This is a genomic window from Marinococcus sp. LNHM4E3-1 (genome assembly GCF_056034405.1).
On record NZ_JBQLID010000017.1, the window covers coordinates 1 to 55,314 of the forward strand.

Annotated in this window: 50 protein-coding genes and 1 tRNA gene; 18 read left to right on the forward strand and 33 right to left on the reverse strand. The window is 45.3% G+C overall.

Features of this window, described 5'->3' with window-relative positions:
- Positions 1-121 precede the first annotated feature (121 nt).
- From ACTRXI_RS14505 to cshA, 5 genes are all read right to left on the reverse strand, one after another.
- The gene (locus ACTRXI_RS14505) at positions 122-2,002 is read right to left on the reverse strand and encodes a cation:proton antiporter (protein ID WP_474263660.1); all 1,881 of its coding nucleotides are present in this window, start codon (positions 2,000-2,002) and stop codon (positions 122-124) included.
- A 192-nt stretch (positions 2,003-2,194) separates the two neighbouring features.
- The gene (locus ACTRXI_RS14510; protein WP_474263662.1) at positions 2,195-2,749 is read right to left on the reverse strand and encodes a 3-dehydroquinate synthase II; all 555 of its coding nucleotides are present in this window, start codon (positions 2,747-2,749) and stop codon (positions 2,195-2,197) included.
- The gene (locus tag ACTRXI_RS14515; RefSeq protein ID WP_022794628.1) at positions 2,749-3,102 is read right to left on the reverse strand and encodes a winged helix-turn-helix transcriptional regulator; all 354 of its coding nucleotides are present in this window, start codon (positions 3,100-3,102) and stop codon (positions 2,749-2,751) included. The genes ACTRXI_RS14510 and ACTRXI_RS14515 overlap by 1 nt, the downstream gene beginning before the upstream one ends.
- Before the next feature lie 164 nt (positions 3,103-3,266).
- Positions 3,267-5,156: an ABC-F family ATP-binding cassette domain-containing protein gene (locus tag ACTRXI_RS14520; protein WP_474263664.1), complete on the reverse strand. Its 1,890-nt coding sequence runs from the start codon at positions 5,154-5,156 to the stop codon at positions 3,267-3,269.
- A 142-nt stretch (positions 5,157-5,298) separates the two neighbouring features.
- Positions 5,299-6,744, reverse strand: a complete 1,446-nt coding sequence (cshA, locus tag ACTRXI_RS14525; protein WP_474263666.1) for a degradosome RNA helicase CshA — start codon at positions 6,742-6,744, stop codon at positions 5,299-5,301.
- A gap of 246 nt (positions 6,745-6,990) precedes the next feature.
- On the opposite strand from cshA, the gene ACTRXI_RS14530 reads away from it, so the two are divergent.
- On the forward strand, positions 6,991-7,215 hold the full coding sequence (locus ACTRXI_RS14530) for a hypothetical protein (protein ID WP_474263668.1): 225 nt from the start codon (positions 6,991-6,993) through the stop codon (positions 7,213-7,215).
- Positions 7,216-7,291: 76 nt separating this feature from the next.
- Here the strand turns inward: ACTRXI_RS14530 and ACTRXI_RS14535 are convergent, their stop codons facing one another.
- Entirely contained in the window at positions 7,292-7,711 is a 420-nt protein-coding gene (locus ACTRXI_RS14535) for an organic hydroperoxide resistance protein (RefSeq protein ID WP_474263670.1), read from the reverse strand.
- A 252-nt stretch (positions 7,712-7,963) separates the two neighbouring features.
- Here ACTRXI_RS14535 and ytvA point away from each other — a divergent pair, with 252 nt between their 5' ends.
- From ytvA to ACTRXI_RS14550, 3 genes are all read left to right on the forward strand, one after another.
- Positions 7,964-8,755 carry a YtvA family blue-light photoreceptor gene (gene ytvA, locus ACTRXI_RS14540; RefSeq protein WP_474263672.1) on the forward strand — a complete coding sequence of 264 codons (792 nt, stop codon included), beginning with the start codon at positions 7,964-7,966 and terminating at the stop codon, positions 8,753-8,755.
- Between the two features lie 185 nt (positions 8,756-8,940).
- Positions 8,941-9,141, forward strand: a complete 201-nt coding sequence (locus ACTRXI_RS14545) for a cold-shock protein (RefSeq protein ID WP_027847408.1) — start codon at positions 8,941-8,943, stop codon at positions 9,139-9,141.
- 241 nt (positions 9,142-9,382) lie between these two features.
- Positions 9,383-9,583, forward strand: a complete 201-nt coding sequence (locus ACTRXI_RS14550) for a cold-shock protein (RefSeq protein ID WP_027847408.1) — start codon at positions 9,383-9,385, stop codon at positions 9,581-9,583.
- Positions 9,584-9,975: 392 nt separating this feature from the next.
- On the opposite strand, the gene ACTRXI_RS14555 is transcribed toward ACTRXI_RS14550, so the two are convergent.
- Positions 9,976-10,614, reverse strand: a complete 639-nt coding sequence (locus ACTRXI_RS14555; protein ID WP_474263674.1) for a hypothetical protein — start codon at positions 10,612-10,614, stop codon at positions 9,976-9,978.
- Between the two features lie 124 nt (positions 10,615-10,738).
- Here ACTRXI_RS14555 and ACTRXI_RS14560 point away from each other — a divergent pair.
- The 3 genes from ACTRXI_RS14560 (at position 10,739) to ACTRXI_RS14570 (ending at position 12,609) form a co-directional block, all read left to right on the forward strand.
- Positions 10,739-10,825, forward strand: a tRNA-Leu gene (locus tag ACTRXI_RS14560).
- A gap of 178 nt (positions 10,826-11,003) precedes the next feature.
- Positions 11,004-11,723 carry an NAD-dependent deacylase gene (locus ACTRXI_RS14565; protein ID WP_474263676.1) on the forward strand — a complete coding sequence of 240 codons (720 nt, stop codon included), beginning with the start codon at positions 11,004-11,006 and terminating at the stop codon, positions 11,721-11,723.
- A gap of 325 nt (positions 11,724-12,048) precedes the next feature.
- A complete protein-coding gene (locus ACTRXI_RS14570) occupies positions 12,049-12,609 on the forward strand; it encodes a nitroreductase family protein (protein ID WP_474263678.1) in 561 nt (186 codons plus the stop codon).
- 53 nt (positions 12,610-12,662) lie between these two features.
- Here the strand turns inward: ACTRXI_RS14570 and ACTRXI_RS14575 are convergent, their stop codons facing one another.
- Positions 12,663-13,913 carry a YeeE/YedE family protein gene (locus tag ACTRXI_RS14575; protein WP_474263681.1) on the reverse strand — a complete coding sequence of 417 codons (1,251 nt, stop codon included), beginning with the start codon at positions 13,911-13,913 and terminating at the stop codon, positions 12,663-12,665.
- Positions 13,914-14,079: 166 nt separating this feature from the next.
- Between ACTRXI_RS14575 and ACTRXI_RS14580 the strand changes: the two genes are divergently transcribed.
- The 4 genes from ACTRXI_RS14580 to ACTRXI_RS14595 all read left to right on the forward strand — a co-directional run bounded on the left by ACTRXI_RS14580 (position 14,080) and on the right by ACTRXI_RS14595 (position 19,628).
- Positions 14,080-14,955, forward strand: coding sequence for a TetR/AcrR family transcriptional regulator (locus ACTRXI_RS14580; RefSeq protein WP_474263683.1), 876 nt, complete (start codon positions 14,080-14,082; stop codon positions 14,953-14,955).
- Between the two features lie 247 nt (positions 14,956-15,202).
- Complete coding sequence (locus tag ACTRXI_RS14585) at positions 15,203-16,675, forward strand: MDR family MFS transporter (RefSeq protein WP_474263685.1); 1,473 nt, start codon at positions 15,203-15,205, stop codon at positions 16,673-16,675.
- Between the two features lie 190 nt (positions 16,676-16,865).
- Positions 16,866-19,142, forward strand: coding sequence for a 5-methyltetrahydropteroyltriglutamate--homocysteine S-methyltransferase (metE, locus tag ACTRXI_RS14590; RefSeq protein ID WP_474263687.1), 2,277 nt, complete (start codon positions 16,866-16,868; stop codon positions 19,140-19,142).
- Between the two features lie 66 nt (positions 19,143-19,208).
- On the forward strand, positions 19,209-19,628 hold the full coding sequence (locus ACTRXI_RS14595; RefSeq protein ID WP_474263689.1) for a GNAT family N-acetyltransferase: 420 nt from the start codon (positions 19,209-19,211) through the stop codon (positions 19,626-19,628).
- A 42-nt stretch (positions 19,629-19,670) separates the two neighbouring features.
- On the opposite strand, the gene ACTRXI_RS14600 is transcribed toward ACTRXI_RS14595, so the two are convergent.
- The 3 genes from ACTRXI_RS14600 to ACTRXI_RS14610 form a co-directional block, all read right to left on the reverse strand.
- Entirely contained in the window at positions 19,671-22,334 is a 2,664-nt protein-coding gene (locus tag ACTRXI_RS14600; protein ID WP_474263691.1) for an MMPL family transporter, read from the reverse strand.
- A complete protein-coding gene (locus tag ACTRXI_RS14605; RefSeq protein WP_474263693.1) occupies positions 22,331-22,783 on the reverse strand; it encodes a MarR family winged helix-turn-helix transcriptional regulator in 453 nt (150 codons plus the stop codon). Before ACTRXI_RS14605 ends, ACTRXI_RS14600 begins: the two co-directional genes overlap by 4 nt.
- Before the next feature lie 110 nt (positions 22,784-22,893).
- Positions 22,894-23,619, reverse strand: coding sequence for a FadR/GntR family transcriptional regulator (locus ACTRXI_RS14610; RefSeq protein WP_474263695.1), 726 nt, complete (start codon positions 23,617-23,619; stop codon positions 22,894-22,896).
- 244 nt (positions 23,620-23,863) lie between these two features.
- On the opposite strand from ACTRXI_RS14610, the gene ACTRXI_RS14615 reads away from it, so the two are divergent.
- Positions 23,864-25,300: a carbon starvation CstA family protein gene (locus ACTRXI_RS14615; protein ID WP_474263697.1), complete on the forward strand. Its 1,437-nt coding sequence runs from the start codon at positions 23,864-23,866 to the stop codon at positions 25,298-25,300.
- 123 nt (positions 25,301-25,423) lie between these two features.
- Positions 25,424-26,497 carry an FUSC family protein gene (locus ACTRXI_RS14620; RefSeq protein ID WP_474263699.1) on the forward strand — a complete coding sequence of 358 codons (1,074 nt, stop codon included), beginning with the start codon at positions 25,424-25,426 and terminating at the stop codon, positions 26,495-26,497.
- Positions 26,498-26,530: 33 nt separating this feature from the next.
- Here ACTRXI_RS14620 and ACTRXI_RS14625 read toward each other — a convergent pair whose 3' ends face one another.
- The 17 genes from ACTRXI_RS14625 to ACTRXI_RS14705 all read right to left on the reverse strand — a co-directional run bounded on the left by ACTRXI_RS14625 (position 26,531) and on the right by ACTRXI_RS14705 (position 46,712).
- Positions 26,531-28,171, reverse strand: a complete 1,641-nt coding sequence (locus ACTRXI_RS14625) for a thiamine pyrophosphate-binding protein (RefSeq protein ID WP_474263701.1) — start codon at positions 28,169-28,171, stop codon at positions 26,531-26,533.
- Positions 28,172-28,198: 27 nt separating this feature from the next.
- The gene (locus ACTRXI_RS14630; protein ID WP_474263703.1) at positions 28,199-31,003 is read right to left on the reverse strand and encodes a bifunctional diguanylate cyclase/phosphodiesterase; all 2,805 of its coding nucleotides are present in this window, start codon (positions 31,001-31,003) and stop codon (positions 28,199-28,201) included.
- A 173-nt stretch (positions 31,004-31,176) separates the two neighbouring features.
- Positions 31,177-32,112 (reverse strand): NADP-dependent oxidoreductase, encoded by a 936-nt coding sequence (locus ACTRXI_RS14635; protein ID WP_474263705.1) that lies wholly within the window; start codon positions 32,110-32,112, stop codon positions 31,177-31,179.
- 117 nt (positions 32,113-32,229) lie between these two features.
- Positions 32,230-32,778 (reverse strand): LPXTG cell wall anchor domain-containing protein, encoded by a 549-nt coding sequence (locus ACTRXI_RS14640; protein ID WP_474263707.1) that lies wholly within the window; start codon positions 32,776-32,778, stop codon positions 32,230-32,232.
- Between the two features lie 170 nt (positions 32,779-32,948).
- Entirely contained in the window at positions 32,949-33,884 is a 936-nt protein-coding gene (locus tag ACTRXI_RS14645; RefSeq protein WP_474263709.1) for an alpha/beta hydrolase, read from the reverse strand.
- A gap of 14 nt (positions 33,885-33,898) precedes the next feature.
- On the reverse strand, positions 33,899-34,330 hold the full coding sequence (locus ACTRXI_RS14650; RefSeq protein ID WP_022793658.1) for a UPF0158 family protein: 432 nt from the start codon (positions 34,328-34,330) through the stop codon (positions 33,899-33,901).
- Between the two features lies 1 nt (position 34,331).
- Positions 34,332-34,919 carry a GNAT family N-acetyltransferase gene (locus tag ACTRXI_RS14655; RefSeq protein WP_474263711.1) on the reverse strand — a complete coding sequence of 196 codons (588 nt, stop codon included), beginning with the start codon at positions 34,917-34,919 and terminating at the stop codon, positions 34,332-34,334.
- A 93-nt stretch (positions 34,920-35,012) separates the two neighbouring features.
- Entirely contained in the window at positions 35,013-35,819 is an 807-nt protein-coding gene (gene tagH / locus ACTRXI_RS14660; RefSeq protein ID WP_322526046.1) for a teichoic acids export ABC transporter ATP-binding subunit TagH, read from the reverse strand.
- Positions 35,820-35,878: 59 nt separating this feature from the next.
- Entirely contained in the window at positions 35,879-36,688 is an 810-nt protein-coding gene (locus ACTRXI_RS14665; protein ID WP_462864959.1) for an ABC transporter permease, read from the reverse strand.
- Between the two features lie 33 nt (positions 36,689-36,721).
- Complete coding sequence (locus tag ACTRXI_RS14670; protein WP_474263713.1) at positions 36,722-37,984, reverse strand: CDP-glycerol glycerophosphotransferase family protein; 1,263 nt, start codon at positions 37,982-37,984, stop codon at positions 36,722-36,724.
- 227 nt (positions 37,985-38,211) lie between these two features.
- On the reverse strand, positions 38,212-38,607 hold the full coding sequence (gene tagD, locus ACTRXI_RS14675; protein WP_022793663.1) for a glycerol-3-phosphate cytidylyltransferase: 396 nt from the start codon (positions 38,605-38,607) through the stop codon (positions 38,212-38,214).
- A 293-nt stretch (positions 38,608-38,900) separates the two neighbouring features.
- A complete protein-coding gene (locus ACTRXI_RS14680) occupies positions 38,901-41,855 on the reverse strand; it encodes a CDP-glycerol glycerophosphotransferase family protein (RefSeq protein WP_474263715.1) in 2,955 nt (984 codons plus the stop codon).
- A 99-nt stretch (positions 41,856-41,954) separates the two neighbouring features.
- Positions 41,955-43,502 (reverse strand): carboxylesterase/lipase family protein, encoded by a 1,548-nt coding sequence (locus ACTRXI_RS14685; protein WP_474263717.1) that lies wholly within the window; start codon positions 43,500-43,502, stop codon positions 41,955-41,957.
- A gap of 236 nt (positions 43,503-43,738) precedes the next feature.
- On the reverse strand, positions 43,739-44,560 hold the full coding sequence (locus ACTRXI_RS14690; RefSeq protein WP_474263719.1) for an MIP/aquaporin family protein: 822 nt from the start codon (positions 44,558-44,560) through the stop codon (positions 43,739-43,741).
- 292 nt (positions 44,561-44,852) lie between these two features.
- Positions 44,853-45,563: a TraR/DksA C4-type zinc finger protein gene (locus ACTRXI_RS14695; protein WP_474263721.1), complete on the reverse strand. Its 711-nt coding sequence runs from the start codon at positions 45,561-45,563 to the stop codon at positions 44,853-44,855.
- Positions 45,564-45,721: 158 nt separating this feature from the next.
- Positions 45,722-46,267, reverse strand: a complete 546-nt coding sequence (locus ACTRXI_RS14700; RefSeq protein ID WP_474263723.1) for a GNAT family N-acetyltransferase — start codon at positions 46,265-46,267, stop codon at positions 45,722-45,724.
- 13 nt (positions 46,268-46,280) lie between these two features.
- Positions 46,281-46,712: a VOC family protein gene (locus ACTRXI_RS14705; protein WP_474263725.1), complete on the reverse strand. Its 432-nt coding sequence runs from the start codon at positions 46,710-46,712 to the stop codon at positions 46,281-46,283.
- Between the two features lie 194 nt (positions 46,713-46,906).
- Between ACTRXI_RS14705 and ACTRXI_RS14710 the strand changes: the two genes are divergently transcribed.
- Positions 46,907-47,692, forward strand: a complete 786-nt coding sequence (locus ACTRXI_RS14710) for an SDR family oxidoreductase (protein WP_474263727.1) — start codon at positions 46,907-46,909, stop codon at positions 47,690-47,692.
- Positions 47,693-47,716: 24 nt separating this feature from the next.
- Here ACTRXI_RS14710 and ACTRXI_RS14715 read toward each other — a convergent pair whose 3' ends face one another.
- The 3 genes from ACTRXI_RS14715 to ACTRXI_RS14725 all read right to left on the reverse strand — a co-directional run bounded on the left by ACTRXI_RS14715 (position 47,717) and on the right by ACTRXI_RS14725 (position 50,873).
- The gene (locus ACTRXI_RS14715; RefSeq protein WP_474263729.1) at positions 47,717-48,769 is read right to left on the reverse strand and encodes a C45 family autoproteolytic acyltransferase/hydolase; all 1,053 of its coding nucleotides are present in this window, start codon (positions 48,767-48,769) and stop codon (positions 47,717-47,719) included.
- A 69-nt stretch (positions 48,770-48,838) separates the two neighbouring features.
- Positions 48,839-49,624: a carbon-nitrogen hydrolase family protein gene (locus ACTRXI_RS14720; protein ID WP_474263731.1), complete on the reverse strand. Its 786-nt coding sequence runs from the start codon at positions 49,622-49,624 to the stop codon at positions 48,839-48,841.
- Between the two features lie 22 nt (positions 49,625-49,646).
- The gene (locus tag ACTRXI_RS14725) at positions 49,647-50,873 is read right to left on the reverse strand and encodes a sigma-54 interaction domain-containing protein (protein WP_474263733.1); all 1,227 of its coding nucleotides are present in this window, start codon (positions 50,871-50,873) and stop codon (positions 49,647-49,649) included.
- 179 nt (positions 50,874-51,052) lie between these two features.
- Here ACTRXI_RS14725 and ACTRXI_RS14730 point away from each other — a divergent pair, with 179 nt between their 5' ends.
- Together ACTRXI_RS14730 and ACTRXI_RS14735 are read left to right on the forward strand one after the other, a co-directional pair.
- Complete coding sequence (locus ACTRXI_RS14730; RefSeq protein WP_474263735.1) at positions 51,053-51,844, forward strand: carbon-nitrogen hydrolase family protein; 792 nt, start codon at positions 51,053-51,055, stop codon at positions 51,842-51,844.
- A 15-nt stretch (positions 51,845-51,859) separates the two neighbouring features.
- Entirely contained in the window at positions 51,860-53,188 is a 1,329-nt protein-coding gene (locus ACTRXI_RS14735; RefSeq protein WP_474263737.1) for an APC family permease, read from the forward strand.
- 62 nt (positions 53,189-53,250) lie between these two features.
- On the opposite strand, the gene ACTRXI_RS14740 is transcribed toward ACTRXI_RS14735, so the two are convergent.
- Positions 53,251-53,802 (reverse strand): GNAT family N-acetyltransferase, encoded by a 552-nt coding sequence (locus ACTRXI_RS14740; protein ID WP_474263739.1) that lies wholly within the window; start codon positions 53,800-53,802, stop codon positions 53,251-53,253.
- A gap of 13 nt (positions 53,803-53,815) precedes the next feature.
- On the reverse strand, positions 53,816-53,974 hold the full coding sequence (locus ACTRXI_RS14745; protein WP_474263741.1) for a hypothetical protein: 159 nt from the start codon (positions 53,972-53,974) through the stop codon (positions 53,816-53,818).
- A gap of 77 nt (positions 53,975-54,051) precedes the next feature.
- On the opposite strand from ACTRXI_RS14745, the gene ACTRXI_RS14750 reads away from it, so the two are divergent.
- Positions 54,052-54,849, forward strand: coding sequence for an alpha/beta hydrolase family protein (locus tag ACTRXI_RS14750; protein ID WP_474263743.1), 798 nt, complete (start codon positions 54,052-54,054; stop codon positions 54,847-54,849).
- 151 nt (positions 54,850-55,000) lie between these two features.
- Positions 55,001-55,255 carry a hypothetical protein gene (locus ACTRXI_RS14755; RefSeq protein ID WP_474263745.1) on the forward strand — a complete coding sequence of 85 codons (255 nt, stop codon included), beginning with the start codon at positions 55,001-55,003 and terminating at the stop codon, positions 55,253-55,255.
- The last annotated feature ends 59 nt before the right edge of the window (positions 55,256-55,314 follow it).

Consider the following 55,314-nt stretch of genomic DNA (forward strand, 5'->3'; position numbering starts at 1 on the left):
TTTCAGGCTATTTCTTTTTATCATAGCATAAAAAACTGCCGACACGCTCTAAAATTAGAGCCATTGTCGACAGTCTGAGCCGCCTATCCATACATTGGATAGGCGGCTTTTTATAGTTTCATTAATTTAAAGAGGGGCCTGAAGGCTTCCGAACAGTTTGTTTTTCTCTTGACTGTTCCTTTAGTTCCTCTTTCTTTTTTACTTCATGGTTGCTTGGCGGACTCAGGCTGAGAATTTTGTCTCCTGCCTCAGGCTTTATTGCATTATCAACAGCAAAGAATTCCAGACGTCCAGTCGGTTTTTGAATACCGATCAGCACTACATCTTCCGCCCGGTCATTTAAATAGGACTGGTACGGATATTCTTTTGTTAAAGACGTTAATTTAAACACGTAACCCGCATCTACTTTCCAGTTCAGCTCTTCAAATGTCGCGCCTTTTTCGAACAGAACGCGGCCACCGACCTTTCTCATCAATTCATCGGGTTCATTCCGGTCTGATTGATGCCAGCTGAGCTGAAACAGATCCTTCCTTCCGAATTCAGGGACAAAGGTGGTGCACACGAGCGAATTATAAGAATCTCGGTCGGTAGCCGCGATAATTTTATTATAGGGAGTCATGTCCAGTGAATACTCCGACTGCTCGGAAAGAATCTCTCCCCGGTAGTAAGCGATTCCTGCTTTACGTGCGTTGAACAAATGTTCAAACGAAGAATCGGCAATCAATACCGGCACATTCATTTCCTTCAGCTTTTGGGCAAGGCTTGTAGTGAAGGAGCTTCCTCCTACAAACAGAACTCCCGGAAGCCCCTCTTTTGAAAGGTTTAACTTTCTGGCAAGCGGCCCAATCGTAAACCCGTGGAAGCATACAGTCGCAAACACGAGCGCAAACGTAAGCGGGGTAATAATGGAAGCCCCGGCGTAGTTGTATTCTTCAAGGACATTCGCAAAATACCCTGCTACCGTCAAAGCTACAATTCCCCGGGGAGCGATCCAGCCGATAAGAGCTTTTTCCCCGAATGTTAAATCGGTCCCCATGGTCGACAGCCAGATTGAAAGCGGGCGAACTAAAAACAGCATCAAAAGAACGTAAGCAATAATTTGCGGATCGAAAATCTGCATCAGTGTATCCCGGTCGAGTGATGCTGTCAGCATAATAAATATACCCGAAATCAGCAGCACAGAAATATTTTCTTTAAAGTGCTGCATGTCGCTGATGGAGCTTATATGAAGATTTGCAAGCGTCATTCCCATCGCAGTGACGGCCAACAATCCCGTTTCATGCATAACCACGTCAGAAATGACAAAGCTTGCAATCACCATGGACAGAACGACCGGAGATTTCAGGAACTCCGGCACATGCCCACGTTCAAAGGTCCACCCGATAATTCTACCGAATAGAATCCCCAGAAAAACAGCAAACAACGAGGCCATAAAGAAATTGACGAGCGAGACGAAGGTGGACTCTTCGGAGGTAAAGGTTCGGATAATTTCAAACGCAAACACTGCCAGGAGAGCACCAAACGGGTCAACGACAATACCTTCCCATTTAAGTATTCGGGCCGGCCTCGGCTTCAGCTTGGCCTGCCGGAGGAGCGGCAGAATGACGGTAGGGCCCGTAACGATCAGCAAACCACCGATAATAAAGGATACTTCCCATGATAAGCCAGCCACAAAATGGGCTGTTAATGAACCAAGTATCCAGGCCAGAAGAGCTCCTATTGTGATGATACGATACACAGGCTTTTGAAGCCCCTGAAGTCCCCTGAAATCAAGATTCAGGCTTCCTTCAAATAATATTATGGCTACAGCAATCGATACGATGGGGCCATACAGATCGCCAAATGCTTCGGAAGGATTAATCAGCCCAAATATCGGCCCGATCAAAAGTCCGGCAACAGACATAACGACTATGGCCGGCAGCCTGGAGAACCAGGCAAGCCACTGGGAGCCGATTCCGACGGCACCGATCAGCATTAGTTGAAACAATAGAGAGTCCAGCATATATTTTCCCTTCTTTCCACTCCCATTTTTTTATCTTTGGGTTTAATCTTGTATGTAATTCGTATTCCTTTCACTTTTTAATCACTTGAAATAAAAAGATACTATACTAAACCCTATCGTTTCAATCAAAGCAGTTTATAAAAATATATTTTTTCATAAAAAAGCACGCTTTTACACAAAGCATGCTTTTCGTTACCGCTCTTCTATTTCTTCTTGAATGGACTGACCGAGATGGCGTCCCGGCTCATCGATTCTGCAGTAGATCCGATCTCCGGGCCGGCAGTCTTTTAAAGCCATCGGCTCATATTGATCCGTCATTAAATAAACGCTGTCTGCCCACTGCAGAGTAGCTGACAAATTTACGTCCCCTGCGCGGACCTTTATTCTCACGAGTTCGCGTTTTTCAATTTTCACCCTGCCTACCGGCACCTGGCGTGAAGCTGTGCCTTCGTACACAGTTACCGGCTCATCATGTTCTATTTCTGCGAGATACCTTGTCTTCTCTTCTTCGAAAATATACTGATGCACAGCGCCGGCGTTGATACGAAACACGCGGGCTGGATACGTACTGGTTGTACGGTTTTCCGAAAGCGTATAAACGTACCCGTGCCCTGTGTCTCCGACAAGCAGACCTTCAGCTGGAGATAAGATATCTGCTGCGTCTATGCAGACACGCGATCCTTCTCCCATCGGCTCTATGGCTTCCACGATACCAAGTTTCCATACATCATTTTCCATCATACTCATCAGCACCCACTGCTTCCGGAGGAGCTTTTGCCTTCTTCCTCCATTTTCATTTTGTGTTCTCTTCCCCATTTTTCCAGTTCCCGAAGGAGAGATTCGAGTGACTCCCCGTAGCTTGTCAGGGAGTATTCCACTTTTGGCGGTACTACCGCGTAAGCGTGGCGCAATACTAAGCCGTCATGCTCAAGCTCTTTGAGCTGCTTGATTAATGTCTGATGATTAATTTGCTGCAGCTGCTGTTTAATCTCACTGAAACGGAGCGTTTTCCCGACGAGCTCCATTAGAATGACTGCTTTCCATTTCCCGCATACTTTGTCGAGCGTTATTTTTATATTTTCTCTTTCTTCTATGGTCATTCTTTCACTCCTTTAATCTAAAAAAAGACACTACTATATATTCCAATATAAGTATGTGCAAATATATTATATGTAGGTATTATAGCCTTAAAGTCAAGTGAATAAACGTTTAGAACCTGTTTCGTCAAAAAAAGCAGCAGCCTCATTTAAGAGACTGCTGGCTTTTACTGTTCCTCTGCTATTTCTGAGAGCTCGGCCCAGCGTGTCATCGCCTGGTCCAGCTTTTCATTGGTTTCTTTCTGGATGCTGGACCACTTTTCGATGGCCGCGAGATCACTGCCGCTCTGCTCCATCTGCTGCTCTGCTTCCGCCAGTTCATCTTCAAGGCGGGCAATACGCTCTTCGATCTGATCCCATTCCTGCTTTTCTTTATAGGACATTTTTTTCTTCTCCCCAACTGCGCTCCTAACAGCTGATGGCTCCGGCTTCTTCTCTTTACTTAGCGCCGGCCGGGAAGCATCCTTTTCTGAACTCATAAATTCTGAGTAATTTCCCTCGAATAAGGTAACCTGGGATGATTCATTAAAAACAAACAGCTTTTCAGCTACCCGGTCAAGAAAATAGCGGTCGTGGGAAACGGTGACAACTACGCCGGGGAACTGCTGCAGGTATTCTTCGAGTACGCTGAGTGTCTGCACGTCCAGATCATTTGTCGGCTCATCCATAAACAATACGTTCGGCTCGGTCATTAAAATACTGAGCAGGTACACCCTCTTTTTTTCTCCGCCGGACAACCGGGAAATATACGTCCACTGATCCTCCCGTTCGAATAGAAAGCGTTCAAGCATCTGTTCAGCCGAAATACTTTCACCGTTAACAGTATAAATAACTTCAGCAATATCACGAATGTATTCGAGCACGCGCTTTGATTCATCCAATTCTTCCTGCTGCTGCGAGTAGTAGCCAAGCTTTACAGTTGGGCCGTACACTACATTCCCCGCATCGGGGTCGATACGGTTGGCAAGAATGTTTAAAAGCGTCGTTTTCCCAGTTCCGTTTGGACCGACAATCCCTATTTTTTCTCCAGGGGTAAACATATAGTTAAACTGCGAAAACATATTCTTGTCTCCGTAGGACTTTTCCAGGTCCTCCGCCTCTATCACTTTCTTTCCAAGTCTCGTAGAACCTACCGGAACCTGCAGCTCTTCTTTTTTCGGCGGTCCCTCCTGCTGTTTCAAAGACTCCGCCCGCTCTTTCCGGGCTTTTTGTTTTGTGCCGCGAGCTTTCGGCTGCTTCTGAAGCCAGGCCAGCTCCCGCTTTAATGTGTTCTGCCGTTTTGCTTCGGCGTGCGCTTCATTTGCTTCGCGCTCGGCCCGCTTTTCCAGAAACAGTTCATAGTTGCCGTCATATTCATACAGACGGCCGCGTTCCAATTCAAAGATTTTATTCGTTACTCTGTTTAAGAAATAACGGTCGTGTGTAACTAATATTAAAGCTCCATTATAGTTGGATAAATATTTTTCAAGCCAGTTAATGGACTCGTCGTCGAGATGGTTCGTCGGTTCGTCAAGAATAAGAATGTCACAGTCCTGAATGAGAGCCCGGGCAATGGAAGCTCTTTTACGCTGGCCGCCGGAGAGTTCATTAATTTTCTGGTTATAGACCGTCAGCCCCAGTCTGTTTAACACCTGCTGGGCTACAGTACCTGCTTCCCATGCTCCGAGCTGGTCCATTTTCTGCTGGGCCTTCATCCACTGTTCCTGTGCAGCTTCACTTTCAGGTTCCTGCTCCAGACGGGCCTGAGCTTTTTCGTAATCTTTCACTGCTTTCATGATATCGGAAGAGCCTTCATACAAATAATCAATCAAATTTTCTTCCTCCGGCAGCTCAGGATCCTGTGGAAGGTATTCAATTCTCAGCTGTTTGGAGTGCTGAAGCTTTCCTTTTTCCGAAGAATCAATTTCAGAAATTACGCGGAGAAGCGAAGATTTCCCTGTGCCGTTAACGCCGATCAGCCCGATACGGTCTCCGGGCTCGATCGTAAATGAAATATGGTCAAACAGCACCTTGGTGCCGGTTGTCTGGTATAGATTTTCTGCTACAAGCAGACTCATGTTTTCACCGTTCCTTTCTCGTCCTTTCCTATCTTAGCATACTTGCTCGTGCTCCTGAAAAACACAGGGCTATTTAAAGCCCAAAAAACAAAAAAGCACTTCCCATCAGGCTGGGAAAGTGCTCTTATACGAAAAATTAGATTTAGGAAAGATCCATTTTTTTCTTTTTGTTTCTTGGCGGACGGCTGTTTTTATTGGAGCCGTGGCCCTGCGGGCGCTTTTGCTTATATTTCGAGGAAGGCTTACCCTGGCCTTTGGAACCCTTATTACGAAGCGGTGCTTCCGAAGTAAGTTTTACCGGCTCTTCTTTCAGCTCGCGTGAGTTCATTTTCAGCGCTGCTGCTACGATTTCTTTTGCCTCGTATTCGTTAAGCAGTTCTTCTGCTGTACGCTCCCAGTACTCGTTATCGTCGTCCTGCATTGATCCGACCAGTTTCTGTACAGCCTGTTGAGCACGCCCTTCAACTGCATCATTTCTCGTCGGCTTAGGCGCTTTTTTCAACTTAGCCTGTACGGTTTTTTCAATAAGACGCAGGTGCGTCATTTCTCTCGACGGTACGAAGCTGTAAGCTACGCCTTCGTTTCCTGCTCTTCCTGTACGTCCGATCCGGTGCACATAGCTTTCCGGGTCCTGTGGAAGATCAAAGTTGTAGACGTGTGTAACGCCGCTCACATCAATGCCGCGGGCAGCTACGTCTGTCGCGATCAACAGCTCGATCGTGCCTTTTTTAAATTTCTGAAGCACTTTGTCTCTTTGAGCCTGCTTCATGTCGCCATGAATGCCTTCTGCTGCATAACCGCGTCTTGATAAAGCTTCAGCGAGTTCATCCACGCGGCGCTTCGTACGTCCGAAGACAATCGCAAGCTCCGGCGGGGTATAATCGAGCATATTACAAAGAGTTTCGAACTTTTCCTGTTCGTTCACTTCAATATAATACTGATCGATTTTCGCCACTGTCATGCTTTTGTTTTTCACTTGAACCTGTTCAGGGTTAGTCATGAATTTATCTGCTACGCGCTTCAGCTTTGGAGGCATTGTAGCCGAGAATAAAAGCATCTGTCTAGGCTCTGGGATATCCTTTAGGATTTCTTCAATGTCATCCACAAATCCCATACTGAGCATTTCGTCAGCTTCATCAAGCACGACCGTATTCATTTTTCCGAGATCAATCGTTTTTCTGCGCACATGATCCATTAAACGGCCCGGTGTTGCTACAATAATTTGCGGTTTTCTTTTCAGCGCTTTGATCTGACGCTGAATATCTTGGCCGCCGTAAACGGCTACTGCTGTAACACGTTTGTGCTTTCCGAGGCGGTTTAATTCTTCGGATACCTGCACAGCAAGCTCTCTTGTAGGTGCAAGTACAATTCCCTGCGGAGCATTAGCTGTTTGATCGGCTGCTTCAAGAAGCGGGATGCCGAAAGCCGCAGTTTTTCCTGTGCCAGTCTGTGCCTGACCAATAATATCCGTTCCGTTCTTCGCTTTTGGAATAACTTCCGATTGTATGGGTGTTGCTTCTTCAAATCCCATCTCTTCAATAGCTTGAAGAATAGGTGATTCCAATCTTAGTTCTGAAAATAAAGTCAAGTATATATTCCCCTTTTATGCTTATTCGATCATTTCGTATGAACTAATTAACATTACCATATTCATGAAAAAAAATCTATCTAATTTTCATTTTTCACAGCAATTAACTATAAATTCACACTGGTTGTTTAATTGTAATGAAAATGTAACATAAACTACATTGAACAGTTTATGTAAATGACGATATAATTAAATTACAAAATTTTCATTTAATTACGCGTATAATTATGTAAGGAGGACGGGCAAATGGCTGTGGGGAACAAATTTGCATATTTTGTTGACCGTTCCGGAAGACAAGTCACGGTGGGAACACTTAAAGATATCGAACAAATGAACTTAGGCCGTGGGCAGATTTATTATTGCGATTCTGAACAGGAGCTCCTCCAGGGCGTTAAAGAGTACTACCATAAAGAGTGTATTATCACCCTCCGTTCTCCAATGAATGATTTTAAAGAAAACCTTTCACGTTAATCTCTGCCCTGCTTTCTCTGAAAGCAGCGGTATACATATAAAGAGGGCCCGTTTTTTGCGGGCCCTCTTTACGTCTTTACTTAACTTCGGATTGAACTTTTACTTCAATGTTGTTTCGTGTAGCTTTGGAATAAGGGCAGTACTGGTGAGCAAGATCCACTAATTCGTCTGCTTCCTCTTTTGATACACCGCTGATTTCTACTGTAAGTTCAGCAGCCAACTGGAACATACCATCGGAGTCGTCCTTCTGCAGACTTACAGCTGCAGTTGTCTTAGAAGAAACATCTTTATTTTTCTTGCTTGCCTGAAGGTTCAGCATGCCGTCAAAGCAGGCAGCATAACCCGATGCAAAGAGCTGTTCCGGATTGGATCCTGATTTGGAAGAACCTGAGCCCGGCTGTTCCAGATTCACATCAATCATTCCATCTTCAGAACGGACATGTCCTTCACGGCCACCTTCTACAGTAGCTTTCGAAGTAAATATTGTTTCTGCCATACATAACTCCTCCATTCAACTTAATAACGATTGATTCCAATAGTACATATACACTTTTAATCTATTTTTTAAACATCCAGTGTTCCAAAGTAATTTATCCGAACGCTTTTCACATAAGCTGAAGAAATAGTAAATACGGCAGTTGCCCATGGCAGGAAGCTGTTATAGAATCATTGAAGATTAAGTAAAAATAACTGTCAGAAGGCTTTCCATTTCGAATAACAAATCCACAATAAAGGAGTCGGCGAAATCATGAATCAGGACTTCCCATTAAAAACCCCTACTAATTCTTTACTGCTCACAGCAGTTGACCATACCCGTGTTGGAGTTATCATTACTGATCCAGCTATAGAAGACAACCCTATTATCTATACAAACAGTGGTTTCTGCAATTTAACCGGTTATTCCGCCGGAGAAATTCTTGGAAGCAACTGCCGTTTTCTTCAGGGGCCGGAAAGCGACATTCATACTATTGAGCGTATGAGACAAGCCCTGAAAACCTACGAACCCATTTCCATCGAAATTATTAACTACCGGAAAGATGGCACTAAATTTTGGAACGAACTCCACATTGACCCTGTTTATGAACCGGAAGAGGATAAATATTACTTTATCGGAGTACAAAAAGATATTACGAAACAAAAAAATGCAGAAAAAGATGCTTCAGAGTATTTCAATGAAATTAACCTTCTTTCTACCCCCATAGTTCCAATCATTAACAGCGTTTACGCCATGCCACTAATCGGCAACGTCGACGAGCAGCGACTGAAGATTATTTTCACCAACATTACTGACGTGATTCACAACTCAAAAGTAGAAACACTCATCGTCGACCTTTCCGGCCTTTCTACATTAAATGATGATATTATGAAAGGGATCTTCACTTTAAATGATCTTCTAAAATTGCTTGGCACTGAATTGATTGTCACCGGTATTTCACCAAGTCTTGCGGTACGATCCAAAGATATGGACTTCGATTTCTCCACTTTCCAGACCTTCGGCACAGTAAAGGATGCTATTCGTTTCAAACAGCGGAACAGCTGATATTAATATCATTAAAATTGATTCGCAAAATGTATTGCTATTGTTTGGAGCACATGATACGATGAATATACTATTTTGATCCGTTAGTCAGAACAAGGTTAGGGTTTTAGCTTCTGAACTTGGTACTATGCGGTTTGCAAGATAAGTAACATTTGTGCCATGAGGCACGCAGGAGGATTATTTTTATGGAACAAGGTACAGTTAAGTGGTTTAACGCAGAAAAAGGTTTTGGCTTCATCGAACGCGAAGGTGCAGACGATGTTTTCGTTCACTTCTCCGCTATCCAGGAAGAAGGCTTTAAAACCTTAGAAGAAGGACAAACGGTAGAATTCGAAATAGTAGAAGGCGACCGCGGCCCACAAGCTGCAAACGTCACTAAAAACTAATTAAACCATACAAAGCCGCTCTCTCTCGGGAGAATGGCTTTTTCTTTTCAAAAAATTACCCATTCTTTAATATTTAAATATTAAAGTCTGTTGCTATAATTTGGGTGACATGATACAATGAAATTACTATTTTGATCCGTTAGTTTGAACAAGGTTAGGGTTTTAGCTTCTGAACTTGGAACTATGCGGTTTGCAAGATAAGTATTATTTGTGCCACAGGGCACGCAGGAGGATTATTTTTATGGAACAAGGTACAGTTAAGTGGTTTAACGCAGAAAAAGGTTTTGGCTTCATCGAACGCGAAGGTGCAGACGATGTTTTCGTTCACTTCTCCGCTATCCAGGAAGAAGGCTTTAAAACCTTAGAAGAAGGACAAACGGTAGAATTCGAAATAGTAGAAGGCGACCGCGGCCCACAAGCTGCGAACGTTACTAAAAACTAATTAAGCCATATATGAACCTCTCTCCTTTTTGGAGGGAGGTTTTTTCTTGTTGATTCCAACATGCGGATACATAAAAAGGAATACCCGAAAGCCGGGTATTCCTGCTGCATGGTGCTCTTTTTAAGCGTTAGCGGCGTCTAAACGTTTCAAGAAATGCATGTACAATCTCTACTGATTGAAAAGCAAAAATACTGAGTGCCGAAAGGGATAAGAGCCCCATTATGACAAAGCGCATATTCTGAACCAGATGCAAAGCCCACATGATTATCCCTCCTTTGATATATATCTATCATACTCCCCTGTCACATGTTTGCAACAATTTTATGTTATTTTCTAACATATCTTCTGCCTTACTGTGGTTCAATGAATCTCCATTGTTTTAATGGCTGGTTTTAATTAAAAGGAAACCATTTTTTCACTTTATTCTTCCAATACCTTACGGAAATATATTCAAACACATAGGTTAAAATTAAGCCATATAAAATGACCCCAAATAAACTCAGCACTACCATTGTCCCCTGACCGACTGCAGTAACCGGCTCAATGTTAGAGCGCCCAAACATAACTAGCGCCATAAGCACGCTCAAAGCAGATGTCCACAATGAATCTGCAGGAGGTTCAATGCCCCAAACCCAGAGCACAAAACAAACGTACAATATTAAAATACCGCCCCAAACGTAATATTGCCGCTGACGGCTTAAATAACGAATAAGCGGCATCGTATAAAATTTGGTGATCGTCTTGAGGCGAAAAAGGTGAATAATTCGTGCCAGGCGTGCGAATTGAAAAATCGCATCTGCCGGTATAATTGCTATTAATAAAAAAGGGTGGGATTTTACAAATTCCCATTTCTTTTCTGCACGAAAAAAACGGAAAGCATAATCAAGCGTAAATAACGCCCAGGTAGTCCAAATAATATAACCGGATACTTCTGTCTCGTACCAGATCGTTCCTACAGAGAGAATGGCAAGTATAACCATAATCGCCTCGTATAATCGCTGTCCGAACCCCTGGTCTTTTTTTTCGCTCATTATCGACGACTCACTTTCCTGCCCGTTATCTTCTCAGCTTTATTTAATCGTACTATTCTATGAAAAAAACAGCAAATTTTCTATTGCACAATTCGCTGTTACTGGTTATAATAGAATTTGTCTTGCGGATGTGGCGGAACTGGCAGACGCGCACGGTTCAGGTCCGTGTGAGCTTACGCTCTTGGAGGTTCGAATCCTCTCATCCGCACCATTTCTTATATAACGAACACACCAGGCTTTCCAGGCTGGTGTTTTTTTATGCTCTTTTTCACTTTATTTTAGCACGTCGCCCTCCCCAGAGCATCTTTTTGTTATTAGTGTAAGCAGTGGGCGAAGACGGGTATTGGAAATACAGCACTAATCAATAACTATATGTCAGGAGGATCAAGGTGAGCAGACAATTGGCAGAATGGCTTAAAGCCTCCAATTACAGTATTGTAATGACCGGTGCCGGAATGTCTACGGATAGTGGGCTCCCTGATTTCCGGTCTGCGTCAGGCCTTTGGAACAATTATGACCCAAAACAGCTTGCCACAGTTGAAGCACTCGAGCATCAAAACGAAGCATTCACAAAATTTTATCAATGGCGACTGCAGTCTCTGCTCGATGCATCACCTAATAAAGGGCATGAGATCTTAGCTCAATGGGAACAACAAGACCTCCTCCAGCACGTAATCACCCAAAACGTAGACGGCTTTCATCAAGCCGCCGGCCAGCAGCACGTTTCTGCTTTGCATGGCAGTCTGCGGGAAATTAATTGCCATATTTGCGGCCGGCAGGCATCACAGGAGGATTTTTTAAACGGGTCTTCCCATTGCCCAAATTGTGGTGGCAAACTCAGACCGGGTATTGTCCTATTTGGTGAAATGCTTCCGGAGCAGGCTATCCAGCAGGCTCAGGAGGCAACCGCAGCCTGTGATTTATTTATCGTTCTCGGCTCAAGCCTGCAGGTAGCCCCTGCTTCCCTGTTTCCAATGGAAGCAAAAGAAAGCGGAGCCAGGCTTGTTATTGTAAACCAGGAAGAAACAGAACTCGATTCATGGGCGGATTTAACATTTCCCGGAGCTTCTATTCAAAACGTGCTCACCGACACAAACAGTCATTTATAGCTAAAAGGAGCTTCCAGAATCGACTGGAAGCTCCTTTTTACGAAACAGTATTCGTTTTCACTTCTAAATACTGTATTAATATATGCGCCAGTTTTTAGGCCGCCCGGGCATTTTGTGCTTCCGGATCAGGCTCTACTTTAAGCGGCACACCATTATCTCCACCCCTTGCTTGCGACACGGATCTCTCATTATGTCGAGCGCCTCCCCGTATTTCGGCTACATGGAAGCGCACGATACAAACACCCCTGTCTGTAAACCTTCCAATAAGCTGTCTATATGTTAAAATAGTAAATGATAATCATTTTCAATATAGGAGGCATTTCTTATGACTGATATAGCCAGCACTCCACTCGCCCAGACAATCCAATCCCGTCGAAGTATTAAGAAATTTACAGACCAGGCGGTAGATAAACAAACTATCCTTGAACTGCTTGAAATATCCAAATGGGCGCCCGATCACGGCGTGCGTGAGCCGTGGCGCTTTCTGCTGTTTCTTGGCAGCGGGACGGAAAAACTAGCAGAAGCTCTCGCCGATTATCAGGAGCACGAAGGCTCGAAAAAACCCGAAAAAGTACGGGCCCAAATTTCTGAGCTTCCCGGCGCCCTGCTTGTCGTTAATCAGGCCGAGCCAAAAGTGAAAAAATGGGAAGAAGATTTTGGCGCAGCCTCTACCCTTATCCAAAACTTTCAGCTGTTAAGCTGGGAACAAAATATCGGCATGATTTGGAAAACTGGTGATTATATCTATTCAGACCGCTTCAAGCAATCGCTCGGCATCGATCCGGATGAAACTATTGTCGGCATGCTGCAGCTCGGCTATTTTGAAAAAATACCCAAAGCCAAACCGAGAACGCCCATTGAAGAAAAGATTAATATTTTTGAGTAAAACATTTATTTTTCATCAAAAAACCTCCCTGAACGCAGGAAGGTTTTTTCGTATTAACAGAACGTATCCTTTGGCTTTGGTACAGAAAGACCGAACAACGGCCGTAAAAACAGAGCCAGAAATGTGCCGGCTAAGGCAAATACTGCCCATACATAGCCATGTACACTAAAGGAAGCAATGCCGCCAAAGTAAGCACCAATGTTACACCCGAAAGCGAGCCTCGCTCCGTACCCCATCAAAAGACCGCCGATAATGGAAGCAGAAGCATTGCCAATCGTCACTTTCGTAAACTTAAACAGTCCACCTGCGGCTGAAGCAATAAATGCGCCTAAAATAACACCAAAATTCAGTACAGTAGTGGAATCAGCAAAAATTGTAGTCTGCAGTGCCTGCGCGCTTTCCCCGCTCCAGTAATCCCAGCTCGAAGCGTTGATACCTACAGCCTCGGCAGCTTTGGATCCCCAAAGTGCAAACGCCGAAGTAATGCCCCAAGGCTGGCCGCGCGTAAGCAGGGTTAAAGCGTTTAATACAGCAAGTACTACTGCTGCAACCATCATAGGCCAGGAACCGCGGAAAATCCGTTTCCAGCCGCTAGCAGTCGGCAACGTAGCCATTGCCGGAGGATTTTTCTTTTTATCGATAATTAATGTTACTGCGATGACAGCCGCGAAAATGAGTAAAGATACTATCCAGGCCCCTGTGTATCCGAGACCGGTCGACGTAGCCAGCGAAATTGAGCCAAAGGAAGGCGTATCATCTGTCCAGAACGAAAGATGATATGCCCCAACGGTGGAGCCAACGATGAAAAAGAGCAGCGTAATAAACATGTTCGTCCGGCCGCCTCCTACTGCATACAGCGTTCCGGAAGCGCAGCCACCTCCAAGCTGCATCCCAATACCGAACATAAACGAGCCAACGACTACGCTCACGCCGACAGGACTGACGTAGCCGGACACGTCACCGCCAAAAAAGGTGGAGCCAAGAGCAAGAATCGGGGCAAACAAGGTTACCGCTGCTGCAAGCATCACCATATGGGCCCGCAGCGCCTGGCCATTACCTACAGACATTAAGCGGCGAAACGCCGAGGTAAATCCAAATCTGGCGTGAAAAAGTGTATATCCCAGAAGAAGGCCGATCGTAAGCAGAAGCGGCTGTACGATTGACTGGGTTAATGCAAGATATAACGTTAAAATAGCAAATACGATTAACCCTCCGGTAACCAGCTTATTCTGCGGTGCTCCCAGTTTCTTGGAAGCTTTTTCGGCAGTTTCCTGCTGGGACACGGGCTGTACTGTTACTGCCATTATAATCCCCCATTCCTATCTTTTTAGTCAGTTTTACGTTCTTTATCTTAAATATTTTTTTAAAGATAGTCAAAGATGTTGCTTTTCTCAATAAAAGCTACTATTATTAATAAGTCGAAACTTAAAGGTACTTAAAAAACTTGATCGTTTTAAGGTGGTGAGAATAATGGATGAGAAGAAAATATACATTCAGCAAACCGCGATGCAGCTTTTTTCCAGCCAGGGTTTCTTTCACACTTCAGTACAGGATATTGCTGAAGCATGCCGAATGTCTAAAGCTTCAATTTATAAAATATTTCATTCCAAGGAAGATATTCTCGCCCAAATTGTAAGAGATAATTTAAACCACATTATTCACCGTGCCAATTACGCCCGCAATGAGGAGTCCAAGCAGCCAAGGGATCAGCTTATCGCTAAGCTGTCGAGAGAAATCGAAGGCCTCGTTGAGCACCGCGAATACGTCTGGATGCTTTATCAGTCTGCTTCCATTAACAAACAATCTGATAAAATTAAGGCCCTTTTAAAACAGGGGCAGCTCATTATGGTGAACTGGCATAAAGATACACTTCTTGAGACGTTTGGATCCGATATAGAGCCTTTCGTATGGGACCTTGCGATATGCATGCAGGGTATGAGCAAAGAAATGATCGCCTTTGCTGAAAAAGTTGACCGGTACCATTTTGATTTCGGACAGCTCGCTGAAGTATTAGTTACCAGTATTGAAAGTATTATCAAACACAAAACTTCCTCTACTTCTATGTTTTCGAGAGAAAATATGGAGCCATTTAACCTTCAGGGGCATTACGGAGAGATTGACCAGGTGGAGCTCTGGGATCGGACCATCCAGCAGGTACGGGCCTTTATCAATTACCGCTTCCCTTCCTATGAAAAAAAGCAGTGGGTCGAAGCAGTAGACCGTTTAAATCAGGAGTTCTACGAGTCTGAGCCTGAAATGATTGTTATGGAGTCCCTGTTTTGTTTTCTCGAGAAAAAGGAAGATCTACAAGTTAATATTAATATTCTGCGGGAGATTATTCAGTAACTTCAAGGCCCGGTATCGTTCATTTGTTTCGGTTTTCTTGCTATACCGGCTCTCAAAATCGCACAGTCAAGCTTCAAACCGTCAGCACAAAAAATCAGATGTTTGTTTTCTTTAAAACAAGTTTCTTGATTTTTCCTGTAGCTGGCATTATTATATGCTGATGAAAACTAATAAGTACTTTAAAAACTAACTCGTTTTATAAATGATTGATAATCGTGAAATGCATTACATCGAAGGAGGGCTTTTCATGCCTGAAGAAGCAGCTACACAAATACCTGCGAAAACAAGAAATTTAATCATCGCGGTATTTCTTACCGGAGCGTTTATCGCTATTTTAAACCAGACCCTGCTTGCTGTGGCCATTCCGAGCATTATGGCTGATTTGAACGTGAGCGCCAATACAGCCCAGTGGGTAACGACCGTTTTTATGCTCGTTAACGGGATTATGATTCCGATTACAGCCTTTCTTATTGAAAAATTCACCACACGGGGACTGTTTTTATTTGCTATGTGTTCCTTTGCACTTGGGACACTGTTTGCAGCCTTGTCTCCAACTTTTGGACTGCTCATGGCCGGCCGGGTTATTCAGGGCGTTGGCGCCGGTATAATGATTCCATTAATGCAGACCTCCATTATGACCATGTTTCCTATTTCCCAACGCGGTCAGGCCATGGGCCTCGCCGGACTAGCTATCGCTTTTGCTCCAGCATTTGGTCCTACCCTTTCCGGCTGGGTTGTGGATTCGTATTCCTGGAATACGTTATTTTACATTATTCTCCCGATCGCTATTGTAGACATTATTTTAGCTTACTTTTTGCTGAAAAATGTAACCGAGCTTAAACATCCAAAGCTCGACTTATTATCTATTATGCTGTCAACAGCCGGATTCGGAGGCTTATTATATGGATTCAGCGCTGCCGGAAACAGCGGCTGGGGAAGCTCCACTGTATTAACTACCCTTGCCGTAGGCGCTGTTGCCCTGTTCCTGTTTATATGGAGACAGCTTCATGTGGAAAGACCAATACTCGAGTTCCGGGTCTTAAAAAATCCTATCTTTACGTTGACTGTCGTTGTTGCCATGGCCTGTTTTGTTTCTATGGTTGGCTCTCAGACCCTTATTCCGCTTTATGTTCAAAACGCACGCGGCTTTTCCGCCCTGGACTCCGGGCTGATGCTTTTACCGGGCGCTCTTTTAATGGGAATGATGAGCCCTATTACCGGAAGAATTTTTGACAAAGTCGGTGGAAGGGGTCTCGCGATTACCGGGCTTTCTCTGTTAACGGTCGGCACCATTCCTTATATGTTTTTAACAGAAAACTCCTCTATCGCCTTTTTAACAGCTATGTTTGCGCTTCGTATGTTAGGTGTCGCCATGGTTATGATGCCAATGACGACTGCCGGACTGAACCAGCTTCCTAATTCATTAATTGCTCACGGAACGGCGATGACGAATACGCTTCGTCAGGTAGCAGGCTCGATTGGCACAGCTGTTCTGATTACCGTCATGTCGCAGAGCGCTTCGGGAGCGGCACAGGCAGGCGAGGTGTCAAGTCAGACCGAAGCCTTGATCCACGGTATCAATGTGGCTTTCTTTGTAGCTTTAATCGCTGCTATTGTAGGTCTGGTGCTTTCATTCTTTCTTAAAAACACCAGACCGGATACAATGGAAAAACGTGATATACGCGGAAGCAAAAGCAGCACTAGGGAAAGCAAAGCGTAAGATCGTTATTTTCAGCAAAAGCACTCTCAGCCTTGCCTGGGGGTGCTTTTTACTGTATTAACCGTGAAAATATTCTGTAAAATACCTTGACACTTTAACGCAGAAAAAGATATAGTTTGGCTACATGAATACCTCTAACGAAAAGATTAAGAGGTCATTCGATAACTACTGGAAGGGAGTAAATAATTTAATGACGACATGGACCAGCAGCAACCTGGGCTACCCACGGTTAGGTGAAAAACGCGAATGGAAAAAAGCATTGGAATCCTACTGGAAAGGAAAGCTTGACGAGGGTTCTTTTCAACAACAAATCCGAGAACTCCGATTGGAATTCTTGAAAAAGCAAAAGAAACGCGGCGTGGACTCCATCCCTGTCGGCGATTTCTCTTTGTACGATCACGTGCTCGATACGTCCGTGATGTTTGGGCTTGTGCCAGAGCGCTTTGACGCTTCCGAAGGCTACTCCTCCCTATCTACATATTTCGCTGTAGCCCGGGGCACGAAGGCATCGCCGGCGAGCGAAATGACAAAATGGTTTAATACCAACTATCACTACATCGTGCCAGAGCTTCAAAACGCAAAGCCCCGACTGGTAGATAACTATCCACTAAAAGCCTATCAGGAAGCGGTAGCTGAATTAGGTATTGAAGGGCGTCCATACCTAATCGGCCCATATACTTTCCTGAAGCTTTCCAAAGGCTACGAAGAGCATCAGTTTGAACAGCTGTTCAACGATCTTCTGCCATTGTATCAAAAGGTGCTCCAACAGCTGCAGGATGCAGGAGCAAAAAGTGTTCAAATTGATGAACCGGCTTTTGTACAGTCTTTTCCGGAAACAGATATTCCGTTAATCCGGAAGGCGTATGAATTATTCAACCGCGAAGTACCTGAACTGGATCTGTTTGTGCAAACGTATTTCGACAGCGTTTCTCATTATAAAGACATTATCTCTCTTCCAATTGCAGGGCTCGGTCTTGACTTTGTTCATGGCAGGGATGGCAACTGGGCGAATGTGCAAAACCACGGCTTCCCTTCAGACAAAATACTGGGTGCGGGTGTTATTGACGGACGCAACATCTGGAAAGCAGACGTTGATGCCACTGTCGCTTTTGCCAAAAATATTCAGGCAGAAACAGGTAGTGAAAATATTGAAATTCAGCCGTCCTGCAGCCTTCTGCATACACCGGTTACAACCAAACACGAAACGCAGCTTGATCCGCTTTTGCTTGATGCACTTTCTTTTGCTGACCAAAAGCTTGAAGAAATCGACCTCATAACACGCACACTAAATGGAGAGGACACGAAGGCAGAGCTCGAGCAAAACTCTGCTCAGCTTGATCGTGTTAAAAACGCTCCGTGGCGACAGGAAGCGGCCGGTAACGCTGCAGCAGACATTCCTTCCTCCCGCCCGCTTTCGTTCGAGGAAAGAAGTCCACTTCAGCAGGAAAAGTTTCAGCTGCCAAAGCTTCCGACCACGACAATCGGAAGCTTCCCGCAGACACGTGAAGTCCGCGTGGAACGCCGGCGGGTGAGGAAAGGTGAAATTTCCGCAGAAGAATATGAAACGTACATTCAAAATAAAATGCAGGAATGGGTCGATATCCAGGAAGAAATCGGACTCGATGTTCTCGTGCACGGAGAGTTTGAACGCACCGATATGGTAGAATTCTTCGGAGAAAAACTGGGCGGATTTGCATTCACTTCCAACGGCTGGGTGCAGTCCTACGGTTCCCGCTGCGTCAAACCACCGGTTATTTACGGAAATGTGGAGTTCAAAGAGCCGATGACCGTAAAGGAAACCAAATATGCACAGACGCTAACCGAAAAACCGATGAAAGGAATGCTTACCGGTCCGGTAACAATTTTGAACTGGAGCTTTGAACGTAATGACATTCCGAAAAAAGAAGTAGCCTTCCAGATCGCCCGGGCACTTAACGATGAAGTGCTTGCGCTCGAAAACGAAGGTATTGAGATGATCCAGGTGGACGAGCCCGCCATTCGTGAAGGCCTGCCTCTAAAGAGAGCAGAATGGGATGAATACCTGGAATGGACCGTCCACGCCTTCCGCCTTTCCACTTCTTCTGTTAAAGATACTACCCAGATTCACACGCACATGTGCTACAGTGAATTTCAGGATATGATTGAATCGATTCGCGCGCTGGACGCCGACGTTATTTCAATTGAGACCTCCCGAAGCCACGGGGAGCTTATTGAAACGTTTGAAACAGCTGTTTATGACAAAGGCATCGGCCTTGGCGTCTATGATATTCACAGCCCGCGTGTCCCAGATGTTCAAGAAATGACTCAAATGATCGACCGGGCCCTGCGCGTGCTTCCGAGCAACCTGTTCTGGGTTAACCCAGACTGCGGACTCAAAACACGTGACGTGCCGGAAACGATTGAAGCCCTTAAAAATATGGTCCGGGCTGCGGAAGAAGCCAGAAAAAACTTAGAGCAGCACGCATAATTAACACTACGAAAATAAGGCCCGGCCTTCCGGGCCTTATTTTCGTACGGAAAGGATATCTCATTTATGACTGTTACTACTGCATTTTTAAATAAACGATCCGATTACAAAAAAGCATATGAAGTTATCAAATCCCTGCGCCCTTCTCTCAGCTGGGAAGCCTTCAACGATTACCTCTCCCGTCACCCCTCCTACCAGCTGATTGCTTTAAAAGAAGAAGGGGTGGTTGTCTCAGTAGCCGGAATTGAGCTTTTGGAAAGCCTCGCCTGGGGTAAACACGCATGGGTTCATGAGCTTGTGACTTCAGAGAGTGCGAGATCCAAAGGTCATGGCGAAACTCTGCTCCGTGCCGTTCACCAGCATGCAGAAAAACACGGATGCACAGAAGTGATTCTAGCCTCCGGCCTGCAGCGCACTGACGCCCATCGTTTTTATGAACGGCTTGATTATCAAGCATCGAGCTACGTTTTCCGTCACACTTTATAGCGCAAAAGAGAAACTCTGCCCCGTAAAAGGCAGAGTTTCTTTTTATCGCTGCTGCTTTTGTTTTTTCTTTGGATTCTTTTCTTCCGAATTGAAGCTGATCAATGCTGGTATTAACAACGGCAGTACAATCAGTCCAAAAAGCAGAAGTCCGGTAATGACGACCGTAGCTACTTCCAGAAGCGTAAGCACTCCTGACGGAAGCATTGCTGCAAACGTTCCTGACAAAATGATCGCTGCTGTAATAATTACCGTCCCCATTTTAATCATCGCCGTCTGCATGCCTGTACGCACGCCGGCTTTTGCTTCTTCATTATACCTGCTTAACAGGAAGATGGAATAATCCACCCCGAGTGCTACAAGCATAACAAATCCGAAGAATGGTACCGGCCAGGCGATACCCGGATATCCAAGCCCGTTTACAAAAATCAATTCTGTCACAGCCATTGCTGTAAAATACGCGAGTACAAGCCCGCCGATAATGTACAGCGGCTGGATAATATTACGGAGCAGAATAATCAGTATCGCAAAAATGCCGATAAGAACGATTAATACGGTCCGGTCAAAATCACTGGAGCTGACCGACTGCAGATCGCTGTTCACGCTCGGTACGCCTCCGTATTCGATCGTCGTGTCTTCAAGCGGCGTGCCCTGCGTGTTCATTTCTACAACCTCTTTAACTTCTTCTGCACTTTGGATTGCTTTTTTGGAATAAGGGTCTGCGTTCAATCCAACTTCAATGGTCATGCCATTTTCATTGTCGAATACATAATTGGATGCGCCGTCCTGGAAATCTTCATTCTCAATGGTATCCTCAGGAAGGTAGACGCCGGTGCCTTCAACATAATTTGCTTCAGACACGTCTCCGGTAAAGGTTTCCGCGCTTTCGAGGCCGTCACTGATTTCAGTCAGCCCATCGCGGGAATCGGCCACTCCGTTTTCAAGTTCTCCGAGCGTTTCAGAGAGCTGTGCCAGCTCTTCTGTCTGCTGATCAAGCTCCTGCTGCCCTTCTTCGAGACCGCTTTGAATTTCTGTAATCTGCTGACTGATCCCGGTCAGCTGTTCCGAAGCTGCTGCTGCTTCCTGCGGGGAAGAAGCATTTGCCAGCTGAGAGCTTACCTGCTCGAGCGCCGTGTTAACCTCTCCGAGACCGTCAGCGGCTTCCTGCAGAGAGGAGTTTTCCGTGTCACTGTTTCCAAGCTGATCCTGAATGGAGCCCAGACCATCTTCGACCTCCTGCAGTCCGCTTTCGGTTTCTTCAATCCCGTCACGGGCATCACTAATACCCGTGCTTACATCTTCGAGCTGATTGTTTATATAAAAATCGTCAATAACGTCTCCGGCAGGCCGCGTAGCGCTGCGTACCGCCTCTACTTCATCTAAATTGGCAACAGAGCGGCTCAAGTCCTCTACATGCGCCAGTGTACCCGGCTCCATAACCGATTCATCTGATTCAATGACAATCTGCATTGGAAGTGCCTGCCCGGAGCCGAGACCTTCCTCAATTAGGTTAAGACCGGTAACTTCTTCCGTGTCCTGGTCTATTTCATCAATCGTATCGTAAGACCGCGAGTTATCGAATGTTAATAATAGCGGTACTGTGACGACAGCGACCAGGAGAATCGCAAGCAGCGGACGGAATACCGAAACACGGCTCAGCCATTTCCATATTTTACTGTCAGCATGGCCGTTATGAAGCTTCGATGGCCAAAACAAAGCCCTTTTTAATGTCAGCATAAAGAACGGCAGAATCGTCCAAAGAATGCCCGTTAATACGACAATGCCGACCGCCACCCCGACGCCGGACTGAAAGACGGAGAAGTTGGCGAAGCCTATCGCCGTAAAGCCGACAAGCACGGCGAGGGCACTGTAAACCATCGTTTTACCGGCTGTTTTGTACGTCCGTATGATCGCTTTTTTGTAATCAAGGCCTGCAGCCAGCTCCTCACGGTATCTGCTCAAAAGAAGTATACAGTAATCTGTACCGATCCCAAACAGCACTGCGACAAGGAAAATTTGAGTATAGTTTGACACCGGAAAATTAAACCAGTCTACTAAATAAGCGATAATCGACTGGCTGATCAGATACGTAAGGCCGACCGCCACAAGCGGCACGAAGGGAGTAATAACCGCACGGAAAACGACAAACAACAGTGCAAGAATTAACACTACGGTAATCACTTCCGTACGTTCCAGTCCTTCCTGGCTCGCTTCATTTACCTGCTGGTTTAAAAGCGATTCTCCAGTGACATACATTTCCAGGTCCGAAGCTTCGTTGAGGTCCCGAATCTCTTCAGCGGCATTAACCGCCGTATCATTGTCTCCTTCTATGGAGACCGGAATGACGACGACATTTTCGTCAGAGGCAACAAGCTGTTCCTCTGTTTCTTCACTCTCAAATGGATTTGTAATCCCGGAAATTCCTTCAATGTTTTCATCTTCGATGGAAGTAATCAGCGATTGAATATTGTCCTGTTCCTCTTCATCGACCTGATCTTCTGTTTGAATTACCGCACTGATGGTGTTACCGCCCTCACCGTTGTCATCGAGTATTTCCTGAGCCTGGGAGGACGTTTCTTCCTCCGGTATTTGCAGCGTCTCTTTGTCGGCTGCCAAATTGGATAGACTAGGAGAGACGACCGTAAGCACTACGGTAAAAATAAGTATTAATGAAGCTATCCACCAGCGAAACTGTAGTATTGTTTTCATCTTTGCTGTCCACCTTTTTGTAGTATGCTCCGTATTTTATGAAAAGTCTGGATAAACTGCTCCACTTCCTCTTCGTTTATGTCCTGAAGCAGATCGGAAACATATTCATTTACAAGACGCGTATGCCGCTCATGAGATTTTTTTCCTTCATCGGTAATTTCTACGTACTTCACCCGCTGGTCTTCACTGCTGGGTACAAATTTCACATAGCCGTTGTTTTCCATTTTTTTCAGACGGTTGGACAATGCGCTCTTTCCGACAAGCATTCTGTTTTGTATTTCTGTCGACGTCATCGCTCCGTATTTCATTAAAAAATCAAGCAGTTCCACCTGTTCCGGAGAAATTTGATTTAATAAATTATCAGGTATTTCATTAGTTATACGATTTCTGCCGAGAATCATTACCTCGGCAAACAGCTCCACCGCTTCTTCCATTTTTTGATCCTTCATTAGTACACCCCCTGAACTATACAGTAGTTTACCCCCTGAACTTTTATTCGTCAAGTATTAAAGGTTTAAACTATCCCTTTTGAAGCAAAAAACGCCCGGAGCCGGACGTTTCAGTCGTTCATATGTTCAATACCTTTGGAAAGGACCTTTTCTACATTCGTTAAATGAGCGCTCATTGCTTCTGCTGCTGCTTCTGGATCCTGCTCGTTTATAGCAGTATAAATCCGCTGGTGTTCGTCAAGGAGTCGCCGGAAGGAACGTTTTTCCGAAAAGAGCCATGCTTTTCTCGTTTCATACATCGTTTTCTGCATCGTGTCGGAGAGGCGGCCCATCATCTGTTTTAATAACGTATTTCCGGAAGCTTCGACGATCGCAAGGTGGAAACGGACATCTGCCTGTTCCCCGAGATCATCGGTCCCGCCTGCTGCCTGCGTCATTTGCTCCAGAGCAGTACGCATCTGCACGAGATTCTCCTCAGACCGCCGGACTGCCGCAAGCTCGGAAGCTCCCTTTTCAAGCACATGCCGGACTTCGAACAGCTCCTTCATCTCCTGTTTCGAGATGAGAGTGCGGCTGTTCATCATTTCTGTGATAGTGGAAAAGTCATACTGATTCACAAATGTTCCTTCACCCTGCCTTATGGTTACAATTCCCACAGCACGCAGAGCGCTTAATGCTTCCCGGACGGCCGAACGGCTGACGTCAAATTTTTCCGAGAGAGCGACGACAGAGTCCAGCTTCTCTCCAGGTTTTACTTCGCCGCGCTTGATCATGTCCTCGATTTTTTCCCGGATTACTTCGGCTATTTTTTTCGTTTCAATACGATCCATGCTCATCGCCGCTCTTCCTTCCGTTCACTATTTACCGCTATTGTACCACCCATAGAGTACACATACTACGTTTTGCATCTATTATAGATAAGGTCATCACGTGAGTGGACTTTGCTTAATTTTATATATTCATTACTATGTGAAAAAAGTTTTGTTTTTTCCACGTAGACGATTGTCATTTCGGAAGGAACAAGTTAGAATTTATAACAATGGTTTTCTCTAGTACTTTGCAGCAAAGGTGGAACGTTTTATGTTATCTTTCTTTATCGCTATTATCCTGTTAATTGCCGGCTACATCGTTTACGGATCCTTTGTGGAGAAAACGTTTGGCATCAATGACCGCAACAAAACGCCTGCTTACCGTAACGAGGGGCATATCGACTACTCTCCTCTCAGCTGGTGGCGCGGCAGCCTTATCCAGCTGTTGAATATTGCTGGTCTCGGGCCAATTTTCGGTGCACTGCTCGGTGCGCTGTACGGCCCCATCGTATTTTTCTGGATCGTACTCGGCACCATTTTCGCCGGTGCCGTACACGACTATTTTTCCGGAATGCTTTCTCTCCGTCATAACGGTGCACAGTTTCCGGGACTTGTAGGCAAATATCTCGGGCGTCCGATGCAGAGCTTCATCAATATCGTCAGCATTTGTTTGATGATCCTTGTAGCCGCCGCCTTTATCGCGGGACCGGCTGAATTGATTGCAAGCCTCACACCGCTAAGCTTTCTTACCGCCATTTTTGCTATTTTTGCATATTTTTTACTGGCTGCCCTGCTTCCGATTCAACGGGTCATTGGAAAGATTTATCCTCTTTTCGGCGCAGTGCTTATTTTTATGGCGGTCAGTATTGCCGGTGCGCTGGTATTTTCAGATGTAACGATTCCAAACGTTACGCTTGCCAATCTTCATCCCGATGAACTCCCGGTATGGCCGATGGTGATGGTAACAATTTCGTGCGGGGCTATTTCCGGTTTTCACAGCACCCAAAGCCCAATTATCGCCCGCACGCTGAAAAAAGAATCAGAAGGACGCAGGGTGTTTTACGGGGCCATGATTGCCGAAGGTATCATCACCCTTATATGGGCAGCAGCCGGCATGGCCTTCTTTGGAGGCACTGGCGGGCTTCAGGCAGCCATAGCGGCCGGAGGCCCTGCAGGCGCTGTCAACGAAATTTCTACGAGCCTTCTTGGTACACTGGGCGGGGTACTTGCTGTTCTTGGCGTTATTTTGCTTCCTATTACAACAGGCGACACTGCTCTTCGTTCTTCAAGAATGATGCTTGCAGAGCTAGTGGCAAACGCTGTTTCCCTAAAAGGAAAGCCGCTTTTAATTCTCACTGTTATTCCAGTTGTTATCCCAGCCCTGTTCTTATCTATGATCGATTACTCATTCTTGTGGAGATATGTAGGATGGACCAATCAGCTCGTCGCTACCGTGATGCTGTGGACCGGCTGCATGTACCTGCTTTACGCTGGCAAAAACCATTTCATTTGCGGCGTACCGGCGATGTTTATGACAGCCGTCGTCTGTTCCTACATTTTTTACGCGCCGGAGGGACTCGGTCTTCCGTACGGCCTTTCTATGACGATCGGGGCCGTACTGACAGTGTTCGTGCTTGCATGGTACATCTGGAAAGTGATCTCCGTTAAAAGGCAGGCCGCATACGACCAGGTCGAAAAATCTATATAAATGCTTTTGGCTGCCTGCTATTGCGGGCGGCCTTTTTCACTGAAGGAGAGGCTGATGAAAACGCTGCACGTTCATGCTAAACTGAATACAGACGTGAAATTTTTATAAAGAAGGCGGCTTACCATGCACTACTGGAGAAAAATTAAACGGCGACTGATCGGCGGCAGACTGATCAAGACCGGTATAGCCGTTCTGCTCACTGCCTATATATGCGGTATTTTCGATCTCCCGCAGGCTTTTGCCGTTATTACAGCCATTGTAACCCTTGAACCGACAGCTGCTGCTTCTATACGTAAAGGCGCCCAGCGGCTTCCTGCCACCGTCATTGGGGCAGCTCTGGCAATGATTACCGTTTATTTATTCGGACCAACCCCGGTAACGTATATGATTGCTTCTGTGCTGACACTTTATTTCTGTAATATGCTACGGCTTCGGGACGGGATGCTCGTCGCAACGATTACCGCAGTGGCAATGATCCCCACAGCGAGCGATCATTATTTTTTAACTTTTGTAGAACGTGTCGGCACAACGTTTATCGGCCTTGCGATTTCTACAGTAATTAATTTAACGATTCTGCCCCCAAAATTTTCTTCTTTGCTCGCAGAACAGAATCGTAAAATGTTCGTGGAGACCGCTGAAATTTTTGAGATGCGGCTCGAGGAAGTAATGAATGGCCGGTCTCCTTCTGCACAGGTAATGGAAAAATACCATCAGCTGGAAAGTGACCTGGAGCGGGCAATCCAGCTTTCTTATTACCAGCAGGAAGAATGGAAATATCATAAAAAAAAGGATACAGAGGCAAGAAGGTTCACACGGGAGCAGCGCCAGCTCCATTTTTTAGAGCGCATAAGCTATCATATTAATCGTTTATTTAATTTCGAAACAGATGACGGCACGTTTACGAAAGAAGAAGTTCAGCTGATTGGCGACATTATTCCGGCGATGTCACAAACGATTCATCACTTCGGGGAACGCATATCTGATGAACAGTTCCGGCTCATTGAACGTCTGGACCGGTGCTTTTGGAAAAAACGCCAGCACGCATCACGGCCGAACATAAAAAAATATCACCATCATTTTTCTACCGACGTTATTATTATCTTCGCCCTCCTATCTATTCATGATGTCCTCGAAGAGCTTGAAGAACTTCATTTTCCCGAACAGTCCGAGCAACAGCAAGCGCCCCGGCCTTCGTAAGGCACGGGGCGCTTCATTTATTATTGTTTCTTTTTAGGATTTACTGAAGGAGGATAAAAATTTCACTCTGTCCCCCATTGGAGGCGTCTGTTCATCAACAAGCTGGATTTCCAGCACAGCCGGACAATTATCTGAACAGAGACTTTCGTAAAGCCCGGGAGTAATATCATCCATGGAACGGACGGTGGCATACTTTACTCCCATCTGTTCGGCGATAGCTGCAACCGGCACCATTGATTGTTCAAAACGGTCGTGCATTCTTCCGTATTGAAGCCGGTGTCCGTGATACACCATCCCGAGCCTTGCATTATTCATAACGATAAAAAGAATAGGCAGCTGATATTCTTTAGCCGTCAGCACCTCCATGCCATGCATAAAAAAGCATCCATCTCCCGTAATACTTGTAACAGGACGATGTGGTTCGGCAAGCTTTGCTCCAAGCGCATTGGAAATTCCCGAACCCATGGCACCAAAATGAACGTTGATGTCATACGTATCCGGTTTTTTTACTTCCATGTAGTGAATCACATAGCTCATAAACTCTCCAATATCCACTGTGAAAAGCGTATCCTCCGGCATATGGGACTGGAGCTGCTGAAGCACGTTCTGGGTTTCATATTTTTCGTTTACTGATTTTTTCTGAACGCCTGTCCGCTGACGCCCGGCTTTCCCTGCTTCCGGAAGGCGAAGACGCCTGTTAATTTCCCCAATCGTCGTGCGCACATCTCCGAGCAGGGAAATATCCACCTTATATTTGCGGTCGAATACCGTTGGATCGTGGTCGAGCTGGATCACAAAGCGCTCAGCAGCCAAAGCCGGATTCCAGTTGTTCGTAGCCGTTTCTCCGAGACTGGAGCCAATAACGAATATAATGGAATTATCGCTGTCTTCCATTACCTCCGTAGCTGTTTCGTGCCCGGCAAACCCGTAAACACCATATGCGTTCGGATGATCGGATGGTACAAGCCCTTTAGCCTGCGGCGTAGTAACGACCGGCCAGTCCAGGTAATCCACGAGATTCATAACATCAGACAGGGCATCCTTTGCTCCCTGGCCCAAGAAAATGATCCCCTGACGGTTACTGGAAAGTACCCGGGTGGTTTCCGATACATTACTTTCCACCGGAGACAGCCGGCGCTTCTCCGGGTATTCGAGCAGTTCAGTGCTCCCTTCGAGCATGGATAATTGAATATTGATCGGGATCGCTACGTGCACTGGCCCTGGTATGCCGGCGAATGCTTTACATACCGCTTCTTTAAACACTTCACGCACTTCGTGAATACTTTCCACCCGCCGGCTGTATTTGGTCACCGGAGTAAACATCGGCACAACATCGAGCTCCTGTGAAGCGTTCAAGCCAACGGTCGATGTCGGTACAGAGCCGGTAATAAAAAGTACGGGAGTCTGCTCTCTCATTGCATTTGCTGCCCCGGAGAGAAGATTCGTCGCCCCGGGCCCGCTGCTTGCTATACACACCCCAAGCTTTTCCGAACGCTTCGCGTAGGCGGAAGCCATATATCCGGCCGCCCCTTCATGCTTTGTAATAACCGGTGTAATATCGTCATGCTCATACATTTTATCAAAAAGAGCGTTCACCGATCCCGCCGGAATACCAAATACATAGTCCAGTCCATCCTGCCGCAAATAATCAATTATCCACTGAGCTGCTTTCATTCTGTTTTATCCCCCCACTAATTTTTACTATTTATTACAAAATTCAGGAATTTTACTTGCCTGTATTGGTTTACTATACAGGAAACCTTGAACTAAATCACATTTATTTGCCTGCAAAAATTTCTGTTGTTCAAGCGTTTCCACCCCTTCGGCGATCACGTGAAGGTTCAGACTGTGAGCAAGAGCAATAATTGTAGTTGTAATAGGGGCGGAGCTGTTTTCTGTTTCAATATCATCAATGAATACTTTATCAATTTTCAGTGTATCAATCGGAAATTCCCTGAGATACTGCAGCGAACAGTAGCCCGTGCCAAAATCATCTATTGAAATACGGACACCAATGTTTTTCAGCCTTTTCATGGTTGTGACCGTCTCTTCAGTATTTAACAGCAGTGTGTTTTCCGTAATCTCAATTTCTAAAAATTCGGGTGCAAGTCCCGTTCTGGCTAGTACTTCTTTTACGTTATCCACCAGGCATTCCCTTTGAAACTGCTGCGCGGAAATGTTTACCGCTACACGCAGGCTGCAAAGCCCCTGCTCCTGCCAGCTTTTCGCCTGAGAGCAGGCCTCTTCCAAAATCCATTCACCGATCGACGTGATTAAACCGGTATGTTCAGCCATAGGAATAAATTCTGAAGGAGATATTTTTCCATGGAGCGGGTGGTTCCAACGTACAAGTGCTTCCACTCCGGTAGCCAGGTTTTTACTCAAGCTCACCTGCGGCTGGTAAAACAGTTCAAGTTCATTGTTTTCGAGCGCCCGGTATAAATCATTTTCAAGCCGGATTTTTTTCATGTCCGGCCCCATCTGCTCGGACGAAAACGCCCGGTACGTATTGCCGTTCATTTCTTTCGCTTTATGCATAGCCGAGTTGGCATTCTGGATCAAGTCGTCTGCCAGGTGACCGTCCAGCGGGAAGAAGCTGATACCGATACTTGGTTTTACATACACTTCTTCCCCTTCAAGATAAAACGGGTTGCGGAATACACGCAGAATCTGTTCCGCGGTCGTTGTAGCCTGCGCCATATTCTCAAGCCGCGGAAGGATTAAAATAAATTCATCTCCTCCCTGGCGGGCCACTGTCGCTGCACCGCTCACTATTTCCTGCAGGCGGTACGCAACTTCCGTTAGTAATTCGTCTCCTCCGGCATGGCCGAAGCGGTCATTGATTTGTTTAAAACGGTCCAGGTCGAGAAATAATACAGCCATTTCCTGATCATGCTCTTTGGCTTCCCGGAGTGTCTGACTCAGACGGTCATGGACAAGCATCCGGTTCGGAAGGCCGGTCGTTCCATCATAGTATGCGTAGTATTCAATACGCTGCTCCATTTCTTTTCGGACTGTAACGTCTCTGACCGTTAATACATACCCCACTACTATACCTTCTTCAATCTGGCTCGAGAGAGTATATTCAAGCGTTACGAGTCCTTTTTCAGGGTGGCTCATATACGCTTCCCCACTCACCGGCTGCATGGAATCAGACGCCAGGTAAGAGGCGAAAATATCGGAAAGAGCGCCTTCCTCATTTTCTATATGCTCAAGAATTTCATCGTAGGATTGGATGCTGTGAAATAGCTGGGTGTCCGTTTCAAGCATATGTTCAGCTGCTTCATTGGAAAACATAACGGTGCCTTCCAGCGAAAAGCCGATAATACCTTCATCCACCGTATTCATGATCAGCTCTTTTTCCGTATTGATTTTGCGCATCTCCAAAATCAGCCGCTGGAGCTCTTCGTTTTTGCTTTGTATTTCTTCGGTCCTGCGCGCAATAATGCTTTCCTGACTTTCAAGATTGTATAAATGGATCAGTACAGGCGCAGTAGCATTAACGATGGATTCCACCCGGCGCTGCTGAGCTTTTGTATACCCGGCCGGCTGTTCGCCGAGATGGGCGACTACAATTACGCCGAGAACGCGGCCAACAGAAATCATCGGCACCATGAAAATACTCTTAATATTAAACACATCACAAATTTCCTGAAATATTCTGTTTTCTCGTGCAACATCCTCAACAAACAACGGCTGCTTTGTTTGAACGACCTGCTGAAACAGCTTGTCGTTTGTCTGGTCCATCTGCATCCGCTCATGAATGCTTAACCACTCACTCTGTTCAAAATCGCTTTTGCGGCTGAGCTTTGAAGGCATGACTGTTTCTTTGGAAACAGGATCAATAATATGAAGACTCACATTATGATTGTTTAGTTCGTCGCCGATATGACTAAAGCAGACATCAATCGCCGAATCGGACGTCTGTGAATGGGCAAGCTGCTCCATCACCTCGATAAGGGTCTGCTTTTCATGCAAAAGCTCCTCAATGTTGTGCATCGCCTGGCTGTTTCGAATAGCAACAGCAGCCATGTGGACATAGGCTTCCACTGTTTCAATTTCAGATTCTGTTAAATTCATCGGTACCCCGTAGTCAAACAAATATACGAGTCCGAATAATTCGTCCCCGTGGGAAATTGGAACTGTAAGCACCGATCGGATCTGAAAGAAATCAATTGTTCTGGCATCGGGCCTGTCGTCTTTAGACGTATCAGCAATATAAATGGACTGCCGTGACTCAATCACCTCACGGGCCAGATGATCCACCTGTGGATCAACGACGTGCTGGTCTATAGTCATCCCACTCAGCACTTCCGGCTTGCTGACGTAGCCTCTGTAACGCTCCCTGTCTTCCGGGAGATAAATACCAACCGCATCGCATTGGATAATCTCTTCTGATATAGCTGTTACGACGTGTTCAAGAAGTGTTTTAATGTCTAAATTGGCATTGATCAGTCGTGTAATCCTAGCAAGACGCGTATAACGATTGTGTTGTCCGTTTGACATCGAATCGCCCCTGTCTGTCGATGATTCCTAAGCTCTTATCTATATTATGAACTAATATTTCAATAGCAGGAAAATTTTTTTCTTTATTAAAGTCCTATTTTTTCTCTGCTATCCCCCTGTTATGTAGAGGACACCCTGTTTCCCGCAGGATACAGAAGCGCCTCATTAAATCTCTAGCGGACCTTAATAACTATTTTACCACGGGCACGCCCTTCTTCGCTCTCTCTATGTGCTGCCCGCAGACCTTTTTCTGAAAATTTATGCTTACTGTTAATTTCCACACGCAAAGCACCTTTATTATACAGCGATGTTAAGCGCCGGAGCTTTGCGCCTTCTTCCTGCAGCCATACAAACCCGGCAGTAATACCGGCTTCTTCAGCTTTTTCCTGGGAAGGCGGGGCAGCAACCGAGGCAAATCTGCCCCCGGTGCGGAGCACGCGGAAGCTTTCCTCATGGACACTTTCTCCCACTGTATCTAATACCATATCGTAGTCCGAAAGTATATCCACTACATTTTCTTCTTCATAATTGATCGTCACATCCGCACCCATCTGCTTTAAAAACTCCTGGTTTTTGCCGCTTGCTGTGGCTGCTACATAGGCTCCCATGTCTTTAGCCACCTGTATCGCAAAATGGCCGACACCGCCGGAACCGCCCTGAATAAGCACTTTACTGCCTTCTTTGATTTCTCCAAATTCGAGCAGACACTGCTGGGCGGTCATTCCGGCAAGCGGAATCCCGGCTGCCTCTTCATAGGACATAGGCTCAGGAATGGCTACTAATAGATCTTCATCCACTAATGTCTGTTCTGCATAAGTACCGCGTTCCGTTAATTTTGGCCGCGCAAACACTCTGTCGCCTGGTCCGAAGGCAGTGACATCTTTCCCTGCTGTGCGGACGACACCTGCTACGTCCCACCCTAAAATGATAGGAAATTCGAAAGGGATATCATCTTTCATGTATCCTTCCCGCAGCTTCCAGTCAATTGGGTTGATGGAGGTGGCATACACATCCACGAGCACCTGTCTGTCCCCGGGTGTTTGCGTTTCCATTTCTTTTTCCACAAGTTGATCAGCACTTCCGTATTGTTCAATGACAATTGCTTTCATTATGAGCCTCCTCTCCTACATTCCTCATACCTTTTACTCCTTTAAATGAAACACGTAATAAAATGACCGCTGCATCTAAGAGCGCAGCGGTCAGGGAACAGGATATGTGAATATTTATTAGTGGGACGATACCCGTCTGCGTACAAGTAAAAGTGCTCCCAGTCCGGCTACTGCTGTTCCCGCTAAAGCCCAGGCTGGCTGATTTGTAGCTGTTTCCGGCATTTCGCCGCCTTCTTCTGCAGATTCTTCAGTCATATTTTCATCAGAAGCTTCTGTGGAAGCAGCCTCTTCTTCAGTAGTCGTTTCTTCTGTAGTGCCTTCGTCGGAGGAAGAGGATTCTTCTTCAGTAGTAGAAGTCGTATCTTCTGACGAGTCAGCGGAGGAACTGTCATCTGCTGTTTCCGTTGTTTCATCGTTATTGGAGACTGCAGCGTCAAATTCACTTTCCATGCCTTCCGTCAAATTTTCACATGGCAAGTTATCGTTGTCTGCGTCTAAGTTATGTGGATCATCATTCGGCCCGTAATTATTTTCTTCCCAAAAGGCCAAAACTTCTTCCCCGTCACTAAAATCCGAACAGTTTTCATCGTCTGCTGATACGGGTGCAGTGATGCCCAATGAAATTACTCCTGCGCTGAATAGACTCACCAACCATTTTTTCGACACACAAATTCCTCCTTGTTTAAGTACATATACCTATTCCCCTACTATTATCTTAGGCAATAATTTATAAAATAACAATGCTTTTTTGTATTATATGTAAATTTAATTTACATATAATACAAAAATCCCCCTATATACTTTTTATACAGGAGGAACTTCTTTTTATTATTCAGTTATTCCGCGAGAACGTCCTTCACTGGCTCCAGTGCAGCGAGAAGCTCTTCATCAACCTCCGGAAACGCTCTGGTCCAGTGCAGAAAACCGTGGATCATACCTTCTGCCCGGCGCAGGCTCACCTGCCCGCCAGCCTGGTCAATAGCTTTGGCGAATGCCTCTCCTTCGTCACGAAGCACATCGTTTTCGGCAGTAACGATATGAGTAGGCGGAAGCTCCCCAAGTCGTTCAAAAACAAGCGGAGCGAGGTATGGATCCTCTTCATCTTCTCCGTCAGCATACTGTTCCATAAACCATTCCAGATCCCGGAGCGGCAGACCGTATCCTCCGGCAAACATATCCACCGAAGGGAAATCATGCTCCCCGCTGACGCTTGGGTAAAAAAGAAGCAGTGAAGCCACCTTCGGGCCGTTTTCTTCCAGCGCGCGTATAGCGGTCACAGCTGCCAGGTTGCCACCCGCGCTGTCGCCGGCCAGAGCTGTCCTTTCCGCGTCCAGCTGGTGCGGCTCCGCATTTTCCATCAGCCATAGCAGCGCATTGTATGCATCCTCCGGCGCTGCCGGAAAAGGATGCTCGGGCGCAAGCCGGTAATCCACGCTCACGACTGCACAATCCGATTCTTTGGCGATGGCACGGCAGATGTGGTCGTGTGTCCCAATATTCCCAATCACAAATCCACCGCCGTGATAGTAAACAATGGTCGGGTAGCGGTCCATCTCGGTATCAGGGTAATAAATCCGGAGCGGTATTTCCCCGTATTCCCCGGTAGTCATTATATCCCGGATACCTCCGGCCTCATCAACATTAACGTGGGACGTAATAACGTCAATACTGTCATTGAACTGCCCCCGGGCTTCTACCGGCGTCAGCTCGTGCATCTGCATCATGCTTTCCTGTTCTTCTAAAATTGCCTGCAGTTCTTCGTGCACAGCCATATTATCTGCCCCGCTTACTCGTCTGCTGCATGGATGGCGTGCTTTTCATTCAGTTCGTTGTAATCGAGCTGAAGCAGCTGCAGCCAATCCTGCACGTATTTTTTGGCATTATCCCGTTCGAACTGCTCCCATTCATTTTCGAGCCCGAATTCTTCCACCTGTTTTTCGAAAGATAAAAAACGGTCCTCTTGTTCCAGTGCTTTTTTCAGGGATTCCTCTTTATCATCCGGCTGCTTCGAGGCAAAGTCCTGCATCAGCCGTGTACTTTCTGCTTTCGTAATCGTCGGGATAGCCACAAGATTCGCGCTTTCCTCCGAACTCCAGGACAGCGGCGTATCCTCTGATACTGTTTCGACAAATACCAGTCCGAGCTTTTTATCCAAAACGAACATAAACTCATCAAACTGCTGCAGGTATGCTTCTACTAAATCATCCATCAATGCCATATTATTCGTGCCCCTTTTTCTTGATTTCAATTCTTTCCGTTAATTTCGCTTTTACCTCCGGCCATTCCTCTTTTATAATGCTGTAAACAGCCGCATTGCGCACGCGTCCATCCGGAAGCTTGCGCTCATTACGCAAAATGCCTTCTTCAAAAGCTCCCAGCTTCTGAATTGCTTTCCTGGCAGCTTTGTTCTGTTCATCTGTTTTAAACTGTACACGAACAACCCCCAGGGTTTCAAACGCATATGTGAGAAGTAAATATTTGCACTCCGTATTTACGCCGGTGGAACGGACCCTTTCACTGTAATACGTAGATCCAATCTCTGCTGTTTTCCGCTGCGGGGAAATATCGTAAAGCCTGGTCGATCCCACAATGGCGCCGTCTTTTTTCCGCTTCACAACAAACGGCACCGTATCTCCCTGCTGATACAGCTTCAAAGCTTCCTCGACGATCATTTTCATATCGTGTTTATTATGCATCTTTCTCGTCATGTATGTCCAATTGGAAGGCTCTGAGGCGATTTCAAACAATGAGTCTGCATGTTTTTCCTCCAGCAATTCCAAATCAAACTGCTCTCCTGTTAACCGCAATGTATTAGCTCCATTTCCTTTAATCGGATGTATTTATCATATCACTCCAGGCCTTAAGCCAAAAGTAAAAAGCAGCACCTCCCGGGATGCTGCTTACTGTGTTACTGCCCGGACAGCACTCTGCTTTTCAAAGCCCCGGTTCCGGAATGCTTTTTTCTCTTTCGGGGTAAAAGCATTGTATTCTTTAAGGAAAGCTTCATATTGTTTTAAAATTTCGGAGGCTTCTCCTTCAGCTTTCACTTCTCCAAATTCAAGCCATAGTATTTTGTTGCAGAATTCTTTCATCTGCGTCAGCGAATGGCTGACAAAAAACATCGTTTTCCCCCGCTGCTTAAATTCGTGCATTTTATCCAGGCATTTTTGCGCAAAGGCTTTATCCCCTACAGATAAAGCTTCATCTACAATAAAAATATCCGGATTTACAGTGATCGATATGGCAAAGCCAAGCCTTGACTTCATACCGCTCGAATACGACTTTACCGGCTGGTCAATGAACTGCTCAAGCTCGGAAAACTCGATAATATCCGGCTCCATTTCCCGGATTTTCCGTTTGGAAAACCCGAGCATCAAGCATTTCAGCTCGATATTTTCCCGTCCGGAGAGCTTTCCGTTCAGCCCCGTGGAAACAGAGATCATCGCAGCTTCCCCATTCGTCTTTACCGAGCCCTTCGTTGGCGGAATGGTGCCGGAAATAATATTGGAAAGAGTTGATTTCCCGGAACCATTGACTCCTACGAGTCCAATGATATCCCCTTTGTCTGCTTTAAACGAAACATTGTGCAGAGCGTAAAACTCTTCCCCGTAGCTTTTTGGCAGAAGCAGATCCTTCAGCCGTTCAGCATGCGTATCATACAGCTTATATTTTTTTGAAACATTTTTGACTACGACGGATTTTTTCATTTGTTCTCCCCCGTCTCTATCCTCATTGTGTGATTTATAAAACTATCCGCACTGCCGGTTTACAGAAAATCCACAAAATGCCGGCGGAAGCGCACATGCAATACAGCTCCAATACTGAAAAGCACAAAAACCAACGCCCAGAAATAAAGGGTGTAGCTGGCATTTGTAATGAAGTACCATTCCCCGTAAAAAAAGCTTGCCCGATACCCTTCCACCAGGTAGTACATCGGGTTGATTTTCATTACAGGAATCAGCCAGTCAGGCAGCCGGTTGTCCATCGGCCACAGTATCGGAGTTAAATACAAAAACACCCGGATGGAAGATTGAATAAATACTTGAAAATCCCGGACAATTACCGTAAGCGTAGAGGTGATCATGACCACGCTGAGCACAAGCAGAATAGCTGCCAGCAGAAAATACGGAATTTGAAGATAATACACGCTGATCGGATGCCCGGCAAACTGCATGTAAACAATCGTAATCGCAAGCAGCGCCAAATGTGGAAAGAGCCTTGAGATCACCACGTAGGCTGGAATAATGCTCGTCGGAAAGTTCATTTTGGAGATCATTTTTATCTTTGAAAAAATAGCTTTTGACCCGTTGGTTACCCCGGGCTGGATAAAAAACCACAGGATAATGCCCGCAAGCATCCAGGTCAGAAACGAAATGCCATCTACGTCGCTCCGCTGGCGGATCCCATAGCCAAAAGCAAACCAATAAATGGCAATAAACAGAAGCGGACTGATGATTTCCCAGAAGGAACCAAGGTAATTGCTTTTGTTTTTAATTTTTGTTTCATATACCGCCAGCCGGTTGATCAGCGGAATGCTCGTCCATAATTCTTTCGCTACGGTTCGTACTGCATTCATATTGTTTCCCTCTTTTATCCTCTGCCCAACTAATTAATTTGCGTTGAACACTTTTTCCACCACACGCTTGGCCGCATAGCCGTCTTCCCACTGATTGAACTGTTCTTCGAAATCGGCAACCTCTTTATGGTAACGTTCCCGAATCGTGTCGCTGTTTTTCACTTCTTCGATGATTTCTTCAGTGTTCATCACAAGCGGCCCCGGTGCTTCCTGCTCAAAGTCAAAATAGAACCCGCGCAGCTTATCCCGGTAGCTGTCGATGTCATACGTATAAAATATCATCGGGCGCTTTAAAATGCCATAATCAAACATCACAGAAGAATAATCTGTAATCAGCACATCGCTGACCACGTAAAGGTCCCGGATGTCCTCATACGCAGAAGCATCAATCGCAAAATCCTCGTACCCGGTAACATCCAGATGATCAGACACCAGGTAGTGCAGACGCAGAAGCAGTACGTATTCATCTCCGAGTTGTCTGCGCATTTCCTCCAGATCCATCGAAAGGGTAAATTTGTATTTCCCAATAAAATAGTATTCATTGTCCCGCCACGTTGGAGCATAAAGGATAACCTTTTTGTCTTCCGGAATACCAAGATTTTCTTTGACCTGCTCGACGTCTGAATGTGAATAATGATGAAGGTAGTCGTTTCTGGGGTAACCCGTTTCAAGCAGATTATGTCTGAATTCAAACGCCCTCCGGAAAATCTGGGCGGAATAAGGATTCGGGGCTACAAGATAGTCCCAGCGCCCGGCTTCATACAGGAAATTCCTTTTGTATTTTTCCGTCGTCGTGCCCGGCATCGTCACTTCATTCATATCTTTGGCGAGTTTTTTGAGAGGTGTGCCGTGCCACGTTTGAATGTACACCGTTTTGTCCGGCTTCGGAATCCATTTTGGCAGCCGGCTGTTAAATACCCAGTACCTGGCGCGCATTAAAACAATAAACCAGCGGAAAGAGAAGCGTTTGATTGTCTTCAGGCCCCGTTCATCAAAAAGCTCCTTATACCGGTGGTCAATGCTCCAGTAAAACCTCAGCTTGGGGTAATCCTGCTGCATTTGTTCATAAATCGCACGCGGGTTACAGCTGTACTGTTTGCCGAAAAAGCTTTCAAAAACAATAATGTTTTCATTTTTTGGAAGCTTCCCGAGCACCGATAGGACCGCTTTGTAGAAGTTTTTGCCGTTACGCAGCCTTTTAATTTTTTTCCATCGTTTCGTTACCCGCTTTTTCACATTTTTCCATGAGCGTTTAAATTTCTTTTTGTATTTTTTCGTCCATTTCTTTTTTGCCATTATCGTCCCTCAATTTTTTAAAAGTTCGTATTTTGGATGCTTTGCAGCGCATCTTGTTCCATTCTATCAAAAAAGAGCTTAACAAAAACGACAAACTTACAAAACAGGTTTAAGTTTTTGTAAATCATTGTTAATTCTGATGGCAACAAAAAAAGGGAGAGAACATCTCTCCCTCCCCGGCTGCTCAGGTTCTCCGCTTAGGCAGGCGAAGCCTCTTTGAGTGAAGATTAATAATTTACGAGCAGTAATTCTTTTTTGATTTTCGTCGTCGAGATGTCAGCAGTGCGCGGCAGATAAACTACTTCACAGTATGGGCGGAGGAAATCGAATTTTCCGTGCCAGTCATCACCCATCACAAAGGTCGTAATATCGTGATCGAGTACGTCGTCGATTTTCTGCTCCCAGTTTTCTTCCGGGATGACTTCATCTACATAGCGAACCGCTTCCAAAATCAGCTTACGCTGCTCATACGTGTAATATGCTTTTTTGGATTTCAAGTCATTGAATTCGTCTGTCGATATTGCTACCACCAAATAATCTCCAAGCTCTTTAGCTCTGCGAAGAAGATTAATGTGCCCCCAATGCAGCAAGTCGAACGTGCCGTAAGTCAATACTTTTTTCATAGTAATGCCCCCCTATATTCCGTTAATTTTACTCTGTATTTTATTCTTCTACACAAATAATTTTCTCAACAAATTCTTCATTAAAAATTTACATTTATCAACTTGACGCGTTAATTGTAACACATATACCCTGTCAAATATGTCGTCTAATCGTGGGAAGTGGGATGAACTTTCTATAAAACTATGTGACAACCGCGACAACCTTCACATCTTTTCACACATTTAAAGATATTTTAATATAGTTTATGGGCTGCTGCACGCCACAAAAAACGGAGCAGAATGGTTCTGCTCCGTCATCTGTTTTCTTCTTCAAGCTCTGCTGCAGCCTGGAAAATGCGCGCAGCATTCTGCTTATCTGAATGACTGAAAATCATTTCCCTGTTCTCGCTTACTGCTTTCTTTTCGATCCAGCCGCGCTTCAAATGACGCCGCAGGCTTTTCAGCAGCTCTTCCTCCGAATGCACAACATCTCCAAGAAAAGTCTCTTCAAGCGGACGGAGACTGCCTCCCTGGAAAAACCGTTTCGTATCGAAATGATAATAGATAACCGGCTTCTGCATATACGTAAAATCAAATGAGACGCTTGAGTAGTCTGTGATCATCAGCATACTTTCCTTTAACAGCTGCTGGACCGTTTTTTTACCCAGTTTGACTACTTCGATTTTATCACTGTTAATTTTATCGAAAGCGTCTGTGTACTGCTGCATCCGGTAGTGCGGATAAAACTGCAGCACCACGTCATTTTTCTCTAAAAACCGGTGCAGCCTCGGATTTTCCAGAAAGCTTTTGTACCGGCGGTAATATTCCGATTCCAAAAAGGTTTCCTTGGAATGCAGCCACTCCCGCCAGGTCGGAATAAAAATAATTTTCCGCTCCGCCGCCGGGCCCTCCAGGAGATTATCAAACCGTGAAAGTCCCGTCACCTGAACAGTCTCTTCATCATAGTGCATCTTTTTCATAACCATTTTCTTTTCACTTTTCGAGCTGACGCAAAACAAATGAAACGGATATTTATAGTATTCCCGGTTATATTCCACACGCTTTCGCCCAAGCACGCCGTGCTGCAGAAAGACCCGCAGGCCGTTCCGGTAGGATTCCATTAACGAGCCTTTAAACGGAAGAAAATATTCAAGGTCATGCGAACCGAAAAAGGCTGTCGCCCGCAGACAAACGTCCACGTGCTCATCGCTTCCGATAATCAGAACGTTCCCAAGCTTTTCGACAGCTTCACGGTCCATGGAGTCTTTCTCAATCGCATAGTACACGTCCATTTCCGGGTGTACGGTCCGGCAGTACTTGAAAAAATGATACCCTGTATCCTGCGCCGTATCCGGACGTTCCCCGACAACCCACACTGCAGGCTTTTTCCCAGCCCTCTGCATTCTGGCATTTTCTTCCCGGAGCTTCAGGAAATGCTTACGTGGATACGTTGTCGTCTCTATTTTCACATTCCCGCGCGGCGTATAGGTTACATACCAGGAAACCGCCTGATCCCCCTCTTCAAGCACCCAGGAATGCAGGATTTCATCTTTATAATAGATAAAATCTTTTTTCCCAAGCTTTCGTTCGTGCATGAATTCTCCGGCATGCAGACGGATATGCATATCCAGCACAGCCCTATCACCGTGAAGCGAGCGGAAATCCTCGAAGGCCGCTTCTGCTTCAAATTGCACCCAGTTATCTTTCAGGTACTGGTTTTTGATGGCAAAGTGATGCTCGTCTTCCGTTTCCCGGTTTTTTATCACTACAGTAACCCGCTGTCTCGGCCGCAGGTTACGTGTCAGTGTTGTAAAACGGGCCTGCCCTTCAATAATAAATTTCCCGTTTTTCACCTTCATCGATGTAATATCCTTGGCAATGTCGATTTCATCTATGGAGAAGGCTACACGTTTACTTGTCGTCCGGTAAAACTGGTGGCGGTAAATTTTGTCCTGGTGGTACCATTCAAGCTTTGTATTTTTCACGAGGTTGCCGCTGTTGGAACGCAGCCGGTAATCAATCTCCTCTTCGTTTCTGGTAACACGCAGGTAAAGATCCGACCGCCCGAGCCGGTAGGGATGCTTTCCTCTCCCGGCTTCATTTTTAAATAAATCCGTCACTTCTCCGTGAAAAACGTATTGCGCCTGTTTGGAATGCAGCTTATACACATGCACCGGCACAGATGCTTCTTCATTAGTGTCTCTGTTTTTCCATACGAGCTCCCAGGCGTCCGGAGTGTAGCGGTTCCAGTAAATCGTGCCCCGGAAATGAATAGTTCCCTGTTCATAGCTTGCCCGGACCGTATACAGTTTGACGTTTTCTGTCTGAATCATAACCGAAGCCGAATAATTCTGGGTGCGGTACAGCCGGAAGCTGACCGCCCCTTTTTCATAATGAGGAGCATACCACTTGGATGCTTTCACCATATCCTTGGCCGGCATATGAAGACGATGCCGCCATAACGGCTTCTCACTGGCATCTGCGATATAAAAATCCCATACTCCTGTAAAATGACTTGAAGCCTCAAGCTTTACAGTCGACGACCACCATTTATCATTCTTCCATTCCACAGGGTAATAATATTTTTTCGGTTCTCCGCGCTTTTTCAGAATCAGTTGAAGCTTTGACGGCCAGCCGTTTGCTTCAAGCAGATGCTTTGAAGCTGTGCCGAGCAATACCCATCCTTGATCTACTGCTTCTACATCCATCAAATATGCAGGGAAGAGCTTCACTTTTTTTCCCGACGGCCTGGTAACTTTTAGTTCCAGGTTGTTAAATTTATTGATTACCGGTCTGAATAAACATCCTTTTTCATTTACACTAATTGTCCCCTTCTGCAGCCAGGTCGTCCCGCTCCTTCCAGTTTTCAAACGATAACGAATTCCTTCCCGCCGGTTCGAAAGCACCGCATAGCCGACCGCTTTAAAAGGAATATCAGCCGCCAGTTTTTCAAGCAGTACGTAGGGCACATAGCCTTCAAACGTTGAAAAGCTCCGTCCGTTTCTCGTGTCAGACGTAAAAAAACGGAGCGGCACCCTGATCCGGTTTTCCCATTCCACTCCTCCTGCCCATTCGATAAAAGAATATTCCTCTTCAATTCGCTTTGGCAGCCGGTCATCTCCAATTTCAATGCGGATTGTTATACCATGGTCGTCTCCAAGCCATTCCTTCGTCCGGCAGCTGTACTGTTTTTCCTTCCACGGGGACTCTCTTTTTTTCAGCTGCTGCACCGGTGTCCGGTAATGCGTTTTTATTGCTGGTGCCTTCATCTCGACGCTCTCCTCTGTTGTCAAACTCTTTTCACTATGTAAAATGCGGACGCTCTGAAGGGTCCGCATTACGTTTCATATTAGTATAGCATATGCGTATTAGTAGCTTCTATACGCGAATGGGCGCGTGTACGTTTCGGTCAGACGGGCTCTCCAGGCAAAATCATCCTCCGCATGATCATGGCGCCTTGGGATCCATTTTTTCCCGATAATCATCGTTTCCGGCCGGTCCTTTGTATACTGCTTCCATTCCGGTATATCTTCATGCCCGGGATCTCCTTCCCTGGCGAACCGAACCCAGGCGTCCTGCATCCTGCGGGTGAGCCCCGGGCTTTCATTTATTCCCAAAAGCATCCGGTTCCGGAGAGAAAACGCTGTTTTAACCGTATTAAACAAATACCCGAGCTCGAGTCCATGGCAGGCTTTCAGCCAGCGTGCTTCCATATTGAATCGGTATTGATACACTTTCCCTCCTGCCCGGGAATAAAGCTCGCTGAGTTCTGTGTGATATAAACGAAACGCCCGGTCTGTAAACATTTGCATAAAAATCTGCGAGCGGCTCCATTTAGGATATCTTTTCTTATAGTCATGATAAACAGCCATCGTTGTCTCTTCCGACATATGTTCGTATTTCCGAAGATAAAATAATACATACGTATCCACTGATTTTTTCTGGCGCAGCTCTGGAATCAGCAGCTTGAAAAAATGCATCTCATTGGCAGTGGAGCCGTGAAGGAGCTGCACCTTTCCTGCATTTTCCTGAATTGCCCGTTCTACATCAAATGGAATAATTTCTCCATCTGGTGTGGGGGCAAATATTCTGGAGCCATTATACGGTCCGTTGGAGGTGAAGTTTTTGTTCACGAACGACACCGTAGTTTTTACAAGGCTTTCTGCCGGGATCGTGCAGATGTCATTCATGGAATGCAGGCCGAGCTTGTAAATAAGCTGATCCGAAATGTTCACCGCATCCTCCACCGAACGCGCAAGTCCGGTAATCACTCCGCTCTGGGCGATGACCTTCTGAAAAAGCCCACGGGCAGCAGGAGCAGCTAGCAGGGCCGTTACACTGATGCTGCCGGCTGACTCTCCAAAGATGGTGACGTTCTTCGGGTCTCCGCCAAAGCTTTCAATATTTTCCCGGACCCAGCGGAGTGCTTCCATTTGGTCGAGCAGGCCGAGGTTTTTCATATAGGCCTGTTCCGGTCCGCAAATGTTCTCTGCATCCAAAAAACCAAACATCCCCAGCCGGTAATTAATACTCACCACCACCACTTCTCCCCGGGAAGCCAACGATTTCCCGTCATATAACGCCTCCCGGTTCGATCCGCTGTTAAAGCCGCCGCCGTGAATAAACACCATCACCGGCCGGTGGTGCATCGGTTCTTCGTCCGGTCTCCAGATGTTTACATTCAGGCAGTCCTCCGATTCGGTACCCTTTCGGAGGCCTTCCACAGTCTGCGGGCAGGAGGGGCCATAATCCAGAGCACTGTACACTTCTGTGGATTCGCCCAAACGCTGCGGCTTTTTAAACCGCTCCGCCTCTGCGTATTTTATTCCGAGATACTCCTGAACATATTTGTATAAACGGCCTTCGTATATTCCTCCGGGTGCATGCAGCCGGACAGTGCCTTTTGATTTTTTCATTTTATCCTCCATATATACAAAGCGTTATATTTATTTTTTAGTAAGAAAATATGTATATTTTAATTCTTCGTGATATTAGTCGACGGAACAATGGCCAGGTTACGTATAAGCAGCTACATATTTTTACAAATTTTTACTTATCGTTATGATATTCGTATTTGCAGCTGCTCTTTTTACTATACAAATAATAAAAAAAACTGCAATACCCCAAAGTCGGGGGCTGCAGTTTTCATTTATCAGTTTTTAACATCGGGATTGCTGACTTCTGTATCACGTTTATTCATTACGTAAAGAACGCCCAGGACGATGAGGACCACAACACTGAATAACGCAAGCACACCGTAGCCTTCCCCTAAAAATCCGGCCCTGTATACAAGAGAGCCAAAAACACCGCCGAGAGCCGGCGCCGCTACCGGGATCCAGGCATACGGCCAGTTCGAATCCCTTTTACCCGCAATAGGCAGCAGGGCGTGGGCAATACGCGGTCCCAGGTCCCTGGCCGGGTTGATGGCGTAGCCTGTGGTACCGCCTAGCGACAGCCCGATCGCCCCAACAAGAAAACCGACAATAAGCGGGTTCAAACCTTCCGTGAACTCATTTGCGCCTATACTGTTTAATACGAGTAAAAATACAGCGGTCGCGATAAACTCACTCAAAAAGTTCGCAAACCGGTTCGGAATCGCCGGATCAGTTGAAAACGCCGCCAGCTTTACATCAGCATTCTCCGTTTCCTTCCAGTGCCCAAGAAAGTGCCAGTATACAACAGCTCCGCCGAGCCCTGCTCCTATAATTTGAGAAACAATATAGCCTGGCACCTGCGCCCATTCGAACGCCCCAATAGAAGCGAAGCCGAGAGTAACGGCTGGGTTTAAATGTGCACCGGAAAACTGCCCGACGGCGTAGACCCCCATCGCCACGGCAAACGCCCACCCGAGCGCTATAACAATCCATCCTCCTCCCTCTGCTTTCGATTTGTTTAAGTTGACGTTTGCGACCACACCGCCGCCAAAAATAATAAGTATCATCGTGCCAATGATTTCCGCTAAATATATCGACATTTTTCCAGCTCCCTTGTAAGCGTTTGTAATTGCAGACATAAGTATCGACAGCCGTTTCATTTTCTGGAAACGACTAAAAAACCGCACACTCCGCTCCATCTTGAGCATTTAGTGTGCGGCTTTCATTCGACTCAGCCCGATATATTAACTTAGAAAAACTGTAGCATGAAAAGAAAACGCTGTCAATTTGATTTGAAATACAGAGTTTCATTTAGCCTCTTTTTACTGGCTGGCTTCTTCCATAAATAAAGCGGCCAACCGAGCAATTAACGGTCAGCCGAATACGCCTTATTTATTTTTTATCCTTCGAATTATTTTTTCCGCCATTTGCCTGTTCGGCAGAATTTCTGCTTCCCTGCCATTGTTCCTTCTGATCGGCTGTATTTCCGGTATCTTCACCTTCCATATCAGCGACGGAGGCGTCTTCTACTTTTTCCACCCGTCCTTCCTCTTCTTCCTCTTCTTCCTGATCACTTGTGTAGCCGGTCATTTCCGGATCATCGGATGGCGTCTGGGAAGTACTGTGTTCACTTACCGCTTCCCACATATCTTCTTTATCAAAAGCGACATTTTCTTCCGTTTTTTCCTGCTCCGGTCCGGGGTTAACCACGTCTTCTTCCACGGGATGGTCCTGGGAAGGCTTATCGCTGCCGGCATGGTCTACACAGCGTGTCGTTTCCGGCACAATTTCAAGGCGTTCATATGGAATTTCTCTGCCGCAGACTTCGCACTTACCGTAATTTCCGTTTTCCATTGCCTCAAGGGCATGATCGATGTTTTCAAGCTGTTCCCGGGCCTGATTATTTAATGCTGCGTCTTTTTCCATTTCATGCAGCTCCGTACCCTGGTCGCCCGGGTGATTGCTGTATTCGGAAAGTTCACCGATGGTTTCTGTATTGTTATTAGCATTTCCTGTTTCTTCTGCTTCAATTTTTTCTTTATTTTCTTCTTTCATTTCCAAAAGCTGATTTTTTAATGTTTTTTCCTGTTCTGCCGTAATCATTTGTATCCCTCCAGTTTTGTCTACTACCTCTTTACCCATTTCTCCTCTATATTGAAAATGCTTTTTTTCAAAAACGTGCATAATAAAATAAACCGTGATTGCTTAGCTTCTTTTCCCACGGTTCACTGATATATAAACACGGGTCCCCATAAAATATGTCACTTGCTCCCATCTTCTGTTTTGACCATTCCGTAGACTGCCTGATTGACATAACCACCGGCAAGGCGCTCTGACTCCTTTAATGTCCCTTCCAGTTGAAATCCCAGCTTCTCCGGCACCGCCCTGCTTTTTATATTTCCTTCAGCGCAGCGGATTTCCACCCGGTGCAAATCCATTTCGTCGAAGGCATAGTTCGTAAAAGCTTCTACTGCCTGAATCATGATGCCTTTTCCTTCGTATTCCTTCCCAAGCCAGTACCCGAGGCTCGTTTTTTTATTTCCCCAGTCCAGTTCGTGATAGTTAATAACGCCAGCAAGGCTCCCCTCAACCCTTATACCTGCACGAAAACCGCCTCCGGCTGCCGCCTGCTGGAGCATCCTGTTAATGTTTTCAGCAGTATCCTGAACCGATTCGACATTGTCCACCCAGTTCATCCATTCTTTTAAGTGTTCACGATTTTTATCAATGAGGGCAAACAGTTCCCCTGCATGCTCTTTTTGAAGCAGCAGCAGCTCCAGACGCTCGTTAATTTTATACGCAAACATAGAATGTCTCCTTTTATTTCATTATCAGCATGTCCTGCTCGTCGAATTCCCAAAATTCTGCGTATGCCGCTTCCCAGAGGTGGCCATCCGGATCTTTAAAATACCCGCTGTAGCCTCCCCAAAAAACCCATTCCGGTGCTTTTACGATCCTGCCCCCGGCACCGGCTGCCTGTTTCATGACGCTATCCACTTCTTCGGCAGACTTCGCATTGTACGCAAGTGCGATCCCCGAAAAAACCTGGGCCGCTCCCTCCATTTCTTCTCCGGTTTCTTTTGCCAGTTCCTTTAATGAATACAGAGCGAGTTTAGTGCCTTTGTTATTAAAAAATACAATACCCGGGCCGTCTTCAGTCGAAGCAGCCACTAAACCGAGTCCTTCCCGGTAAAATTTCTTGGAAACAGCAATGTCCCTGACACCAAGTGTAATAAGGTTAATTCTATTCATAGCTTCGTCCTCCCTTATTGAGGTTCCACATTCAAAACTTCTTTAATTGTTATTTCGCCGGGGCTCCTCATTTTCCTTTGTCATTTCCCTCGAACCGCTGGGCAGGTCATTCCGGCGATGCGGCGCGTTTCGCCCTTCATTCAAAGGGGAACGGTCCATTACAACCAGACCTACTATAAGGAGGCATAAAAATTATGAGTAAGACAATATTTATTACCGGTGCTGGCACCGGCCTTGGAAAAGGAACAGCTATTGGACTGGCGAAAAAAGGTCACCGCGTGATTGCTGCAGTTGAGATAATGGCGCAGATTACAAGTCTCCGGGAGGAAGCAGAGGCAGCGGGTGCGGACCTCGAAGTGATTAAGCTCGACATTACCAGTAAACGGGATCAGCAGCTGATTGCGGACTATGACTATGATATTTTCGTTGCAAACGCAGCCATCGGTGAAGGCGGCCCAATAGCTGAAATACCGGTCGACCGCGTTCGCGAAATTTATGAAACCAATGTGTTCAGCACGCTTGAGAATGCACAGATTGCTGCTAAAAAATTCGTAGAGAAAGGCGGCGGCAAAATAATCTTTCTCAGCTCTATCGTCGGTGTGGTGGCTATGCCATATTTGGCCCCATACGGTTCCACTAAACACGCCATCGAGTCCATCGCGAAATCTATGAAGGCAGAGCTTGAAGAATTCAATGTCCAGGTGGCCACCATTAACCCCGGCCCGTACGAAACTGGCTTTAATGACCGGATGTTTGAAGAAAAGTGGAAATGGTATGATCCGGAAAAAAACTTTACACCGGAAAAATCAATCAGCAGCATGGAGCAGATGCTCGACAGCCAGTTTGACCCTGACGATATGATTAACAAAATGGTAGAAGTCATCGAAGCAGACCATCACGCCTTCCGTACGGCTCATCCGCAGGATACGGAGGATCAGATGAAGCAGGAGGAAAAGCAGAACTGGGATGCCCGTATATAAAAAATAAACCGGCCGCGTGCCGGTTTATTTTACGTTCTGATCCATATGAAGAAATTTCATATCGGTGTCTATCTGCCCATCCAAATACTGTTCGGAAAGGTCTTCCCCTTTCAGCCAGCAGGAGAAGTCAATTTCGTAGGGATCGCGGCTGCCTCCAAGCGCGAACCACGCTTTTTGCTCCTGCAGGAGGTAGCCGGCGGTATGAATCGTGCCGGCCCAGCTGTGATAATTATCCGAAAACACTCCGCCGCCGGTATTATTTAACAGCCGGTACGCCTCTTCTGCCGAAGGGCGTACCTGTTTTTTCTTTTCCATAACCTCCTGACGGGCTTTCGAATCCACTAAATAATGACGGTTTTCTTCCGGCATTTTTTCAAAGTGATTCGTACACGTTTGATCCTCCCTGGCGATAACTCCGCGCGGTGACGCCTCCACTACTTTGGAAACACCTTTCGTGTCCTGAATCACGTAGCTGAACGAGTGGCGGTGCGGAATTTCTTTCAGCATATCGACCGCCTCCTCTACCGATGCACACACCTCCAGGATTAAGCGGCCAATCATGGAGCAGATAAATCCGTCTCCCGGCTTTTTCCGGTGCATAAAATTATAGCCCATCGCAAGCTGTTTTTCGTTCATTCCGTCCATCCGGCCGGTCACCCGCTGCGAGGGGCCAATCATCGCATAGCCCTGATCCGCCGGCTGAAACAATGTGTACCTGCCCTCGTAGGTTTTTGGGTGATAGTCGTAATTGCGCACCAGGTAATCGTCTCCGGTCATAATAGAGCAGCCCGATTTAGGTATCTCAAGACGATAGCCGGAAAAATGCATAATGATTTTTTCCATGCTCCATTTCAAACCGTCCTGCAGCCCTTCAAGCTCCTCCCAGATACCCGGGGCCACTTTCATAAGAGCCTCTTTCGTTTCCGCTATATCCACCTGAAACCGCGGCTTTCGTATTTTCCATTGCTTATCCCGGTTTTCAACGGATAATGACCCGGCAAGAAGTTTTCCCTGGTATTTGCCAAATTCGTAATGAGTGCCGCGAAACTGCACCACGCTGCTGTATATCTCTTTCACATTGTCACCTTCATTAAAAGAAGCAGATTTATTCTTACAGTTGAAAACTTACATTTAAATATTCTTTAGTCAATAAAGATCTTCGCGTTTATTTTGCAAATAATTCAGTTCTCCCCGGGCTGTTTTCGTTTCATTTAAATTAATTTCTATAATCCCTAACTCTTCATTATGACCTGCCTTATACAATGATATTCCTTCCGGGCTTACGACCTGACTTTCGCCGAAAAAAATATTATCCACGTGCAGGCCTACTTTATTAGCTGCTGCCATAAATACATGGTTTTCCATCGCCCGAGCATGCAGATATGTATGCTGATACCGCTGATAAGGTGACATATTTGCTGCCAGTACAAATATGACCTCTGCGCCCTGTGAAGCTAAGAGCCTCGGCATTTCAGGGAACTCCATATCAAAGGTAATCAGCACTCCCGCTTTCCCTTCCGGCAATTTTATGATATCTGCTTTACTTCCTGGAGAAAAATAGACAGCTTCGTTCCGAAATAGATGTGTTTTTCTATAAACGTCCTCTATGGAACCTTCTTTATTTATAAAAACTGCCGAATTATACAATTTGCCATTCTTTTTTTCTGGAAAACCAGCCAATATTCCTATGGATGAGGAGAAAGCAGCTTCTCGTAGTTTCTTTATGCTTTCACCATCGGTCGTCTCAGCGAGGTCAAAAAGCTGGTCATCCATTACATAACCACTGAGAAATAATTCAGGAAAAATGAGATAGTCTACTGCCTTTTCTTCTGCTTCTTTAACCGTACTTAACATTCTTTTAAGGTTTATTTCTTTATTTAATAATTCGCATTTCAGTTGAGCCAGCCCTATGGTAATTGAACTTTTTTCCAACACCACACCTCCACCATCGCTTTTATTCTTTTTTGTATTTTTTGATTTTCTTCGAGACAGTAGACTGGTCTACTCCCAGAACTTCTGCTGTCTGGTATGTATTTTGAAATGTTTCATATACTTCCATAATTAATTTCTTTTCCGCCTTCTCTCTCACTTCTTTCAACGTCGGATACTTCTTTTTGGTCCTGTCTTCTGTTTTTGTTTCAAATTCATTACTGGAGGGCTTCCCCCATTCTCCCGTATACATATCATTTGTAACAACAATACGTTCTATATAATTAGAAAGTTCTCTAATATTCCCCTGCCACTTATTTGAATATAAATCAGCCTGCATTTCTTCTGAAAAAATTACTTCGCGACCGTATTTATGGTTAAACTTTGCTAAAAGCTGCACGGCTAAATCAAATATGTCTTCCTGCCTTTCCCTTAAAGGAGGAATGGTTATAGGCACCACATTAAGCCTGTAATATAAATCCTCACGAAACTCTTTACGCTCTACTAATTCTGCCAAAAGCTTATTCGTTGCTGCCATTACTCTCACATTAATTTTCTGTTCGCTTCTTCCGCCTAATCTTCTTATTTTATTTTCTTGAATAACTTCCAGTAATTTAGACTGCATACTATATGGAAGTTCAGCAATTTCATCCAAGAAGATAGTTCCATTATGAGCAGCTTCAAACAAACCTATTTTTCCATTTTTATCTCCACCTGTAAAAGCTCCTGCTTCATATCCAAATAATTCCGCTTCAATTAAACTCTCCGGAAGCGCTCCACAGTTAATTGTAACGAAGGGCTGGTCTTCCCTTTTGCTTTTCTCATGTATCAATTTAGCGACCGCACTTTTTCCAACACCTGACTCTCCCAGCAAAAGCACCGTAGAATCCACTTCCGATATATTATTAATAATGGTTAATATCCTTTTCATTGGCAATGAATTAAAAATTAAAGATGAATTTTCTTCTCCTGCCGGAGAGGAGAAATTAGTAAAAATATATATATAATTTTTTTCAAATAACGTGCATTTGCGCACATATATTATTTCATTATTCACAGATTCCATCGTTTGATAAAGCTTTTTTCTCTGTAAGGATTGTCTGAAAAAGCTCCGCCACTCCAAAGAAAATAAATCACTGCCTTCTTTAAAATGGATAGGCAGTGAAGAATAAAGCATCGTTTCTTTTCCATGTATTTCAATAATGTTTTCATTTTCATCTGTCACTATAACTAACTGCTGGGGAAAGTTCACCGCCGGCCTCCTTTTGATGATTTTTTTCATCAAGATGATACAAATCATCGATTTTACAGTTCATTGATGATTTTTAGCATCAATGAACTTATATTTTATTCTAAATTATCTGAATTATCAACCCTTTTAATGTTGGCATGGTTTTTGCATTGATATTTAAGTAGAAAGGATGGTGACTTATGCATATAGCATTAGCTCAAATAAAGCCTGTATTAACCAAAACAGAAAAAAATTTAAATTTATTAATATCTTCGCTGGAGGAAGCTAAACAAAAAGGGGCGGAGGTAGTTCTCTTTCCAGAAATGTCTCTAACCGGCTATTTACAAAATAAGAAAGACATCGAAAGCCTCTCTCTTTCTATGGATTCCCCTGCGATCCAAAAGCTTTGTCAGGCTTGTCGGAGGTTAGCCGTGGATGCAGTGTTTTCTTTTCCCGAAAAGGATTCAGAAAAGTATTTTATTACAGCAATATACGTTGATGGATCCGGTCAAATTCTTTCCAAGTACCGGAAAACTCATTTATTCGATGAAGAGAAAACTGCTTTCTCCCATGGTTCCGACTACCCCGTTTTCCCTACAAATTACGGCAAAGTCGGAATGATGATATGCTACGATCTCGAATTCCCTGAAACGGCCAGATTATTGCGTGCTAAAGGTGCTGAAATCATCTTAATACCAACAGCTAATATGAGTCCCTATGAAAAGCACCAGGATGTGTATTTGATGAGTCGGGCGATGGAAAACGAAATTCCTTTAGCAATATGCAATCAAATAGGAACAGATGATGATTTACACTTTTTCGGTCACAGCAAAGCCGTGGACCTAAATGGCGAAACTCTTGTGGAAGGCGGGGAAACAAGTGGAATATCAATTGGCAATATACCAATTAAAGCTGAACGGGACCCCAAACTTAACTACCTTAATAATATTAATAAAAATATCTATCAAAGCCTTGAAAAATATTTAAAATAAGGAAGGTGAACGTTAATGGCGGCAGGAGAATTAAAAAGAACGCTTACTCTTTATCAAGTTGTTTTATTCGGCCTCGCATACATGACCCCAATGATAGTGTTCGGCACGTACGGGGTTTTAGCAGATACGACCAACGGTTTTGTACCTTCCGCCTACCTGTTTGCTATGATCGCTATGCTCTTCACTGCTTACAGCTATGGTCGGATGGTAAAAGCTTTTCCTATTTCTGGTTCAGCTTACACTTATACAAGAAAGTCGATCAGCGCCCCAGTAGGTTTTATGGTCGGTTGGTCGGTTTTATTGGATTATTTATTTCTTCCTATGGTCATATGGCTGATTGGCGGCGTTTATTTAAATACTGCTTTCCCCTTCATTCCTGCCTGGGTATGGATTGTAGCTTTCATCGTAATTACAACTATTATTAATATAATTGGAATAACTACCACTACGAAGGTCAACTTACTTATGATGATCTTTCAGCTCTCAGTGGTTAACTTATTCGTTGTTCTTTGTATTGTGAATTTAGTCCAGGGTATGGGGACGGGCACAGTATTTGCTTTAGAACCGTTATTTAACAGCGACGCTGAATTTCCTTTAATATTAGCAGGGGCCTCAATAGCCTGTTATTCATTTTTGGGATTTGATGCTGTTACTACACTTTCTGAAGAAACCATTAAACCTGAAAAAACTCTTCCTAAAGCTATCATATTAATTACATTAATTGGTGGCGGCATTTTTATCGCAGCTTCCTATTTCTTATATCTCGTGTATCCTGATTTCAGCCAAATCAACAATGCAGATTCAGCTGCTTTAGAAATTGCCTATCAAATTGGAGGTAACCTTTTCAGCGCTATTTTCTTGGCAGGGTTAATTTTAGCCCAATTTGCATCCGGGCTTTCCGCTCAGGCAAGTGGTTCCCGGCTGCTTTATGCGATGGGAAGAGACGGAGTACTGCCTAAAAAAATATTTGGCTTTATTAACCAACGCTCCCGCACACCAGTTTTAAACATAGTCATTGTGGGGATTGTAGGTCTCCTGGCGTTAGTGCTTGATATTACCACCTCTACTTCCTTTATAAATTTTGGAGCTTTCATTACGTTTACTTTTGTAAACGTATCGGTCATCGCTCATTACTTTATAAAAGAACAACGTCGAAGAGGCAAAGATCTTCTGTTGTTTCTTGTTATTCCACTAATCGGTGCTGCTTTTGATATTGCGTTATTTATAAACTTAGATCAAAATGCACTATTGTTAGGTACAATCTGGGCCACTGCAGGATTTATCTATTTAGTTTATTTAACTAGATTTTTCTCCAGGAAAACTCCTGACTTAACGATCGAATAGTATTTCACTTTTCAAAAAATCAGCAGCAGCAGCCGATCGGCTGCTGCTGCTGATTTTTTAGCTTAGCGATGCTTTTCCCGGTATTCCTGTTCGAGTATGCTCATCATTACAGCATGATAATACTGGTGGTCGTAGTAACGACACTCGCGCTTCATTCCTTCGTGCACAAATCCAAGCTTTTCATATACGTGAATCGCCCGGGTGTTAAACGAAAAAACTTCAAGTTCAATCCGGTGGAAATTCAGTTTCCCGAACCCGTATTCAAGCATCAGCTTTGTTGCTTCAGTGCCGAAGCGCTGCCCAATATAATCGTCAAATATAATCATTTGAAACCTCGCCTGCCGGCTCGCCGGTGTGTCGATATCAATAAACGAAGTATCTCCGATTAATTGATCATTTCCCTGCATGAAAATGCCGAGCCGGACGTCTGCATGGGCATCGGTACCTTCGATATAGCGCTCCACATCCTCCAGCGTGTAAATATGGCTGGCGCCGGTAAACTGGCGGGCAATGTGATTATTATTAAACGCTTCGTACAACGCCGGTATTTCTTCCTTCGTGTAAGGACGCAGATACAGCTGCTCTCCTTCAATTGCTTTAACTAATGGCTGCATATCTATCCCCCATTTATTCTCTATTATCCTGGTATACGATCATCGCGCTGAAATAAAAGAAGTTCATTGCAAACTGAATATCTGTTACTTCGATGTCTGCATCGTCCAGAAAGGCATTCACTTTCTTGTCGAGTCCTTTATCGCTTATGGCGTAAAACGTTTTTATCCTCACGTCTCTCCTCCTCAGCATTTCCTATTATCTATTGTACCAAAAGCAGGTATGATAAAAGGAGAACAGGAGGGAAAAATATGGAACGAATTTATTACGGTGAGCACTCTGAACAGTTCGGAGAACTTCGCCTGCCTGAAGGAGAAGGTCCTTTTCCTTTAGCAATAGTTATTCACGGAGGATTTTGGCGAACACCTTTTGGTCTCGATATTATTCAGGATGTGGCTGAGGATTTGACCCGGGAAGGCATTGCCACATGGAACATTGAATACCGGCGAGTTGGTCACGCGGGCGGTGGTTGGCCCGGAACGTTCAATGACGTCGGCAGGGCCGCTGATTACGTGCGTGAGCTCGCAGCCACCCGCCCCATTGACGTTCGACGAGTGTTTACCATTGGACATTCCGCAGGGGGACAGCTCGCCTTATGGCTCGCTGCCAGGCCATCCCTGCCCGCTACCAGCGAATTGTCCCACTTCGCTGACCCGCTATCCATATATGGAGCGGTAAGTCTCGCCGGGGTGCTTGATTTACATCTAATGCACGAGATACATGACTACCGCAACAAAATCACAAACGCCCAGGAACCATCGGACCCTGTCGCCGATCTGCTTGGCGGCTCCCCGGACGAATTTCCTGAACGCTATACTGAAACCTCGCCGTTTGACCTGATCCCTATCGATGTCCCACAGATACTCGTGCACGGAGCGCTCGACGTGAACGTGCCGGTAGGCATCAGCGCGCAGTACCATCAGGCAGCCAAAATCGGCTACCGGTCCATCCGGTATCTCGAACTCCCGGATGCAGAGCATTTTATGCTTACCGATATCCAGACCGATGCCTGGAGCCTGATCAAAGAAGAAATCCATGAGATGCTTTAAAATTTAAATAAAAACTAAAACTAGCCCAAAGTAATACTATTTTGGGTTATTTCTTTCATCTAATCATACTTTAGTTTAGGATAATAGTTACATTTAAAAAAATTATTGTCATTCTTAATGCTTATTGTAAATTTAAATCGAGGTGAGAAAAGTGCAATTAGAAGACGTACTACCTAAAATGTCTAAACTTTATCTTTCGAGAACTGTAGATAGTTTCTTAAAAGATATTCGTTTAAAAAATGAAGAAGAGATGCGCGATATTATTCTAAGAAATATTGAGGAGTTCCAGGACAGTGAAAGAGTGAAAAGAAACTTGAACTTTCTAGAAGTGGACAGAGACATTGCATTAGTTAATGAAATGATTTTAATGTCTTTAATGGAACAAGAGGGTGTAACCGTCAAGTAGAATAGATCACTTTCTCCCAAATAAGATAGATCAACGTTCACCAATTAAGATAGACCACT

Bases quoted from the DNA above. Each gene is read 5' to 3' on its own strand.
- ACTRXI_RS14505 (WP_474263660.1), bottom strand. From the start codon at position 2,002: ATGCTGGACTCTCTATTGTTTCAACTAATGCTGATCGGTGCCGTCGGA.
- ACTRXI_RS14510 (WP_474263662.1), bottom strand. From the start codon at position 2,749: ATGAGTATGATGGAAAATGATGTATGGAAACTTGGTATCGTGGAAGCC.
- ACTRXI_RS14515 (WP_022794628.1), bottom strand. From the start codon at position 3,102: ATGACCATAGAAGAAAGAGAAAATATAAAAATAACGCTCGACAAAGTA.
- ACTRXI_RS14520 (WP_474263664.1), bottom strand. From the start codon at position 5,156: ATGAGTCTGCTTGTAGCAGAAAATCTATACCAGACAACCGGCACCAAG.
- ACTRXI_RS14530 (WP_474263668.1), top strand. From the start codon at position 6,991: ATGGCTGTGGGGAACAAATTTGCATATTTTGTTGACCGTTCCGGAAGA.
- ACTRXI_RS14535 (WP_474263670.1), bottom strand. From the start codon at position 7,711: ATGGCAGAAACAATATTTACTTCGAAAGCTACTGTAGAAGGTGGCCGT.
- ytvA (WP_474263672.1), top strand. From the start codon at position 7,964: ATGAATCAGGACTTCCCATTAAAAACCCCTACTAATTCTTTACTGCTC.
- ACTRXI_RS14545 (WP_027847408.1), top strand. From the start codon at position 8,941: ATGGAACAAGGTACAGTTAAGTGGTTTAACGCAGAAAAAGGTTTTGGC.
- ACTRXI_RS14550 (WP_027847408.1), top strand. From the start codon at position 9,383: ATGGAACAAGGTACAGTTAAGTGGTTTAACGCAGAAAAAGGTTTTGGC.
- ACTRXI_RS14555 (WP_474263674.1), bottom strand. From the start codon at position 10,614: ATGAGCGAAAAAAAAGACCAGGGGTTCGGACAGCGATTATACGAGGCG.
- ACTRXI_RS14570 (WP_474263678.1), top strand. From the start codon at position 12,049: ATGACTGATATAGCCAGCACTCCACTCGCCCAGACAATCCAATCCCGT.
- ACTRXI_RS14575 (WP_474263681.1), bottom strand. From the start codon at position 13,913: ATGGCAGTAACAGTACAGCCCGTGTCCCAGCAGGAAACTGCCGAAAAA.
- ACTRXI_RS14580 (WP_474263683.1), top strand. From the start codon at position 14,080: ATGGATGAGAAGAAAATATACATTCAGCAAACCGCGATGCAGCTTTTT.
- ACTRXI_RS14585 (WP_474263685.1), top strand. From the start codon at position 15,203: ATGCCTGAAGAAGCAGCTACACAAATACCTGCGAAAACAAGAAATTTA.
- metE (WP_474263687.1), top strand. From the start codon at position 16,866: ATGACGACATGGACCAGCAGCAACCTGGGCTACCCACGGTTAGGTGAA.
- ACTRXI_RS14595 (WP_474263689.1), top strand. From the start codon at position 19,209: ATGACTGTTACTACTGCATTTTTAAATAAACGATCCGATTACAAAAAA.
- ACTRXI_RS14600 (WP_474263691.1), bottom strand. From the start codon at position 22,334: ATGAAAACAATACTACAGTTTCGCTGGTGGATAGCTTCATTAATACTT.
- ACTRXI_RS14605 (WP_474263693.1), bottom strand. From the start codon at position 22,783: ATGAAGGATCAAAAAATGGAAGAAGCGGTGGAGCTGTTTGCCGAGGTA.
- ACTRXI_RS14610 (WP_474263695.1), bottom strand. From the start codon at position 23,619: ATGAGCATGGATCGTATTGAAACGAAAAAAATAGCCGAAGTAATCCGG.
- ACTRXI_RS14615 (WP_474263697.1), top strand. From the start codon at position 23,864: ATGTTATCTTTCTTTATCGCTATTATCCTGTTAATTGCCGGCTACATC.
- ACTRXI_RS14620 (WP_474263699.1), top strand. From the start codon at position 25,424: ATGCACTACTGGAGAAAAATTAAACGGCGACTGATCGGCGGCAGACTG.
- ACTRXI_RS14625 (WP_474263701.1), bottom strand. From the start codon at position 28,171: ATGAAAGCAGCTCAGTGGATAATTGATTATTTGCGGCAGGATGGACTG.
- ACTRXI_RS14630 (WP_474263703.1), bottom strand. From the start codon at position 31,003: ATGTCAAACGGACAACACAATCGTTATACGCGTCTTGCTAGGATTACA.
- ACTRXI_RS14635 (WP_474263705.1), bottom strand. From the start codon at position 32,112: ATGAAAGCAATTGTCATTGAACAATACGGAAGTGCTGATCAACTTGTG.
- ACTRXI_RS14645 (WP_474263709.1), bottom strand. From the start codon at position 33,884: ATGGCTGTGCACGAAGAACTGCAGGCAATTTTAGAAGAACAGGAAAGC.
- ACTRXI_RS14650 (WP_022793658.1), bottom strand. From the start codon at position 34,330: ATGGCATTGATGGATGATTTAGTAGAAGCATACCTGCAGCAGTTTGAT.
- tagH (WP_322526046.1), bottom strand. From the start codon at position 35,819: ATGAAAAAATCCGTCGTAGTCAAAAATGTTTCAAAAAAATATAAGCTG.
- ACTRXI_RS14665 (WP_462864959.1), bottom strand. From the start codon at position 36,688: ATGAATGCAGTACGAACCGTAGCGAAAGAATTATGGACGAGCATTCCG.
- ACTRXI_RS14670 (WP_474263713.1), bottom strand. From the start codon at position 37,984: ATGGCAAAAAAGAAATGGACGAAAAAATACAAAAAGAAATTTAAACGC.
- tagD (WP_022793663.1), bottom strand. From the start codon at position 38,607: ATGAAAAAAGTATTGACTTACGGCACGTTCGACTTGCTGCATTGGGGG.
- ACTRXI_RS14680 (WP_474263715.1), bottom strand. From the start codon at position 41,855: ATGAAGGCACCAGCAATAAAAACGCATTACCGGACACCGGTGCAGCAG.
- ACTRXI_RS14685 (WP_474263717.1), bottom strand. From the start codon at position 43,502: ATGAAAAAATCAAAAGGCACTGTCCGGCTGCATGCACCCGGAGGAATA.
- ACTRXI_RS14690 (WP_474263719.1), bottom strand. From the start codon at position 44,560: ATGTCGATATATTTAGCGGAAATCATTGGCACGATGATACTTATTATT.
- ACTRXI_RS14695 (WP_474263721.1), bottom strand. From the start codon at position 45,563: ATGATTACGGCAGAACAGGAAAAAACATTAAAAAATCAGCTTTTGGAA.
- ACTRXI_RS14700 (WP_474263723.1), bottom strand. From the start codon at position 46,267: ATGTTTGCGTATAAAATTAACGAGCGTCTGGAGCTGCTGCTGCTTCAA.
- ACTRXI_RS14705 (WP_474263725.1), bottom strand. From the start codon at position 46,712: ATGAATAGAATTAACCTTATTACACTTGGTGTCAGGGACATTGCTGTT.
- ACTRXI_RS14710 (WP_474263727.1), top strand. From the start codon at position 46,907: ATGAGTAAGACAATATTTATTACCGGTGCTGGCACCGGCCTTGGAAAA.
- ACTRXI_RS14730 (WP_474263735.1), top strand. From the start codon at position 51,053: ATGCATATAGCATTAGCTCAAATAAAGCCTGTATTAACCAAAACAGAA.
- ACTRXI_RS14735 (WP_474263737.1), top strand. From the start codon at position 51,860: ATGGCGGCAGGAGAATTAAAAAGAACGCTTACTCTTTATCAAGTTGTT.
- ACTRXI_RS14740 (WP_474263739.1), bottom strand. From the start codon at position 53,802: ATGCAGCCATTAGTTAAAGCAATTGAAGGAGAGCAGCTGTATCTGCGT.
- ACTRXI_RS14750 (WP_474263743.1), top strand. From the start codon at position 54,052: ATGGAACGAATTTATTACGGTGAGCACTCTGAACAGTTCGGAGAACTT.